Below are 55,447 nucleotides of genomic sequence, written 5' to 3' on the forward strand. Positions count from 1 at the left end.
CGTCCGCGCAAGATTAACCGGCGGATCGCCGCTAAGTAAATAGCGATTCGCGCGGGATCGGCGCGAGGTGCGCTGCTGGGGACCTGCTGCCGGGCCTCTATATATGCAGGTGTCCGCGTAGATCCGGAGCGATCCCGGGTGTTTGCCCGCGCGCTGATGTTCTAGCGAGTTCGCTTCTTCGTCCACTGACTTCTAACTGAAACATGTTACAGTTTCGCCGCGATCTCGCCAAACGTCCGGCATAGGAAAAGCCGGATGCCACGTTCGTTCCGAGGGGGACGAACGTGGCATCCGGCTGGTTCGGTGGGCTCAGGCGTACAACTCGACGAAGCGCGCGAGCGACCGGTCGATGTCGCCCTTCAGGGCGCGGGCCACCCCCGCGCCGATCGGGCCGAACAGTGGCCGCCCGCCGAGTTCGATGTCGACGGTCACCTCCGAGCCGTCGCCCTTCGGCGCCACCCGCAGCTCCAGGCCGAATTTGGAGCCGCCCTTCCCGGAACCGCTGAGCACCAGCCGCTTCGGCGGCTCGGCCGTGCGCACGGTCCATCGCACCCGATTGCGCAGCCCCTTCACCGACGCGATGCCGACCAGTTCGGTGCCGGGGGTGAGCTCCTCGGGAACGCTGCCCCGCCACGCCTCGTGCATGAGCAGCCACCGATCCAGCTCGCGCAGATCGGCCGCATGCGCCCATGCCCGATCGGGAGAGATCGGGACGTCGACCGATACCTTCAGATTCGCCACCCGTGCATGCTAACGACTTCGGCCGACCGCGGCGCCCGCCCAAGCATGCAGCTGCGTGAGTCTTGCCGCCCGCGATGGCGACCGGACTCGGCGCGAGGCGCGCGACAGACGCGGGTTCGGGGACGGTGACTCCGCACAAGATTCGGCGGTGGGGTGGTGGTCGGGCTGCGGTATCGGCGGCGGTGGGGCATGGTGGGGCCGTGCAGAGCATTGTCCTCGAAGGAGTTGGCGTGGCCTTTGGTGGGCGCACGTTGTTCGGAGGTATCGGTCTTACTGTCTCGGCAGGTCGGTGCACGGCGGTGGCGGGACCGAGCGGGGCCGGGAAGACCACGTTGTTGCGGCTGCTCAACCGGCTGGGTGAACCGTCCGAGGGGCGGATCCTGCTCGACGGCGTGCCGATCGACGAACTGGATGTGCTCGAATTGCGGCGGCGGGTCGGGCTGGTGCCGCAGCATCCGGTGCTGCTGTCCGACGTGGTGGTGGACGAGGTGCGGGTGGGGCGGCCGTCGCTGTGGGACGAGCAGGTCGGCGCATTGCTGAACCGCGTCGGGTTACCGGAGACATTCCTGCACCGGCGCTGCGCCGAACTGTCCGGCGGCGAGGCGCAGCGGGTGTGCCTGGCGCGCGCCCTGGCCGTCCGGCCCGAGGTGCTGCTGCTGGACGAGCCGACCTCCGCGCTGGACGAGGCGGCCGCCGAGGTGGTCGGCGAACTGATTCGGGCGCATTGCCGATCGGGCGGCAGCGTCGTGCTGGTCAGCCACGACAGCGTATTCACCGCCGCCGTCGCCGACGACATCCTGCTCCTGGAAGGCGGTCGCCTGTCCCCGCTCGGCGCACTCAGCGAGGCGGTCGAGAACGCGGTACCGGATGTGCCCGCAGCACCCGGACGCAAGCCCGCGCCGACGAGTTCGTCCGCACCGGGCAGCCCGCGCGGCGCTGCGACGGCGCCTTCCATCCCCGGCGCCGGTGAATCAGCTCCAGGTTCTGCTGCGGAGCCGAACGGCAACTCGGGTGAAACAGCGGCCCGACACTCCGCGGAGCCGGCCGGTAGCGCAGGTGAGGTGGCGACTGCGAAGCGGCAGCGTGAATCCCCGGGGACCCCGAGGTCCTCGACGGAGGCGCGAGTGCCGTGGGATCGGAGCGGCGGGCCGGACACGGACGGTGTCGATCGGTGGGAGCCGTGAGGGCGACAGGCGTGTCGTGCCCGCTGGATGAATGGACGATGCTGTGACAGAAGGACTTTCGGTGCCCGACTGGCCGGGCGTGGCGGTGTCGCTGGTACTGGTGGGAGTGGCGGCGCTGGTCGCCTACCGGCAGCGATTGGGGCTCACGCGAGAACTGTTGATTGCCGCCGCGCGAGCGGGCGTGCAGCTGGCGGTCGTCGGTGCGGTCCTGTTGGTCTTGTTCCGGCACACCGGATTACCGGGCGCGCTCGGCTGGGTCGCGGTGATGGTGGTGGTCGCGGGCCAGGTGGCGGGGCGGCGGGGATCCGGTGTGCCGCAGGCTGTTCGGGCGGCGACCTGTGGTGTCGCGTTCGGCACGGTGGTCACGCTGGGCGCGCTCATCCTGCTCGGGGTGATCTCGACGCAGGCACGGGTGGTCGTTCCGGTGGGCGGCATGATCGTCTCCGGAGCCATGCAGGCCACCGGTCTCGCGCTGCGCCGCGTGCACGAGGACGCGCAAGCGGCGCGCCCGGCCGTCGAGGCCCGTTTGTGTCTGGGACTGCCTGCGCGAGAAGCGTTTCTGCCGTATCGGCGGTCGGCATTGCGCACCGCGCTGGTCCCGGCGATCGACTCCACCAAGGTGGTCGGCCTGATCAGCCTCCCCGGCGCGATGACCGGTCTCATCCTCGCGGGCGTCGAGCCCCTGACCGCCATCCGATACCAGATCGTCGTCATGTACATGCTCCTCGCCGCCGCCGCGCTGGCCGCGCTGGCCGCCGCCCGAGTCGCCGAATTCCGCCTGTTCGACGACGCGCAACGTTTGGTCCCGCTACCCACGTGACCGGCGATGGCCTGGTCGCCGCCATCGAGTTCGTCGGTTCGCAAAAGGAGGGCATCTGAGGGGCATCGGCAGCTGCGCTCCATCGAGTCCCTTCGGTGCCTGGCCGAGGGGAATCGCGCGTACCGGGATCGTCAGGCCCGCGCCACCGCCGTCGGATGGTCGGCATCTACCCGTGGCCCCCAGAAGTTCAGGTGGTTGGCCGAATGCCGTAGGGCCGTCGTGCCGGGCAGGATCTCCCGCACGGCGTATTTGTCGTGCGGGTAGTGCTGCAGGAAGGTGGCGAGGGTGGCCGCGGTGATGCCGGCCTTGCCCACCACCACCGCCGGATCCTCGCCGAGCCCGGCGACGACATCGCGCAACCGGCCGCGCAGCAGGCTGTCGCTGCACCCGGCGATCATCGCGAACGGGTCCACCAGCGGCCGGTCGATGGCCAGCCCGTAGGCCCGGGCCAGATAGGTGTCGGCCAGGCCGGCGTCGCCGTAGAGGTCGCCGGGCAGGCAGTAGTCGAACCAGTCGATGGGCCCGGTGTCGGTGCACGGGTCACCGGAAATGCCTTGCCCCGCCAGCTGATTGCCGAGCGGGAAGGTATGCCCGGCGCCGCGGTGCGGCGAGGCGAAGGTGTGCAGCCAATGACACTGCGGCAGCCGGTCGCGCAATCCGCCGGACACCAGTTCCCGGCCGACCAGCGACGCCACCGCCCCGCCCTGTCCGTAGCCGAGAATGCCGAAGCCGCCGCGATGTTCGCGGATCAGCCGCACCAGCTCGGTGACGCCCATATCCCGCGCCGCCCGATACGACGGCTGCCCGAGCACGTCGAGCAGCGCGTCGCCGCCACCGGCCAGCGGCCCGAGGGCGATCGAATAATTGAGGTACACGACCTCGAAGACACGCCGATCGAGCAGATCGGTGACACCGGTGAGCATGCCGATCTCGGTGCGCGGTTCGATCCGCCCGAATTCCTCGGCCGCGGTGACGGCCTCCCAGGTACCCGGAACGCAGAAGAGTTTGTGCTGTGCCACATTTCGAGGGTGCGCTGTGGATGGCACCGCGGCGCGAGTAGCGCGGTACTCGAATTTCGCTCGGACCCGGACCGGTCGGTTCAGTCCACCGTCGACCGGACCGCCTCGTCCATGGGCCGCACGGTCTCCGGCGACTGCTGCCGAGACGCCTGGGCCTGCAACAGATCCCGAATCTCGACCAGCAGCTCGGTCTGCGTGGGGTCGGCCTTCTTCTTGCCGCTGAAGCGCTTCTTCAGATGGTTCATCGGCATGATCAGCACGAAATACAGCACCGCCGCGACCATCACGAAATCGAGCGAGGCGCTGATGATCGGCCCGGCGGCGATGAAGGTCGCGGGCTTGCCGGGGACCAGCTGTACACCCAGCCCCAGCTGACTGTTGCTGCCCAGCACCGCCAGGAGCGGCTCCACGACTCCCTTGGTGACCGACTTGACGATCGCGGTGAACGCCGTTCCCATCACGACCGCGACCGCCAGGTCGATGACGTTTCCGCGCATCAGGAAGTCCTTGAAACCTTTGAGCATGGCGCCGTGCAACCCCAATCCGAAACTGTCGACGTGTATCGCGGCGGAGTCTAACGACCGTCCGGCGGCGTCAGTCCAGGTGCATGGTGATGGTCGCGGCGATGGCGTCGGTGTGCCGGTCCAGTGCCTCGGCGATGATCGGGGCGCGCTGGTTGTGCAGGATCCGGTACCGTCGCCGGCGCGGTTCGATGCGCGGCAGCAGCACCACCACCTGCAGGTCCGGCGCGGTGAGGCGACGGGCGTAGTCGACGATCGGCTCGACCATGCCGTGCCGCGGGCTCGGCAGCACCTCCAGTTCCAGCCCGGGATCCCAGGCATGCCACTGGTCGACCAACCGCGCGGTGGTCACCGGATCGATGTCCACCGCGATCGGGTGCACCTGCTCGCCCAGGCTCAGCGCGGCGTCCAGCGCCCGGCGGGTGAGCCCGCTGACGGCGACCACCGGCACGACCACTACCGTGCGCCGCGCCGGGTCGCGCCGCGGCGCCGGTATCGCGGTGCCCATCTCCAGCTCGGCGGCCACCTCGCGGTAGTAGTGCTCGGTGCGGTCGAACAGCAGCATGAGCGCGGGCACCAGGAACAGCAGCAACCACGCGCCTTCGGTGAACCGCTCCAGGAAGAACACCACCGCGGCCAGTGCGGTCAGCGCCGCTCCGATCCCGTTGAGCAGCACGTTCCAGCCCCAGTATCGCCCGTGGTCGCGCACCCGGCGCCGTACCAGACCGGTCTGACTGATCGTGAAGCCGATGAACACGCCGACGGCGTAGAGCGGCAGCAGATGATCGACGCGGGCGTCGACGAGGATCAGCACCAGCGCCGCCAGCACGCCCAGCGCCGCCACCCCGAACCGGTACACCGGGCGCTCGGCGCGCAGGGCGAACAGGTGCGGCATCCGGTGATCGTCGGCGAGGCGGCTCAGCAGCACCGGCAACCCGCCGTAACTGGTGTTCGCCGCCAGCCCCAGCACCCCGGCGACGGTCAGGTTGGCGACGTGGAACAGCACCCCGGTCCCGAACGCGGCCGCCGCGAGCTGCGCCAGCAGCGTCACTCCGTCGCGCGGCAGGACATGGTGGGTCGCAATCACTTTCGCGATGCCGAGCAGCAGCACGCCGAGCAGCAGACCGAGCGCGACCTCGGCGCGCTGCGCGCGGCGCACCGCGGGCGCCCGGAACGCGGGCACACTGTTGGCGACCACCTCCACCCCGGTCACCGACGACCCGCCCGCCGAGAAGGCCTTCAGCAGCAGCAGCGGTCCGAGCACGCCGGGCACCTCGTGGAACACCGACGGCGTGCCGATCGTGGCGACCGGCTCCGCCCGCAGCAGACCGACCACGATGATCGCGCCGATCACCACGACGTACAACACGGCTGGTGCCAGCAGCACCTTCGCGGATTCGGCGATGCCGACCAGGTTCACGGCCGTGAGCGCGGCCAGGGCGATCAGCTCGGTCGCCAGTAGATGGTCGGCGATGAGCGGGAACAGGCTGCCCAGCGCGGCCGCCCCGGCCGCCAGGGCCACCGCCACGGTCAGCACGTAGTCGATCACCAGCGCGGCCGCCGCGAGCAGGCTCACCGGGCGACGGAACTCGCGCTGCGCCACCGCGTAGGAACCGCCGCCGTCCGGGAACTCCGCCACCACCTGCCGGTGGGAGACGACCAGCACCAGCAGCAGCACGGTGATCGCCACCGCGACCGGCACCGTGTAGCGCACGGCGTCGGCGCCCGCGGAGACCAGCACCGACACGATGGCCTCCGGGCCGTAGGCGATGCTGGACAAGGCATCCGGTGACAGCGCGGCCAGGCCGCCGAGGGCCGTGAGCCGGTAGGCGTCACCGCGGTGGTGGCGGCGCAGCCGGCGATCGCGGACCCGGTAGCCGCGGGCGGGCGTGTCCGGGTCGCGGGGGTGCGGGGCCCTGCGGATCACGAGCGGTGCGCGGGTCGATCCACGGGCGTCTCCTTCAACTGCGGAACGGGCAGGGTGGAGCGGTGGCCGCGTCTCAGGTTACGGCCGGACGCCCGCGGTACCGGCGTTCGTGTCGGCGTGGCGCGCTAGTCTCGGGCGAGTGCAGACCCGTCCGCCGCCGACCTATCGCGAGCGCCCGTCGACCGCCGTCGGCGGCGCGGTGGTGTGGTCGCGGACCATGGGGCCCGCCGAGGAGGCGCCGGTGCTGCCCGACGGTTGCATGGACGTGCTGTGGACGGGAGAGCGGCTGGTCGTCGCCGGACCGGACACCCGCGGTTACGTCCCGGCGGCCGCGTTCGGCGCGAGAATCGCCGGCATCAGATTCTTTCCCGGCACGGCACCCGCACTGCTCGGCGTGCCCGCCCACGAACTCGTCGACAGCCGGGTCCCTTTGACCGAGCTGTGGCCTGCCGCCGAGGTACGCGCGCTGACCGCGCTGATGGCCGCCGCGCCCGATCCACTGACGGGACTCGAGCACCTGGCCCGCCACCGGGTCACCGCCGTCGACGCGGCCGACCCGGTCCTCGCGCATATCGTGCGACGGCTGGCGGCCGGGTCCACGGTCGCGGCGACGGCAGACGAGCTCGGCCTCGGCGCGCGCCGATTGCATCGAATGTCGCTGTCGGCGTTCGGTTACGGGCCCAAGATGCTCGCGCGAGTGCTGCGCCTGCAACGCGCGCTGCGGCTGGCCCGCGCGGGAGTTCCCTTCGCGGAGACGGCTTTCCGCGCCGGGTACGCCGATCAGGCGCACCTGGCGCGCGAGGTCCGGGAGTTGGCCGGAAAACCGCTGGGGCAGTTGGTTTCTCGCGCCGGTCAGGACAGCGGCGCGTAGAGGTCGACGCTGTTGCCGTCCGGGTCGTGCACGGTGGCGTAGCGCTGGCCCCAGAAGGCGTCGAACGGCTTCAGCTCGCCGTGGTATCCCGCGTCGGTCAGTTCCGCGTAGAGCGCGTCCACCGCACTCGGCAAATCGCATTCGAACGCCAGGCCGAGCCGCCCGGCCTCGCCCCGCAGCTCCGCCACGGCGTTCGGGGCGAACGAGCGGACGTTCTCGTCGGTGTCCAGCGTCAGCCGGAATCCGCCCGGCAGCGTCGCCTCGATGTGGCCACCGAAGTCCTCGCCGAATTCCAGGCCGAGGCGACGGTAGAAGGCGAGTGAGGCCGCCAGGTCGGACACGATCACGCCGATCACATTCAGTCGAACAGTCATATCCGCACGGTAGAGCGTCCGGGGCGGTGCGGTCTTGAACGAATCGGACAGTGGCTACGACCACATATGGTTGGATTTCCCGCAGCGAAACGACCTGTGCGATATAGCGTTTGTGTATAAGAACGTGCTTGTGGAGCCACCGGGCAGGAGGGGCGTTGGGGACGGATCAGACATTGCTGCATCGCTTCGTGCTGTCGCAGCTCACCGCGGCCGGAGCGGACCGCGATCGGATGCTGCGCGAATGCGGCGTCCCGGAGTGGACGCTGACCGGGTCGGGCGTACAGGTACCCAGCGACACCTTCTCCCGATTATGGGAGGTGGGCGAGCGCGCGCTGGACGACCCGACAGTGGCCCTGCGCGTCGCGAGCAGATACCGGCTGCCGGCCCTGCGGCTGTACGACTATCTGTTCTCCAGCTCGCCCACCCTCGGCGCCGGCCTGGCCACCTGCGGGCCATACGTCACGGCCGTCACCACCAACCACCGCTTCGACCTGATCGCCGAGAACGACGACGAGACCAGCCTGTACGTGGACATGATCGAGGGCGAGGGCCGCGGCCGCGACCACACCCAGCTGTGGGGGCTGGTCGCCGTGTTGACCCGGGCCCGGCAGGTCGTCGAGGCGCCGTTGCATCCGATCCGGGTCACGCTGCGGCAGGACGCCCCGCGTGACGTGCGGCCCTTCATCGAGGTATTCGGCACGGCCGCTGTCGAATTCGGCGGCCCGGTGGACGCCCTGACATTCCGGGCGACCGATATGGAATTGCCCCTCACCACGGCCGATCCCGTGCTGGCGGAGGTGCTGGAACCGCTGGCCGCCGCGCTGCCCCCGCCCCCGCCGCTGGAGACGGCCTGGCCCGAGCGGGTCGCCGCGGTGCTGGCCCGGGCGTTCGAGGAGGGCGAGGTATCCCTGGACTGGGTCGCGCGCCACATGGCGACCAGCCCGCGCACGCTGCAACGCCGCCTGGCCGAGGCGGGGACGACCTGGCGACTGGAATTGGACCGGGCCCGGCTGGCCCGGGCCGCCGCGGCGGGCCCGGTGAGCCGGGAACGGCAGGCGGAGCTACTCGGTTACGCCGATGCGGCCTCGATGCGCCGGGCGGCGCGCCGGTGGTCGATGGTCGCGCGCTCGGGCCACTTCGACGACTTCGACCGTCGGTTCTAGACCCGGCTAGACCCGCAGGTTGCTGGCGGCGATGTTCCAGAACGTACTGCGGTCCAGCGACCGCAGGTCCCAGCTCTCGGCGATCGCGTGCGAGGCGGTGACGATGGCCTGGACGTCGAAGTCGTCACGCGTTGCCGTGCCCTTCGCTTCCAACTCCGCGATCACGTATTCCGTCGCGGTCTCGAGGGTATTCGACACGGTGTTCTCCAATCGGTCGTAGGTGTACGTACGGTCGATCACGGATCGTGTTGCTGCCGCGGTGAGATCACCGCGGCGTGCACCGAACCGACACCACGTGGGACCGCCGGTGCCACGCGGCGGGCACGGTGCCAGTTTTGCGCCATCCCCTTGGTATGACCAGCACCGAACACGCCACACCCGGGCAAACGCGCCAATTTCCGTCGGCCGTGACGCAATCGATGCTGTTCCGTCCGGCGAGTTGCGGTGCACCGGCGTACCCGCGGCCGGAACGTCGGCCGGTCGACGAGCGAATCCGGTGCAACACGCGGGCGTTACGCGGATGCCGGCGGCAGCAGATCCTCGTAGCGGTACTCGGTATCGATCGGCGTGCCCGCGGCGTGCGCCGCCTCTTCGCGCCGGCGCAGTTCGACTCGGCGGATCTTGCCGGAGATGGTCTTGGGCAACTCGGCGAACTCCACGCGGCGCACCCGCAGATACGGGGCCAGCTGGTCGCGGGCGTAGGCGAGGATGGCCTGGGCGGTGTCGGCGTCGGGTTCCCATCCGGCCGCAAGCGCCACGTACGCCTTCGGAACGGCCAGCCGGGTGTCGTCCGGCTGCGGCACCACCGCGGCCTCCACGACCGCCGGATGCTCGATGAGCACACTCTCCAGTTCGAACGGCGACACCTTGTAGTCGGAGGATTTGAACACGTCGTCGGTGCGCCCGATGTAGGTGATGTAGCCGTCGTCGTCGCGGGTGGCGACATCGCCGGTGTGGTAGTAGCCGCCCGCCATGGCGGCCGCGTTGCGTTGCGGGTCGTCCAGATAGCCGGTCATCAGATTCACCGGCTGCGCGGCCAGATCCAGGCAGATCTCGCCCTCGTCTGCGACGGCGCCGGAGACCGGATCGATTAGTACCACCGGGACGCCGGGAGCGGGCCGTCCCATCGAGCCGGGTTTGACGGGCTGGCCTGGAGTGTTGCCGACCTGCAGGGTGGTCTCGGTCTGGCCGAAACCGTCGCGGACGGTGAGCCCCCACGCCTTCTCGACCTGCGCGATCACGTCGGGATTCAGCGGTTCCCCGGCGCCGAGGACCCCGCGCAGGCCCGCGGGCCGCTCGCCGAGATCGGCCTGGATCAGCATGCGCCACACCGTCGGTGGCGCGCAGAAGGTGTTCACCTCGGCCCGGTTCAGCTGTGCGAGCAGCGCGGCGGCGTCGAAACGGCCGTAGTTGTAGACGAAGATGGTGGCCTCGGCGATCCACGGCGCGAAGAAACAACTCCACGCGTGTTTGGCCCAGCCGGGCGCGCTGATCGCCAGGTGCACGTCGCCGGGGCGCACCCCGATCCAGTACATGGTGCTCAAATGGCCGACCGGATAGCTGATCTGGCTGTGCCGCACCATCTTCGGCTTGCTGGTGGTGCCCGAGGTGAAGTACACCAGCAGTTCGTCGGTGACGTCGGTGACCGCCTCGAACGGACCCGCCGGACGCACGTCGGCGGCGTCGGCGTAACTGTGCCAGCCGGGCGCGGGCGCACCGACGACGATGCCGGTGTACTCGCCGTCCACCTGCTCGAACTTCGCGGTGTCGGCGGTATTGGCGATCACGAAACGTACTGCGCCCCTGCTGATCCGGTCGCTCAGATCGGCCGGGCCCAGCGCCGCGGTGGTCGGCATGACGACCGCGCCCAGCTTGGTGGTCGCCAGCATGGCCTCCCACAGCTCGACCTGGTTGCCCAGCATCACGATCACCCGATCGCCCTGGCGCACACCGATGTCGGCGAGCCAGGTCGCGACCTGGTCGGAGCGGCGGGCCATCGCGTCGAAACTCACCCGCTGTTCGCGCCCGTCCTCCTCGACGATCCACAGCGCGGTGCGATCGTTGCCGCGGGCGATCACGTCGAACCAGTCCGTGGCCCAGTTGAATCTGCCTGTCAGCAAGGGCCATTCGAACAGCTTGCGGGCCGAGTCGTAGTCGGCCGCGGTGCCCAGCAGGCGGTCGCGGGCCGCGCGGTACAACTCGGTGTTCGTGGTCATGCCGATTCTCCTGTTCTGTCGATATCCGTCCGGTCGGGGCCGAACAGCCGCGCGGAGATCTCGCGCATCTCGACCTTGCGGATCTTGCCGGTCACCGTCATCGGGAACTCCTCGACGAGGTGTACGTAGCGGGGGATCTTGAAATGCGCGAGCTGCCCGGAACAGAATTCGCGCAGGGCCGCGGCGTCCAGGGCCGGTGCGCCCGCGCGCAACCGGATCCAGGCTACGAGTTCCTCGCCGAATTTCGGGTCGGGCACGCCGACCACCTGGGCGTCGAGGATGTCGGGGTGGGTGTAGAGGAACTCCTCGATCTCGCGGGGGTAGATGTTCTCCCCGCCGCGGATGACCATGTCCTTGCTGCGGCCGGTGATCGCGACATAGCCGTCGTCGTCCATGGTGGCCAGGTCGCCGGTGTGCATCCAGCGGCCGGAATCGATGGCGGCGGCGGTCTTCTCGGGCTCGTCCCAGTACCCGAGCATCACCGAGTAGCCGCGCGTGCACAGCTCGCCCGGCTCGCCGCGCGGCACGGTGAGGCCGGTCGCGGGATCGATGATCTTGATCTCCAGGTGCGGGCCCACCCGGCCGACGGTCGCGGTGCGCTGGGTGAGGGTGTCGTCGCGGCGGGTCTGGGTCGAGACGGGGGATGTTTCGGTCATGCCGTAGCAGATGCTGACCTCGCTCATCCCCATCCGCTCGATCACCTGCTTCATCACCTCGACAGGGCACGGCGATCCGGCCATGATCCCGGTGCGCAGCGTGGAGAGGTCGTAGGCGGCGAAATCGGGCTCGGCGAGTTCGGCGATGAACATCGTCGGCACCCCGTACAGCGACGTACAGCCCTCGGCCGCAACGGTTTCCAAGGTCGCGCGCGGGTCGAACGCCGGGGCCGGGATCACCATCGCCGCGCCGTGGCTGGTGGCGGCGAGATTGCCCATCACCATGCCGAAGCAGTGGTAGAACGGGACCGGCAGGCAGATCCGGTCGGCCTCGGTGTAGCCGCACAGCTCGCCGACGAAGTACCCGTTGTTGAGGATGTTGTGGTGCGAGAGGGTAGCGCCCTTGGGGAAACCGGTGGTGCCGGAGGTGTATTGGATATTGATCGGGTCGTCGGGGGAGAGCGCGGACTGTGCCGCCGCCAGTTCGGCCGGATCGCCCGCCCGGCCGCTGTCCAGCAGCGCGAGCCAGTCGGGGCCGTCCAGGAGCACGACATGGTGCAGGTCGGGGCAGTCGGGGCGGACCTCGTCGATCATTGCGGCGTAGGCCGAGTTCTTGAACTCCCGGGCCGCGACGAGCAGCCGGACACCCGCCTGCCGCAGCACGTAGCGCAGTTCGTGCGCGCGGTAGGCGGGGTTGATGTTCACCAGGATCGCGCCGATTCGCGCGGTCGCGTACTGCACCAGCGTCCACTCGGCGCGGTTCGGCGCCCAGATGCCGACGCGATCGCCCTTGCCGATACCGGTCGTGAGCAGGCCGAGGGCGACCGCGTCCACTTCCGCGGCGAACTCCCGATAGGTCCACCGCACGCCCGGCGCCCGGTCGACGAGCGCGAGCCGATCGCCGTGGGCGGCGACGGTGCGATCGAGGTTGGCTCCGATCGTGTCGCCCAATAGCGGCACATCCCATGCTCCATGCGTATAACTGGCCCGCTGGATCCGGCCCGTCGTCGAACTCACGCGAATTAGGATCCAGGTCACATTCCCCCGCCCACTACCCCCGGAAAGGGGTACCGAGATGGAACTGCTGCGTCCCCGTGATGCCGACGCGCTGCGTGCCGAACTGCGCCGGGTGGCGGCCGACTCGCGGATGCCGGTGGTGTTCGGCGGCCAGGTGCACGGGGAGACGCTGATTCTCTCGGAGTTCTTCGGCACCCGCACCGCCGCCATGCGCGGGCTGGCGGTGTCGCCGTCGTCGGGGGTCGGGGGCGCGGCGGTGTCCAGCAAGCGGCCCACCTCCGTCGCGGACTACCGCATCGCCTCCACCATCACCCACCACTACGACGCCCCGGTCCTGACCGAGGGGTTGCGGGCCGTGGTCGGGGTGCCGGTCGTGGTCGGCGGGCAGTCGCGGGCCGTGCTGTACATCGCCAGCCGCGATGCCGGGCCCATCGGTGGTCGCGCGGCCGACCTGGCGGTGCAGGCCGGGCGGCGGCTGGCCGTGGAGCTGGCGATTCGCGACGAGGTGGACCGGCGGCTGCGATTGCGCGAGGCGGCGATCGCTCCGACGACGGATGCCGTTGTCGCCGAACAGCTCCGTGACATCCATGCCGAGGTGCGCGGCATCGCGCAGACCGTCACCGACCCCACCGCCCGCACCCGATTACGTGACCTGTCCGAGCGGCTGGCCCGGCTCGTGTCCGGCACCGAAATATCCGACGACGTACCGGCATTGGCGCCCCGCGAGCTGGACGTACTCACCCATATCGCACTCGGCTGCAGCAATGCCGAAGTCGCCCAACGCCTTTCGCTCCGCCCGGAAACGGTCAAGAGCTACCTGCGCAGCGCCATGATCAAACTGGGCGCCCACACCCGCCACGAAGCCGTGGTCCGCGCCCGCCGGGCGGGTCTGCTCCCTTGAGGGGCTGCCCCCGCGCCCCCATACGACCGTGGCCCGCGCTCCGGGGAGCACGGGCCAGGGATGTCGAGCCGCCACAGGCGTCGCGCCCGCCCCGCCATAGCCACACTGCCACACTGCCACACTGCGATACCGCCACATCCCCGTCGCGTTACCGCAGGTGTCGTGTTGCCGCGGCGTTGGGCGGGGTTGTTTCGGTCAGGTGCGGCGTAGGGCCAGGACCGGGATGGTGCGGATGCCTGCGGTCTTTTCGGCGTAGGCGGCGAAGCCGGGGTAGCGGCGGGCTTGTTCGGCGTAGATGCGGTCGCGGTCGGGACCGGTGATTTCGTGGACGGTGACGCCGTACCGTTCCGTGCCGCGTTCCACGGTTGCCGTGCCGGCCGTGGTCAGGTTGTAGTACCAGTCCGGGTTCGTGGGAGCGCCCGCCTTGGAGGCGAAGACGTAGATGAGGTCGGGGTCCCGCTCGTCGGCCAGGTACATCATCGGGCTGACCAGTTCGCGCCCGGACTTGCGGCCGCGGTGGTGCAGCAGCAGCATCGGGGCGCCCTCGAACTGGCCGCCCACCCGGCCCTCGTTGGCGCGGAATTCGGCGATGATGTTGCTGTTCCAATCGTCGGCAGTGCTCATCGGACTCCCTTCGCGGAACGGACCGGACTAGTCCTGCGGCTCGATGAGCTGGATGTCCAGCTCGATGGCGATCTTGTCGCTGAGCATAGCCGTCGGTACCGCGGTGGCGACGTCGAACTCACTGCGCTTGAAGGTGCCGGTCGCGGCGAATCCGGCGCGGCGCTTGTTGTCGGGCGCCTCCTGCACGCCGCCCCACTCGACCTCGAGGGCGATGGGCTTGGTCACGCCGCCGAGCGTCACCTCGCCGGTGACCTCGAAGTCCTCGGCCACCCGCACCGGCTCGACGACCTTGAAGTGCAGGGTCGGCCGCTTCTCGACGTCGAGCAGGTCGGCGCTGCGGACGTGCTCGTCGCGCTGGGCGTTGCCGGTGTCGAACGAGTCGAGGTACACGGTGGCCTCGATGGCGGCCGTGCCCGCCTCGTCGACGACGAATCCGGTCTCGAAGGAGTTGAAGCGGCCGCGCACCTTGGAGATGCCCAGGTGACGGACGGTGAAGTTGACCGAAGAGTGAGCGGCGTCCAGCTCCCAGGAGCCGGCCTTCAGGGTGGTGTTCGTAGAAGTCGTCATGTCCACCATCATTTCCGGACCGCGGTCCGTTTGTCCACGCCGCCGCTATCCTGGTACTGCCAGGGCGCGGATAACGCGGCCCGGATCGGACAGGATGGTGGCGTGGCACAGTCGGAATTCGGCGAATTTCTCATCGCTCGGCGCGCGCGGTTGCAGCCGGAGGACGTCGGCCTGCCCGCGGGGCGCCGCCGCCGCACACCGGGACTGCGCCGCGAGGAGGTCGCCGCGCTGGCCGGGGTGAGTGTCGACTACCTGGCTCGCCTCGAACAGGGCCGGGATACCAATCCCTCCATGGCGGTGCTCGGCGCGCTGTCCGAGGCGTTGCAGCTCAACGAGGTCGAACGCCATCATTTCGGCAAGCTCGCACTCGGCCTGGAACACGCGGCGGGCGGCTGCCCGTCACCCGGCCGCGCGGAGAACGAGGTCTCCGAGACGCTGCAGGCTGTCCTCGACGCGCTGCACCCGACTCCGGCCGTGGTGCTCGGGCGGTGGCAGAACATCCTCGCCGCCAACGCGGCCTGGCGCGATTTCGCGGAGCCGCTCGGTGTCTACGACGAGGGGATCGACGCCAATCTCGCGCGATACGTCTTCGCCCATCCGGACGCGACCCCGCGCTGGCGCGACTGGCCGGTGGCCGCCGACATGATGATCTCGGCGTTGCGGGCGGCGCGCTCGATCTGGCCCGACGAACCGGGACTGGACGCGCTGATCACCGAACTCCAGCGCCACCCGGAGTTCGCCTGCCGCTGGCGCGAGCACCTGGTGGGTGAATTCCGCACCGGCACTGTGCATCTCGAACATCCCCAGCGTGGCGAGATCGAGGTCGAGATCGAGACTCTCAACCCCGCCGCGGACCAGACCATCCAGGTCTGGCTGGTCGACCGCCGCCGCGCGCACGCGCCCGGCCTCCGGTTGGTGAACGAATAGACCGCAGTTCGGCGAACTGCGGGCGAACTCAACTTCCTACTTACCGAACCGGTCGCGCAGCTTGTCCACGACCTCGCCGAGGGCGGCTTTCACATCGTCGGCGGCCTGCTTCACCCCGGCCTCGGCCTGATCGGTCCTTCCCTCGTCGCGCCGCTGGTCATCACCGGTGACCTGCTTCGCCGTGCCGCTCAGGTCGTCGACGGTGTGGGCGAACTTGTCGTTGGCGGACATTCCGAAACCTCCGTGTGTCGAATCGATGCGGCGCCGATCGGCGCACATGTTCAAGACCGTGCGGAAGCGGTATTCCTCACTTGGCAACCTGTGAGACAACCATCACGAATAATTCCTCGTGACGATTCCCGCCGACGCGTGTCGACCGAGGGAGCAGCGGAGGAGGTGTTGTGTGAGCACGACGGCTACCGCACCCGAGGCGGCGCTGGACGACGCGACCCTCGCGGGCCGGGCGCGCGACGGCGATGTCCGGGCCTACGAGCAACTGGTGCTGCGCTACCAGGGGCCCATGTTCCGGCTCGCCGCGAAGATGCTGGCCGACCGCGGCGAGGCCGAGGACGTCACCCAGGAGGTGTTCCTCCACGCATGGCGCAGGCTCGGCCAGCTCCATGACGAATCGGCGTTCGCGGGCTGGCTGTACCGGATGACCACCAACCGCTGCCTGAACGTGATCAGATCCCGGCAGCCCTCCGCCGACATCGACCCGGACACCACGGCCTCGCCCCGCACCGACACCCGCCCGGAGCACGCGGCGCAGGTGAACAGCCAGCTCGCCGCCCTCACCGCGGCACTGCAGCGGCTCACGCCCGAGCAGCGGGCCTGCTGGCTGCTGCGCGAGGTACACGGCCGCTCCTACGACGAGATCGCCGAGATCGTCGGCACCAACGGCACCGCGGTCCGCGGCCGGATAGCCCGGGCCCGAGCACAATTGGCGGAGGTGATGAAGCCATGGCGGTAGGCCAGACCACCGACAGCGACTACCTGCTCCCCTGCGGGCGCGGCCTGGAACAGGTGTGGGAGCGGCTGGACGCGGTCGACGCCGGACGCGCCGACGAGCACGAACAGACCTGCCCGCACTGTGCCGCCGCCCGCGAGAGCCTGCTCATGCTCCGCGGCGCGACCCGCGAACTGGTCGAGGAACCGGACCCGCCACCCCCGGACCTGTTCGGCCGCATCATGTCCGCGGTGCGCACCGAGGTGCGACGCGGGCGGACCGTGGATCTGCCCACCCCGCATCCCGGGGCGATCGAGGTCAGCGAGCAGGCCGTGGCGGTCGTGCTGCGCTACGCGGCCGACACCGTGGACGGTGTGCGGGCCCGCGGCTGCCACGTGCGCTCGGCCGGCCCGGGATCCGACGGAGCCACCGTCGTGGAGGTGGAGATGACCATCTCGGTGCGTGCCGACGGACGCAGCCTCGGCGAGGTCGTCCCGCAGGTGCGGGAGCGGGTGCGGGCCGCGGCCTCGGCGCGCATCGGCCTGATACTGCAACGCCTCGACGTTTCGGTCGTCGACATCTACGAGGAGGACCGGTGAGTACCACGGCCACCGAAACGGTCGTCGCCGACGCGGTGATCGCCGGCGTCGCCGCCCGCGCCGCGGCCACCGTGCCCGGTGTGCTGCGGCTGGAACCCGGCGTGCTCGGCCTGGTCGGGCAGCTGGCCCGCTCGGGCCTGCAATTGCTGACCAGGCAGGAATCGGCGCCCTCGGGCGGCGTGCGGATCCGGCGCGCGGGCGAGTGGCTGAAGATCCACGTGGATCTGACGATCGCGGCCGGCGGCCACGTCGGCGAGGTCGCCCGGACGGTGCAGCGCGAGATCGCCCGCGTGGTGACCGAGCAGACCGGGGTTGCCGTGGACGAGGTCACGGTCTGCGTGCTCGACATCGAACCGGGGCGCTCGTGACAGCGGAGGGAGAGCTGATCGATGACATCGTCGGCGCGATCGAAACGGTGGACGGACTTCGACCGGCGACACCCCCGGTGCCGCAGAACGCGACCTGGCTCCCGCTCGCCGGCAACCGCTACGCGGTCGATCTCGGCGCGGCGGTGGTCGAGGTCCGCGTGGTGGCCACCGCGCTGCCGCTGCCGCCGCTGGTCGACAAGGTCACCGCCGCGGTCCGGCCGCTGCTGGAGCAGACCGAGTGGGCGCGGGCGAGGCTGCGGGTGGTAGTCGCGGACCTGGCCGCGGAGGCGGTCGGTGACATCGTGGTTACCTAGCTCACACGCACCGGCCGTGACGAACCGCCCGGCCTCGTGTCTTACCGATGAAAGGTCGTTATCCGCTGTAACGCAAGGGAATCGGAGGAATCATGACGAGCACGGCAACCGAGAAGTCGGGCGGGAACGCCGCAAACGCCAAGTCCGACAACGTCAATGCGCCCGCCAAGGCCGACCGCAACGCCGGCGGCCGCCCGGACGCGCTGGTCACCGACCAGGGCACCACCACCATCGCCGACACCGTCGTGCAGAAGATCGCGGGTCTGGCGGCGCGGGAGGTGCGTGGCGTGCACGAACTGGGCGGCGGTGCGGCCCGGGCGTTCGGCGCGCTGCGCGATCGCATCCCGGGTGCGTCCGCCAGTGTGGGACAGGGTGTTTCGGTCGAGGTCGGCGAGCGCCAGGCCGCCGTCGATCTGGATCTGGTCGTCGAATACGGGGTCGCCATCGCCGAATTGGCGCGAGTGGTGCGGCGCAATGTCATCACGGCCATCGAGCAGATGACCGGCCTCGAGGTGGTCGAGGTCAACCTCAACGTCAACGACGTCTACATCGAGGGCGACGACGACGCCGACCAGCAGCAGGCGCAGAGCCGGGATCGGGTGCAGTGATATGAGCGCCACGACGATCTGCCTGATCTGCGGCCTGGCTCTCGGATTCGCCGCGGCCTTCGGTGGTTTCGGCGCCTTCTTCGTCGTGCTGGTGTTCGGCGGGCTGGGCCTGCTGATCGGGCGCTGGCTCGACGGTGACGTCGATCTGGCCGGGCTGGTGCGGTCCGCACAGGATCGGAGCCGCCGATGACAGCCGCCACCGCGGCAGCACCCGGCGCGCCGCCGCGCGAGCGGGAAACGCGCGGCGTCACCGTGGTGAGTGAGCGAGCGGTGCGGCGGATCGCGGCCCGCGCCGCCCGCGAGGTGGCCGGGGTGGAGTCGGACGTGCAGGTGACCGCCCGCGTCGTCGGGGACGCGACGGTCCTGCACGTGCGGCTGCCGATCCGCTATCCGCTGCCCGTCGCGCGGATCACCGACGCCTGCCGGGCCCACCTGATCGAGCGCACCCGCGAGCTGTCCGGGCTGGCGGTGCCGCGGGTCGACATCGACGTGACGGCGCTGCCGACCGACGCCGAACCGGGGCGGGTCCGATGAGGCGCCGGCCACGCCGGGTGATCCCGGCCGTCGTGGTAGCGCTGGCGCTGATCGCGGTGTGCGTGCTGGTCACCGTGTCGGTGATCCAGAAGCTCAGCGGCGCAAAGGAACTCGTCTCCTACGACAGTGTAGCGACGCGTCTGCACGACACCACGTGGGGCAGCGCCTGGGTGCTCGGTGTCGGTATCGCCGTCGTGGTGCTGGGGTTGTCGCTGCTCGCGGTGGCGCTGTGGCCGGGGCGGCCGGTCGTGCTGCCGCTGGAATCGGAGCAGGGCGTGGACGCCGGTATCACCCGGCGCAGTCTGCGGGCCGCCGTCCGGGACGCGACCGAGTCGGTCGATGGTCTGGAATCGTCGCGGGTTCGCCTGGGCGGCAAGAAGATACGTGTGAAGGCGCGCACCCGTCGGCCCGAATCCGAGGTCGGTTCCGCGGTGCGCGCGGCGATCGACGAACGCCTCGCCCTGGTGGGTCCGCGCACGCCGCACACGGTGCGCACCCGGGTGCGCACGGTACGGACAGGAGAAGCCTGATGAGTACGGTCAATCGCCCTGCCCGGCTGAACCGGTCGCTGCTGGCACTGATCGGCCTGGTCCTGGTCGCCGCGGGCGCCTACGCCATCGTGGCCTGGCTCGGCCACCTGAGCTGGGCGGACCCGGACGCCACCCTGGTGCCCGGTACCGCGGCGCCGCCGCGCTGGGTGCTGATCCTGGTCGCGGTGGGTGCGGTGCTGATCGGCCTGGCCGCGCTGCGCTGGCTGGCCGCGCAGGCCACCCGGCTGCCGCGACGCACGCTGTGGCGGATCGGGGCCACTCGGGACGCGGGTACCACGGTGCTCGATTCCGGCGTCGCGGCCGCGCCGGTGGTCACCGATGTCGAGTCCTATCCGCAGGTCCGCTCGGCCGCCGCGCGGCTGTCCGGGCCGGCCGACGCGCCGGAGCTGCATCTGGTGGTGACCGCCGAACCGGACACCGACCTGGCGGCGCTGCGCAAACACATTCTCGGTCATGCCGTGGCCCGGCTGCGCGAGGCGCTCGAGGTTGAATTCGTCCCGGTAACACTGGAATTGCGGCTGGCGGACCGGGGGCGGCTCGCGCGCGCCCGATAAACCGGATCGGCTCGCGACGAAACCGTCGCGAGCCGATGTCACCGGACCCTACTTGCCCAGCCTCTCCTTCGTCCTGCGGGCCGCGTCCTGCATGTCGTCCCGTTCGACGCGGGCGTCGCGTCGCGCCGCGGAATTCATGCGGTCGCCCTCGCGCTTCATGCCCGAACCCATCCGGTCCGCGTCGCGCCGCATGTCGTCGGGCATGCGCTCCGCGTCGCGCTGGGAGCGATCCTTCATGGACTTCTTGCCCTTGTTGGCAACCTGGCCGGGTTTTCGGCCGGTGGAGCGATCAGACATCCGAACCTCCGTTGTCGGTAGGTCTCACGTCCGAACTATGAGAATGGACGAGAATGCTCGTCCGTCGTGCCGTACAGCGTTGCCCGGCCCCGCTTCCGGCGGGTGTGCCGCGACAACCCATTCAGCTCAGCAATCATCTGGACAACAATTGCGCTCACCATCGTGCCCACTGGTCGGGGGCGATGTCAATGGCGGCCCGGCGCGTATTCCGGCTTCCGTCCGGACTTGCGGTTAGGGTTTCGCTATCACCGGGGAAATCGAGCTGACCACACCGAAACGGGAGGAAGCATGACGAGCACGGTGACCGCGATCGAGCCCGCCACGGCGCCGCCCGTGCCGGCCGCGGAGATCGACGCCGCGGCCCTGCGGCGGGTGGTGATCGACGCGGCCCGCGAGATCACCGGCGTCGCGCGCGACGTGCAGGCGCAGGCCAGGCTCTCCCGCGGCGCGGCGGTGCTGTCGTTGCGATTGCCGATCCATTATCCGATGCCGATCTGGCAGGTCGCCACCGTCTGCCGCGCGCACGTGCTGCGCCGCATGCGGGAGCGCACCGGTGTGCCGGTGCGGCGGCTGGACATCGATGTGGCGGACCTGCCGGGGCGGATGCGGTGAGGCGGCGGCCGTGTCGCGCCGTGCCGGCCGCGGTGCTGGCGCTCGCACTGCTGGCCGTATGCGTGATCGTGGTGTTGTCACTGGTCCAACGGCTCACCGGCGCAGGGGATTTCGCCGTATGGGCGGGTATCGAGCACCGGCTGCGCGAGACGGTCTGGACCGACGGGTGGGTGGCCGGTTTCGGGGCCGCGGCGGTGCTGGGGGGTATCGTGCTGCTGGGCTTGGCGGTGCTGCCGGGGCGTCCGGTGGTGTTGCCGCTCACCGCCGATGACGGCATCGCGGCGGGAGTGACCCGGCGCGGCCTGCGCACCGCGTTGCGCGCGGCGGCACAGTCGGTCGAGGGCGTGCATTCCGCGCGAGTCACCCTGCGGCGCAAGACGGTTCGGGTAGTGGTCCGCACGCCCCGGGCGCACCCCGCCGACCTCGCGGAAGCCGTCCGCGCGGCGGTCGGCGAGCGGATCGACCGGATCGGGCCGCGGTCGTCGCCGCGTATCTCGTTGCGTCTGCGCCACACCGGGAGCATGCGGTGACCGCCGGTGCGCTCACCGACCGCGGTCGGCGCGTCGAAGGCAGCGAATCCCGCCGGGCGGTGGCGCGTGGTGAGAGCATCCGTCGCCGACCGCCCGCGGTGGTGAATCGCACGGTGCTCGGGGTGACCGGATTGCTGGTCACGGCGGTCGGCGCCTTGGCGCTGGCGGCCCACTACGGGCGACTGAGCTGGGTGGACGCGGGCTCGCCGGTGCTCGCGGACCGGACCCGGCTGCCGACCTGGCTGCTGTGGGTCGTCGTCGCGGTGGCGGGCGTGCTGGGGCTGGCCTGCCTGCGCTGGGCCACCGCGCAGGTGACGCGGATGCCGCAACCCGTGCGCTGGCGGGCCCGTCCTCCGGAATCCGGCGACCGGACCGCACTGGCCGCCACGACCGTCGCCCGGCCCGTGGCGATCGACCTGGAAGGCTACGACGGAGTGCGCTCCGCCGCGGCCTGGGTGTCCGGGCCCGCCCGCGCCCCGGAGCTGTACCTGGTGGTGACCGCCGAACCCGACACCGATATCGGTGCGCTGCGCGCCCACATCCTCGACCATGCCGTGCCGCGCCTGTGCCAGGCGCTCGAGGTCGAAACGGTCTCGGTCGCAATGGAATTGCGGTTCGCGCGGGCTCAGTCGACGGGGCCGAGCACTCGCTCGACGTAGGCGTTGGTGAAGCGGCCCTTCGGATCGAACCGGCGGCGGACCTCCTGGAATCGGTCCCACTCCGGATAGCGCGGCCGCAGCGTTCGAGCCGTCTGGAAGTGCCGCTTACCCCAGTGCGGCCGCCCGCCGTACTTGTCGAAAACCGCCTCGCAGGCACGGAAATACGGCTCGTAGGCCATGCCGCGGTACTGGTGCACGGCGATGTAGCAGGTGTCGCGGCCACCGGCCGGGGACAGGAAGGCGTCGTCGGGCGCCACCCAGCGCACCTCGATGGGCATCGGGGTGTCGAATCGCTGGGACAGCTCCTTGATCTCGCGGATGGCGGGTGCCGAATGCTCGCGCGGTATCGCGTATTCCATCTCGGTGAAGCGAATCAGCCTGGGGGAGGCGAACACTCGATAGGACCGATCCACCTGACGGCGATAGCTGCCCGCGTAGGCGGCGCCGCGCTGTACCCACGGAATGAGTTGCGGCCGACGGCGGCACAGCCGGGCCAGCGCGTCGAAGGTGTGGTTGGAGACCAGGATGTCGGCGAACCAGTCGACGGCCCTGCCGCGCGGCTGCTCGGGCAGCTCGACGCGATTGTTGCGCTTGGTCATCGCCAGCGGGCTGTGCGCGAACATGTAGAACTCGAAATGCTCGTTGCCGTCGATATATTCGTCGAGATCGGCGAGCACGTCGGTCACCGGCACCGGGCGTTCGACACCCTCCAGGACGAACGAGGGCACCAGCTCCAAGGTGACGGCCGTGACCACGCCGAGGGCGCCGACGTGCACGCGCGCGGCGCGCCAGCCGTCGGGGTCGCTCTGTTCGTCGAGCTCCACCCGGCTGCCGTCGGCCAGCATCAGTTCCACCGAACGCAGTGCGGCGGAAAGGTTCTGCAGGGTCGCGCCGGTGCCGTGCGTCGCGGTCGCGGTGGCTCCGGAGATGGTCTGCACGTCGATGTCGCCCAGGTTCGGGAATGCCAGGCCCAGTGGATGCAGCGCCGCGCTCAGCGCGTTGAGCGTGGCCCCGGCCTCCACCCGGGCCAGCCCGGCGGCGCGATCCACGTGCAGGATCCGGTCCAGCTTCGACAGATTCAGCAGCATGCCGTCGGTCAGCACGGCGTCGGTGAACGAATGGCCCGCGCCCGCCACGCGCACGGTCTGTCCCGCGGCCTCGGCGCGCCGCAGTAGCTCGGCCACGTCCTCGGGGGAGCCGGGCGCCGCTGTCGCGGCGGGCGCGCACTGCTGGTCGCCGGCCCAATTCACCCAAGAGTTGGTCATGCGTCCAACTTTAGGTCATGTGCTGTGACGGGCGCTACCCGTGGTGGATTTCGGACTTATCGGCGACGGCAGGCGAAGGTCTGCGCCTTGGCCTCGTCCACCTCGTCGTCACGCAGGGGCGGGACGGGCAGGGGCTGACGCGGGACCGAATCGGCGCGCACCCCGTCCAGCGCGATCGCCAGATAGCGCCGCCAGACCTGATCGTTCACCGGCTTGGAGAAGGCGGCGATCGACTCGACCATGTTGATGATGGCGAAGAAGTCCGGCGCCTCGATGCCCGGACGCAGCACGCCCGCCCGGTGGGCGCGGTCGACCAGGCGCGCGATCTGCGGCTTGATCCGGTCGCGGACCGACGCGAAACGCTCCATCGCATCGGGCAATTCGAGCATGACCTCGCTGAAGCCGCGGTTACCGGCGAAATGCTCGCAGGCCCACTCGAACAACTCCACCACGGCGGCCCAGGGGTCCGGGTTGCGATTGGCGCGCTCGGTGGCCTCGGCCATGGCCGCGACGGTCTGATCGAAGACCTCGATGATCAGTTCCTGCTTGTTCGCGAAACGCCGGTACACCGTGCCCACGCCCACACCCGCCGCCTCGGCGACATCGTCCAGCGTGACCTCCAGTCCGCGCTCGGCGAAGAGTCTGCGCGCAGCCTCGACGATCCGCTGTTGGTTGCGGGCGGCGTCGGCGCGCAGACGCCGAGGTGCGGACATGGTGGTGGTGCGATTCACACAGTCATGCTAGCAAGCATCGGGATTAAGTGGAGGCATTCTCTCCGTTATGGTGGTAGCTTTCATACCAAGCGGAGGAACCGCCTCCGCATACGGTCACCGGACTAAGGGGCTCCATGACAACCGCGATCGACCTGGAAAAGGATGCGGCGACCGAGTCGTCGAATGCGGGCCGCCGCGGCTCGCATGCACTGCGCTGGTGGGTGCTCGCCGTGCTCGGCGTCGCCCAGTTGATGGTCGTGCTCGACGCGACCGTCGTGAATATCGCGCTGCCTGAGGCGCAGCGCGACCTCGGCTTCTCCAACGGTGATCGCCAGTGGGTGGTCACCGGATACGCGCTGGCCTTCGGCAGCCTGCTGCTGCTCGGCGGGCGCCTGAGCGATCTGTTCGGGCGGCGCAACACCTTCATCACCGGTCTGGTCGGCTTCGCGGTCGCCTCGGCCGTCGGCGGCGCGGCCACCGGATTCGAGATGCTGGTGGCGGCGCGCGTGGCCCAGGGCGTGTTCGGCGCACTGCTGGCCCCGGCTGCCCTGTCGCTACTGACGGTGACCTTCACGCAACCGGCCGAGCGGGCCAAGGCCTTCGGCATCTTCGGCGCCGTCGCCGGTACCGGTGGCGCGCTCGGGCTGCTGCTGGGCGGCGCGCTCACCGAATGGGCGTCGTGGCGCTGGGTGATGTACGTGAACCTGATCTTCGCCGCGATCGCGCTCGTCGGCGCGGTGCTGCTGTTGGCCAAGCATGTGACCACCGAGCGCCCCAAGCTCGACATCCCCGGCACCGCCGTGGTGACCGTCGCGCTGTTCGGCATCGTGTACGGCTTCTCGCACGCCGAGTCGCACGGCTGGTCCAACGGTGTCACGCTGGCGTTCCTGATCGGCGGCGCCGCGCTGCTGGGCGTGTTCGCCTGGCTGGAGACTCGGGTCGCGCACCCACTGCTGCCGCTGCGCATCGTGCTCGACCGCACTCGCGGCGGTGCCTACCTGACGGTGTTCGTCATGGGCATCGGGATGTTCGCGATCTTCCTGTTCCTGACCTACTACATGCAGTTGACGCTGGGCTACTCGCCGATCGTGACCGGTGTGGCGTTCCTGCCGATGGTGGCGGGCATGGTGGCCTCGTCCACGACCGTGCCGTCGTTCGTGCTGCCGAAGCTCGGGCCGAAGGTCACGGTGGCGGGCGGCTTCCTGGTCGCCGCCGCCGGCATGGGATGGCTGACGCAGATCGGCCTGGACACCGGCTACGCCACGCACATCCTGCCGGCGCTGATCCTGATGGGCCTGGGCCTCGGTGGCTCGATGTCGACCGCGTTCCAGGGTTCGACCGCGGGCGTGCACCACGACGACGCGGGTGTCGCGTCGGCCATGGTCAACACCAGCCAGCAGGTGGGTGGCTCGATCGGCACCGCGCTGTTGAGCACCATCGCGTCCTCGGCCGCGGCGAACTACATGTCCACCCGGCAGGGCGGCAACCCGCTCGACGTCGCGCAGTCGATGATCGAGAGCTACACCACCAGCTTCTGGTGGGCGACGGCGATCTTCCTGGTCGGCGCGGTGCTGGCCGCGGTGATCATGCCGAACACCGTCCCCGCGCCCGCCGAGGGCGAGCCGGTGATCGTGCACTGAGATACGGTGAACAGGACTGTGCCCCAGCCGGTTTCGGCTGGGGCACAGTTGTGCCGGCCGGGCGCGAACGCACCCACTCAGCAGTTGCTCGGTGCGGGCACCCCCGCGAAGCGGTCCGCGAGGTAACCGAAGGCGCTGGCGGAGCCGGGGGCGATGGCCGCGGTGTGGTCCGCGCCCGCGATGATGTCGAACCGCACGGGGGTGCCCGCGGCGCAGTAGCGGCCCGCCACATCGCGTGCCAGCCAAGGGTTCACGACATCGGACCCGCCGTGCCACTGGTACACCGGGGTGCGCGGGACGCCCGGGAAGGTCTCCAGACTGTTCTCGTGCAGCACGCCGATCTGGGCTCCGCTGACATCGTCCACGCCGCCGGTGAAGTAGTCCGAGAAGCTCCGATTCGCGCCCGCGCCGATGATTTCGTCGGTGCACGCGTTGGCGATGCGGTCGCGCAGGTCGCGACCCGCGGGAGTCATTCGCTCGTCCAGTGACATCACGTCGGGGTACTCGCGCTCGAGTCCATTCGCGGCGGCGAAACCCAAGCCGAACATGGGACTGGGGGCCGCGCCCACGTCGAGGGCGAGCTTGCCGATATTCACCGGCACCCCGCCCATGGCCGTGCCGACGAGGGGCAGTTCGGGTGCGTATTCGGGGGCCAGCGCAGCCGCGAAGCCGGTCGCCATGCCGCCGCCCGAATAGCCCGCGAGTGCGACGGGGCTGTCGGCCTGCCCGGCGGGTGCGAAGCGTTTCACCGCGCGGATTCCGTCGAGGGTCAGCCGTCCGCCGAGCCGCGCCGCCCCGTAGGCGCTGGTCGGACCGAGATGGTCGGGTACCGCCACGGCCCAGCCGCGCGCCAGGAGCAGGTTCAGCGCCGGGGCTTCGCGCAGGCTGCCGTCGAACAGGGTGTGCGAGGGCGCGCAGTGCAGGCCCAGCGAATTCACGAACGGCTGATACGACACCAGGGGACGTGCCCCACCGCTGCCGGGAACCAGCAGCGTCGTCACCGCCGCGATGGGCGCGTCCGCGGAATTCGTCGAGCGGTAGACCAGTTGCCAGGCCGTCGCGCCCGGGAATCCGGCCGCGGGCACGGTGCGGCTGCGTACGACATCACCGGGTTGATAGGACCCGATGTCGGGTGGGGCCCAATAGAAGGGGTCGGGTTCGGCGATCGGATAGACCGCGGCCGGGGCGGGCCCCGCGCCCGCTGTTCCCGCCACCGTCGCCAGCGCCGCGAGAACGGCTGCGAGACGGAAACAATCGCGTCGCCGCGTCCCGCCGCGTACCCGATGCCGCACCGCTGCGGTGGTTCCCGGACGGTGTGCGGCAGATTCACCGTGGTCTCGTCGAGGTACACACCGGGCGAGCGAAGCAGCCCCCAGCCGGGTGCGGACTGACGTGCGATTCCGCCTGAGAAGGTCTTGCCGTCGCGCGATCGCCATCGTTGCTCCCTGCTGTTTCCGATGCGGACAACCGGCAGCGGCGGGACGCGCGCCGACCGGACGAGCCTGATCTCAGTGCTGGAAGTGCGCCCGGTCGTGGCTGCGGGCGGCCCACTCGCCGAGGAGCGCGCCGCTCCCGGCAGGACGGCCAAGAGCAAATACTGGGCAAGCGAATTGAGTAGTGCTATTACACCAGACCGGCGCGCCGCAACGGAGCCGCCGCGCCGGAATCCCTGGCCCCGACAAGGTCTCGGGCATCCGGTGCGGCAGCGCGAACGACGAGTTCGTCCCGCCCGCCGCCGGAGCCCATCCGCCGTGCCGCGACGCACGCGACCCGGCGGTACGGATTATCGGCCGGTGACCGGGCGGGTCGCCGCGTAGCGGTCGCTGCGGGGTCGCTGGCGGTTAGCATGGTTCGGCAGGTATCGGACGCGGGCAGGAGGTTGGCCAGGTGGATTCGTGGACCGGCGCCCGGGTGGGCGGAGTCGCCGGTGGAGCCGGTCGGCACGCCCCCAGCGGGCCTGGTCGGCGGCACGAGTCTTTGCCCGCCACAAGCCGATCCGATAGGCTGGACAACTCTTGTGCCGGGTGGTTTCCCCCCTCGTCGGCCGACGTCGGCGAGGTTCGTAAACTGCTCGAATCGGATGCGCCGGCGAGGCGGGATGAACGACGAGACGGCACGACGATTGGGGGCAGTGATGAGCGAGGCACCGACGCTTCCGGTGGTGCGCACCGTCACGGAAGCCGCTGCGTGGCAACCCGTTCCGCGCGCCACCGCGACCGTGGCGCCGTCTCCGGGGCAGGTGTGCGATTACGGAGTGAGCCGATGACGCCGCGTCCGGTCCGGTGCGCGCAACGCGCCGGGCGTCCGGCCCGTCCGTCGGTGTCGGTGCCGTTCGCTACGGTATTCCTCCTGGGCAAGCAGTGGGTGCGGCCATGATCGTGATGACCAGCCCCAGCCGGACAGCACCGATACGGAAAGGAGGTTCGAGCATGGCCCATGAGCGAGCCGGGCGACCGGCGCGGGCCTCCGATCTCGAAGACCTTCCGCATCTCGTCACGGCGTACTACAGCTGCATTCCCGACCCGTCGGATCCCGCGCAGCTGGTGCAGTTCGGCACCTCCGGCCATCGCGGCTCGAGCCTGGACTGCGCGTTCAACGAGGCCCACATCCTGGCCATCACGCAGGCCATCGTCGAGTATCGCGCCACCCGCGGCATCACGGGTCCGGTCTATCTCGCCCGCGACACGCACGCGCTGTCCGAGCCGGCCTGGAGCACGGCGCTGGAGGTGCTGGCCGCCAACGAGGTGACCGCGATCGTCGATGCGCGCGGCCGCTACACGCCCACCCCGGCGCTCAGTCACGCGGTGCTGCGGCACAATCGGGGCGGCACCCGGCACCAGGCCGACGGCATCGTCGTCACCCCGTCGCACAATCCGCCGCGCGACGGCGGCTTCAAATACAACCCGCCGCACGGCGGCCCGGCCGACACCGTCGCCACCGACGCCATCGCCGAGCGCGCCAACGAACTGCTGCGCGGCGGCCTCGCGGGCGTCAAACGCACCACGCTGCAACACGCGCTGGACACCAGCGTCGAGCGTTACGACTATCTCGATCACTACATCGCCGACCTGCCCAACGTGCTGAACCTGGACGCGGTGCGGGGCGCGGGTGTTCGCCTGGGCGCCGACCCGATGGGCGGCGCCAGCGTCGACTACTGGGAGGAGATCGGGCAGCGCTACGACCTCGAGCTCGAGGTCGTCAACCCGTTCGTCGACCCCACGTGGCGTTTCATGACGCTGGACAGCGACGGCAAGATCCGCATGGACCCCTCCTCGCGATACGCCATGGCCTCGCTCGTCGCCATCCGCGACGACTACGACATCTCCACCGGCAACGACGCCGACGCCGACCGGCACGGCGTGGTGACTCCCGATGCGGGCCTGATGAATCCGAACCATTTCCTCGCGGTGGCCATCGAGTACCTGATCGCCAACCGGATGGGCTGGGACGCGCTGACCAAGATCGGCAAGACGGCGGTGACATCCTCGATGATCGACCGGGTGGTGAGCGTGCTGGGCCGCCAGGTGCACGAGGTGCCCGTCGGTTTCAAGTGGTTCGTGCCCGGATTGTTCAGCGGCTCCTTGGCTTTCGGCGGCGAGGAGAGCGCCGGCGCGTCCTTCCTGCGGATGGACGGCACGGTGTGGTCCACCGACAAGGACGGCATCCTGCTGGCGCTGCTGGCCGCCGAGATCACCGCGGTGACGGGGCAGAGCCCGTCCGCCCGCTACGCCGAACTGGAGAAGCGTTACGGCAGCCCGGCATACGCCCGCATCGACGCCACCGCCACCGCACAGCAGAAGTCGCGACTGGCCGCGCTGACGCCCGACGACATCAACGCCACCGAGGTGGCCGGCGAGCCCATCACCGGCATCCAGACCCGCGCCCGGGGCAACGGCGCGGCGCTCGGCGGTGTCAAGGTGACCACGGAGAACGCCTGGTTCGCGGCGCGCCCGTCCGGCACCGAGGACAAGTACAAGATCTACGCCGAGTCCTTCGAGGGGCCCGAGCATCTCGCGCAGGTGCAGTCCGCTGCCGAGGACGTGGTGGGCCGGGCGCTCGGCTGAGCCGAGCGCGGCGGCGGATCAGTACTCGTCGCGCTTGCGGGGCCAGTCGTCGAAATCGTCGCCGCGGCCGCGCGGCGCCCGGTCGAGCAACTGCCAGGTGGCGTTGAGCGCGTCGGTGCCGCGATCGTAGGTGGAGTAGGTGTGGTAGACCACGCCGTCCTCGCGGGCGAAGCAGCTCAGCGCCATCAATTCCATGACGTCGAGCATGTTGCCGGGCCGCCGCGGTGTCGGGACCCGCATATGTTCGTAGAAGTCGTCGTTGAAACCGTTGTCGCCCAGGGAAACCCACTCGACATCCCAGCCGAAGCGGCGCTTGTAGTCGTTGAGGACGGGCAGCGGGGAGCGCGAGGCCAGGATGAACGTCACGTCGCGGTGGGCCAGATGCGGGACCGCGCCGACGAGATTGTCGGTCTCGAACGTGCAGCCCGGGCAGCCCGCCGGGGTCTTCGGCCCGTGCATGAAATGCCGGATGATCAGCTGGGACCGGCCGTCGAACAGTTCGGCCAGCGTCTTGGTGCCGGAGTTGGTGTCGAACAGGTACTCCTCGGTCACCGGGACCCAGGGCAGCTGCTGTCGCTTGCGGGCGAGTTCGTCGCTGCGCCGGGTCAGTTCCTTCTCCTCGGCGCGCAGCTCCTCGTAGGCGGTCCGCCACTGTTCCCGGGTACCGGCCGTGCGTGTAGACATGACATGGTCCTTCCGCGAAGAGACTCCTTCTCGAAAGGACGGGACCGGCGCGGCGAATTCATCGGTGCGCTGCGGGAAGCGGTGCCCACCGGCGCGGGTTGTAGTGGTGCGTGAGCGAAGGGCAGGTCGGGTGAGCGGCAGGAGACCGGGGCGATTACCGGTCGAGATCTCGGTGCTGATCGGCGCGGCGTTCATCATCGCGCTCGGGTTCGGGCTGGTGGCGCCGGTGCTGCCGCAGTACGCGCGCAGCTTCGGGGTCGGGGTGGCGGCGGCGTCGGCGATCGTCAGCGCGTTCGCGCTCATGCGGTTGCTGTTCGCGCCGGTCAGCGGGCGGCTCGTGCAACGACTGGGGGAGCGGTCGGTATATCTCGGCGGCTTGCTGATCGTCGCGCTGTCGACCGGGGCGTGCGCGCTGGCGCAAGGGTACTGGCAGCTGATCGTGCTGCGGGCGCTGGGCGGCATCGGCTCGACGATGTTCACGGTGTCGTCGCTGGGCCTGGTGATCCGGTTGTCGCCGCCCGGCGAACGGGGGCGCGTCTCGGGACTGTGGTCGACCAGTTTCCTGCTCGGATCGCTGGGCGGTCCGCTGGTCGGCGGGGCGCTGGCCGGGCTCGGGCTGCGAATGCCGTTCGTGATCTACGCGGTGGCGCTGCTGGCGGCCAGCGGTGTCGTGTACTGGAGCCTGCGCGGTTCGCAGCTCGCGGCGCCCGAGGCGCCCGGCCGGGTGCGGGTGATGACCTTCCGCCAAGCCGTGCGGCGGCCCGCCTACTGGGCGGTGCTGTGGTCCAATTTCGCGAACGGGGCCGCGGTGTTCGGGGTCCGGATGGCGCTGGTGCCGCTGCTGGTGGTGGAGGTGCTCGGGGAATCCGGCGCCGCCGCCGGCGTGGTGTTGACGGCGTTCGCGGCCGGGAACGCGGCGGTGCTGTTCGTCTCCGGCCGGATGTCGGATCGCTTGGGGCGCAAGCCTTTTCTGATCACCGGCACGCTGGTGTGCGCCGCCGGGACCATCGGGCTGGGGTTGTCGCCGAATCTGGGCTGGCTGCTGGTGGCGTCGTGCGTCGCCGGGCTCGGCTCGGGAATGTTCACGCCGTCACAGCAGGCCGCCGTCGCCGACATCATCGGACCGGATCGTCGCGGTGGGCCCGTGCTGGCCGGTTTCCAGATGGCCGCCGATCTGGGCACCGTGCTGGGGCCGGTGTTGGTCGGCGCGCTGGCGCAACGGATTTCGTTCGGCTGGGGGCTGGCGGTGACGGGTGCGCTGCTGGTGGTGGCCGCCGTCGGCTGGGCGGCGGTGCCGGAGCCGCTGCGCCGCCCGGCCGTCGTGGATCCGGTTCCGGGTGCGGGGCACGCGCTGACGCGGCGTGTCGCACATGGGTCATTTGCGTCGTATCGGCGCGCGTCCGATTCGGGCGGTCGCGGGTGTTTTGGCAGAGTGGACCCGTGAATTCCTCTTCCGGATCGAAGTACACGCCGCGGCCGATGTCGAGCCGCACCAGCTATGCCCTCGGTGCCGTGGCTCTGGTGGTGATCGCGGTGATCGTGGTGCTGGTGGTGCGTTGGAACAGCGACAGCGGCCCGAGCGTCCGCGACGACGGATACGGGCCTGTACACGATCCGGGCGTGCACGCGCTGCTGGACTCCGACGGCGCCATCGTGCTCGGCAAGCTCGACGCCGCCAAGACCATCGACCTCTACGAGGACCCGCTGTGCCCCGCGTGCGGGTCGCTGGAACACCTCTACGGCCAGGAGATCGCGCACAAGATCGACGAAGGCAAGCTGGCCGTGCGGTACCGGCTGGTCAACTTCCTCGACTCGAATTCGGGCAGCAAGGACTACTCGTCGCGCGCGGTGGCGGCCAGCGAGTGCGTGGCCGACTACGGTGACGGCCCGGTGTACTCCAAGTTCCACGAGTTGCTGTTCACCACCGAGCAGCCCGGTGAGAACGGCGGCGACCTGAGCAACGACAAGCTGTCGGCCCTCGCCGAGCAGGCCGGCGCACCCGACGACGTCGCGCAGTGCATCAGCAAGGGACAGCGGGTCGACTCCGCGCGCAACCATGCCGAGGCGGCGCTGACGGCGCTGAAGGCCGCGCTGGGCGGGAAGCGGGTGCAGACGCCGACCGTAGTCGACGGCACGAAGGAGATCGACGTCAACAACGAGGAGTGGGTGGCTCAGGTCGCCGGGTGAATCCGGCCCGGGTCGTTCGTCCGAACTCGTATCGGTGAAATCACCAGTCTTTCGCCCGGCCCGCTGCTCGACAGGATCCCGGGCCACCGGTCTGCTACGAATGGGAGGGGCGGGGCCGAACCGCCACGCCCGCATCGCCTCTCGCATGTGACGGACTGGATGGACTTGGGAATGTGACGTCGGAAGTCGGCCTTCGTTACACCTCGTGGCCCGTGCGGGTGTTGTCGGCGGTCATCGATCTGCTGTTGGTCGGGGTGCTGCTGGCGGTGGGCATCGTCGTCGCGCGAATCCTGCACCCCTGGCTGACACCGGAGGTGATGGGCCGTCCCGGAAGCACGCTCGGGTATGCCGCCTCGATCGAGCGGTCCCGAACCGTGACGCGGTGGCTGGTGGCGTCGATGCTGCTCGTCGTCGGACTACTGAGCCTGGTCAATACCGTTGTGGTGCAAGGGTTGACGGGGCGCACGCTCGGGAAATTCGTCACGGGTCAGCGCCTGATCGATCCAGGAACGGGGCGCGCGGTCGGCGTCGGCCGGGCGTTCCTCCGCCAACTCGCTCACACGGTGGACGCCCTTCCGTGCTATCTCGGATTCTTCTGGCCGCTGATCGATGAGCAGCGGCGCACGTTCGCGGACATGGTGGCCAAGACCGTGGTGGTCCGGGGGCACGGGGCGGAGGTTGTGGGGGCGGGGACAGCGCCCGTGGGATCGACGCAGGCACTGACTCGGACGGAAGCCGCAGGGTCGACCGTGCAGGCGGAGGCCGTGGGGTCGACCATTCGCGCGGAGTCTGTCGAGTCGGCGTCGGGGGTGGTGGCTGTGGGACCGACCCTGCGGGAAGTCGTCGCCGCACACGGGCCACTGGACGAGCCTGTGGTGCGTGACCTCGCGCTGCGGTCGGCGCAGGCCCTGGCCGTCCGGCACGACCGAGGTGGCGTGCATGGGCGCGTCGGACCCGACGCAGTGCGCCTGACGGCACGAGGCGCGGTGCTGACCGACGAGTCGGCGGGTCCGGCGCTGTTGCGTCCTCCCGAGGCCGTTCTCGGACAGTACGTCGGCCCCGCCGCGGACATCTTCGCGCTCGGCTCGACGCTGGTCTATGCCGCGACAGGCAACCCGCCCTTCGGATCCGGATCCGACGACGTCATCGCCCAGCGGGTAGTGGAGGCGGAGCCGGATCTCGCGTGGGTTCCGGCCGGACTGCGCGATGTCCTCGCGAGCTGCCTTGCCAAGCAACCGGGAGATCGTCCGACGGCAGCGGCTCTGGTCGGGCTGTTCGGCGGTGCGGCGGTCGCGGGTGCCCAACCCGCTTCTCCTCCAGCCGAAATCGCCGTGCGGTTCGCGACGGGAGCGACGGCAGGGACCGAAACACCGTGGAACGCGACACCGGTCGGCGCCTCGTCCGGGCGGCGGACGTGGCGAGTGGTGTTGCCCTGGATCGTCACTGCGGTGTGTGTGGTGGCTTCGGCTGTGGTGACCGTGGTTGTCACCGTGCCGTCCTGGGGGACCGGGGGTGGTTACACCGCGGGCAGGATCGGCAATGCTTGCGAGCTGATCGACCTCGGGATGCCCGATGGTCCCGCACTGCCGCCCGCGCACACCGAATCGCGAGCGTCGCAACCCTACTCGAGCCACCATTGCCGGGTGCGTTCGTCGGCCACGGTGTTGTCGGTGCTGGCCAGGGTGGTGAACGACGGCCACAGTCCCCAGGCGATGTACGACAAGGCGCGTGCGGATGCGGCGCGCGAGGCGGGGGGATTCCTCGACGCGACCAGCGTCGGGTGGCTCGGACTGGGCGAGCATTCCTACTTCCATGTCCTCGACTCACGACAGTGCGTCGTCGGCATTCTCGACGACAACCTGTTTGTGGAGGTGTGGGTTCTTCGGCTGCCCGACGCCACCGTGCAGGTCGGGCCGGTCTGTCAGCACCAGGCCACGACGGTCTGGGAGCGCCTCCGATGACGAAAAGGTCTGCGCGTCACCTTGTTTCGATGCCGTGGTCGTTCGCGGGTCTTTCGGTGATCATCCTGGTCGTCGCTGTCGTCGTCGCGGCGTACGTAGCGGTGGTCCGGGACACCGGGTCTTTCCTGCCCGGAAAACCTTCGTTCGCCGGGCAGCGGCAGACGTACCGGGAGAGCCTCGGATATCCCTGCGATCTCATCGATCTGCCCGCGCTGGAACGTGTGGCCGGCGCGGCCGCGGTGCTGAGGCCGAGAAATTACCCCAGACCGTTCGACTGCGTCGCCGAGGTTCCCGATCGCGGCCTGCAATTCACACTTCTGGTCTTTGTCTTCGAACCGAACGACAGTCCTCGCTCGGTGTACGACTCCCGCCCGATCGCCCTGCCGGAGGACTTCCAGGATTGGGACTATTCGGCCTTCCGCTTTCGAGATGATCTGGGGGAGAGCGCCTTCCAATCCTCGTCCGGGCGGGCATACTCCGGCCCCCTCCGGGTGAGTTCGACGACCTACACGGCTTCGGTGCACCTTGTCGTCTACGACGCGAACCTCTATATCGACGCCACGCTCACGATGCCGATCGAATGGCGGTCGGACAAGTTCGCCGCTCTCGAGCAGGCATGTGAGAGCGAGGTTCGTACGGCGATGCAGCGCTCACGCGCATGACCTCGCCGGATCCGATGCCCGGGCGGAATCCCCATACCGCCCGGGTGGGATCCCGGTGTGCCCGCGCAGGCTGCGGACGATTCGCGGGCTATCCGGGGTCGGGCGGCTCGGGCTCGTCGCCGAGCAGCGTCTCGTAGATTCGATTACGGGCGTCGGCGATGGCGTTGATGGTGTCGCGCAGTTGGGCCGCCATGGCGGCGTAGCCGCACCCGGCGTCGGCCTTGTCGAGCTCGGACTCCAGGCGTCGGCGGATCTGTTCCAGGGCCGCGATGCGTTCGCGTTCCACGCCGACGTCGATGACGGTCGGTGCCGGAGGACGGTCCGGGTGTTCCATGACTTGCCGTGTCCTCGGGGGTCGGTGATGGACCGGGTGCGCCCGGTGAATGGTGTTCAGTGGTAGTCCTCGGGGGAAACCGTCGACAGCGGACGGTGGGCGACGGGGTGCTCGATCGGGTACGTCAGGTCGATGACGGCAGGGTGCGGTCGATCCGGAGTCGTGGTGGGCGAGGACAGGTCGAGATCGGGGGCCTCCGCGTCGCTGTGCGGGAACAGGTAGCGGGCGCCCTCGCGGAGCGTGGTCTGCTCGTCGCCGGTCGGGCTGGTCCACCGAAGTCGGTCGTCGTCCGGGTGGTGTAATCGCCACCGCAGTGTTCCTTTGTCCACCAACGACTTCAGCCGTCGATGGCGTGGGCAGAGTACGGCCAGGTTCGCCATCACCGTGCCGCCGCCGCGACCGGGATGGGCGATGTCGAACGGCTCGATGTGCTCGAGCTCCGACTCCGCGGCGGGCATCGTGCACCCTGGGAAACGGCAGCCGCCGTCGAGCGCGCGGACCTCCCGCGCCAGCCACGGCGACGGCACCTCCCGCATCGACTCCGCGGTGGTGGTCGGGTCGTCGGGACGTTCCGGGATCACCTCGAACTGCGCGTACTCGGCGATTCTGCGGGCGAGTTCGGCGTCGAGCGGGCCGTATCCGGCCAGCAGCGCCGGATGGGTGCCGCCGCCGAGCAGCGTGTCGGCCGGGACCCCGATCTGGATCAGCGGTCTGCGCGGTGCGGCGCCTGGTGCACCAGCGGCCGGGCACTCGCTACCCCGGCCGCACTCGCAGTCGAGGCGCCCGGAGCCGTCCGCCAGCGCGACCAGGGCGTCGGCCCGGCGCTGCGGTAGAGTCCGCGAATCCGCTTCGCAGACTTGCAGGCTGATCTCCCGGAGGCGCATCGCCACGGTCTGCGCTCCCGCCGCGGGTAGCAGCCCGTCGAACACCGCCATGCCGTCCTGCACCGCTGTGACGCGCACGTCGCGGTCGTTCTCGCGGCGCTCGCGCCTCCGCCGCTCGCCCTCGGGATCCAGCTTGGCCACCCACCGCCGCGCCGTCTGCCGCAACCGCGCCGGCGTCGACCGCGTTGCCGCCTCGATCAGCTTGGGCTCCAGCTCTTCCAACACCTCCGGCGGCAGGTCGCGAGCGTTGTCCGCGATCACCTGCGCGCGGGCCAGGTCGATCAGCCCCGACCCGAACGCCGTCCGCGTCCGCGGCAGACCGTCCAACGCCAGGCCGATATCGATCAGCGCCGCCGCCACCTGCTCCGAAATCTGCACCGCCACCGCGGCCTCGGTCGCCGCGAACTCCCCGCCCTCCTCGGTCTCCTCCTGCCGCCGATACAGCTCCCGCACCGCCAGCACCTCTGCCGCCTGCGCGAACGCCGCCGCCCCGTGTGCCCGCCGCAGCGCATCGATCAGCCCCTCGTCACTCATCGCCTGAAGCTCTCCGCTGTCGAACATGTGTTCGACATTACTCTTCGAACACCAGTTCTACCACCCCTTCCATCCAGCCGATTTGGACCCGTGAGCAGCCGTGGTGTAACTTCGTTGAGGCCGGAGGGAAACCCCCGGCAAGCGAGAACTGAACAAGGGGCTATGGCGCAGCTGGTAGCGCACCACACTGGCAGTGTGGGGGTCAGGGGTTCGAGTCCCCTTAGCTCCACCATAGGGTCACTACTAGAACCCGGGGCTGAATGAACGCCCTGGAGTAGGACCCCTACTCCTCCCTTCATTCGGGAGTTGCCTGATTCAGGAGCATCCCGGCTTGTCTTGTGCCGGGTTGCGCCGCATGTTCCTGCTTGTGCCCGTTGGGCGGCGTGTAGCTGTCCGAAGGGTTCGTGCAGGCGGTGGCCGTTGATCTGCTCGTCGTCGATGTAGAGCTGTTGGAAGATTGCCTGATTGAACAGGCGGCGCTGGTGTTCGTTGCAGCGGCGATACAGTTCTTGGGGGTTCTCCAGCAGTGTGAGCGCGGCGTCGATGAGTCGGGCGCTGGATGACAGGTCTTCGGTCGTTGTTGCCAGGCGTTCGGTCAGTCGTCGCCGTTGGTGGGCGATGTCGCGGAGTTTGGCTTTGATCTTGGGCTGCGGAAGGGTGGCGTCGGCTGCCAGGTCGATGAGGTTCTCTTCCTGGGCGTCGAGTGCCTGCAGTTCGGTGGTCAGTTGTTTCTGGAGGAGTCGGTCGGCGGTCTCTTGAGCGTTGATGGCTTCGGCGATCTGGTTGCGGATGCTGGTGATGAAGTCGCTGCGGAATCGGATCGTCGCGTAGTGCGCCTCGACGGCGTCTTCGACAAGGGCGACGTTGATGTGTGGCGCGTTGCAGGTGCCCTTCTGTTTGTTGCGGCAGAAGAAGTAGAGGTATTCGTTGCCGTGTCGGTTGGTTGTTCGCTGGATGATCATCCGCCCGACGGTCCCGGTCCGCTGGCAGCGTCCGCAGAACAGTGACCCTTTGAGGTAGTGGTGGTGGACGCGTCGGCGTTCGTGGGCGTTGGTCCGGGATTCGAGGATCTCTTGGACGTTGTCGAAGAGGTTCTCGTCGATCAGCGGCTCGTGTCGGCCCTGCATCTCCTCGCCCTTGTAGATGACGTAGCCGAGGTAGTAGCGGTCGCGCAGCATCGTCGAGAGCTTGTTTTTGGATACTCGTTGGGCGGGGTGGCGGTGGGTCGGTCGGGTGCGCAGTCCGCGGTCGTAGAGTTCCTCGGATAGTTCGTCGAGGGTGTAGTCGCCGGTGGCGTACAGCTGGAACGCGAGCTGGACGAGCGGTGCGCGTTCGGGGTCGACGCCGATGGTGCGGATCTCGCGGCCGTCGAATCGGTCGAAGATGTTGAGGTACCCGAGCCGGGCGCGGCCGAGTGTGCCGCCGTTGCGGGCTTTCTGGCCCATCTTGTAGGAGATGTCGGCGCCGGACTCGCGGGACTGGTACTCGTTGAAGGTGGCGAGGATGCCGTGCATGAGCTGGCCGACCGGCGAGTCGTCGATGGATTCAGTGGCGGAGACCAGGGTGACGTTTCGCTTGCGGAGGTCGGCCATGACGATGGCGTCGTCGAACCGGTTTCGGGCCATACGAGACAGTTTGTAGACGATGACGTAGTCGACGTCTTGATGGTTTCGAATTCGAGCGAGCAGTTTTTGGAACTCGACTCGTTTCGACATTTCGGTCGCACTCCGGCCAGGCTCGATGTATTCGTCGACGATGGTCAGGCCGAGTTGATTTGCCTTGTTCTGGCAGGCGACACGTTGAGCGGGAATCGATATGCCTTCCGGGTCGTAGTCTGTCTTGAACTGCCCCGGCGATGAGACACGTAGGTAGATGACAGCACGGTCGCCCGCCTTCAAAGGTGCTGGCAGTGATGGGAGTTCGGATGCCAAGTCGTCATCCGCATCGTTCCCCGGGCCTACGTACGCGCTCACCATGGAGATTCCTTATTCTCGACGTCACGGTATTTTCGCGATCGATATTATTATGATTCGACAGAGGGTGTTACATTCCCTGACGGTCGTCGATTCGAGATCCGTTGTATTTGCGAATCGGGGAGGTTAGGGCAAACTTTTGCCGGAGTTTAATTATGTAGTTTCGTCCAGGATTGATAATTTGGCCAGTCCCCGATAACGCGACCACCCGGTTTCAGAGTCGGTGTCGTTCGGTCGGTGTTCAGTTGATGTCGCAGCCCACGGGGTGGTGGGTGTGGGTGCAGGCCGCAGCGTACTCGGCCGGGGTGCGGTAGCCCAGCGCCGAATGCCGGTGCCGGTGGTTGTGCTCGTGCTTGAAATCCGCGATCACCACCCTCGCTTCGAGCAGGCTGGTCCAGTGGTTGCGGTTGAGGCATTCCACGCGCAGGCGCCGGTTGAACGATTCCACGTACCCGTTGTTCCAGGGGGTACCCGGCGGAATATACGAGATCCCGACCCGGTCTCGGCAAAATGTTTGCAGTGCTGCCGAAATCATTTCCGGCCCGTTGTCCAGGCGCAGCACCTTCGGCGCCCCGTGGACGGCGAAGACCCGCTCGAGTTCGGCGACCAGATGCTCGCCGGTGATCGACCGCTCGACCAGGTGCAGTAGGGATTCGCGGGTGTGCTCGTCGATCATCGACGCGATCTTCACCACCCGCCCGTCGACGGTAGAGTCGAACTGGAAATCCAGCGCCCACACCACGTTCGGCGCATCCGCATCCACCGCCGGCACCGACGAGGTGCCGGCCCGTTTACGCGGGTGATGCGCCCGCACCTGCAAACCTTCTTCCCGCCAGAGCCGGTGGACTTTCTTGATGTTCATCCGGTGGCCTTCGTCGAACCGCAGCACTGCCCAGGCCCGGCGGAACCCATGACACGGGTTCTTGGCCGCATAATTCCGCAGCCACGCCCGCGTCCCGGCGTCGGGGTCTGCCGGTGTTTGCGTGGCAGGGCACCGGCGGTATGTCGACCGAGCGAGCCCAACGACCTTGCACGCGAACCGTTGCGACATGCCCATGACCTCGCTGAGCATGTCCACGGCGCGGCGCTTGGCCGCTGGGCCTAGAATTTTCCCTTCGAAATCTCGCGCAGCGCGTCTTTCTCCAGTTCCGCGTCGGCGAGTAGCCGCTTCAATCGGGCGTTCTGTTCCCGCAGTTCCTTGAGTTCTTTGGCGGCGTCGGTGTCCATGCCGCCGTACTGGCGACGCCAGTTATAGAGTGTCGCCGCCGAGACTCCCAGGTCAGCGGCGATTTGCTCGCCGGTCAAGCCTTCCGCGGCCAGTTCATCGGCGCGCCGCAGCTTGCGCACGATGTCCTCCGCGGAATGCCGTTTCCGTCCAGCCATGGTTCCCATAGTCCCTTCTAACCCCTGATCAGGGCCAACGAGACTCTAATTCCGGCTGGTCGCATCCATGGGGGACGGGTCATGATCACCATGTTGCAGGGTAACGAGAACACCAAAAATCTGATCGACCGCCCGATGGAGTTCTTGGGCAACCTCTTGTTGCTGATCGTCGGTGGCAACGACACGACCCGGAACTCGATGAGCGGCGGTGTGCTTGCACTCAACCGCTTCCCTGACCAGTTCGATAAGGTGAAGGCGAACCCGGGCTTGATCCCCAATATGGTCTCGGAGATCATCCGGTGGCAAACTCCGCTGGCCTACATGCGCCGGATCGCCAAGGCAGACACAATTCTGAACGGCCAGTTCATCCGCAAGGGCGACAAAGTGGTGATGTGGTATGCCTCGGGCAATCGCGACGAGCGCGTGTTCGAACGACCGGACGAGTTCATAATCGACCGGTCCAACGCCCGCAACCATATCGCTTTCGGCTTCGGCGTCCACCGCTGCATGGGCAACCGGCTGGCCGAGCTGCAGCTTCGGATCCTCTGGGAGGAGCTGCTTCCTCGCTTCGAGAATATCGAGGTCGTGGGGGAGCCCGAGTACGTGCAGTCCAACTTCGTGCGGGGCATCAGCAAGATGATGGTCCGCCTCACTCCGAAGGCAGACGTATGAGTGTACAGCGAGCTCTCATCGTCGGGGCCGGCCATGGTGGAGTCCAACTCGCGGCCAGTCTGCGCCAGGATGGGTGGACGGGCGAGGTCGTCCTCATCGGTGAGGAGCCGACTCTACCCTATCAACGCCCTCCGCTGTCGAAAGCCTATCTGGCCGGGAAGAGCACAATTGACGAGCTCGCGATCCGCAGCGCGGAATTCTATCGCAAGCAGGGAATCAAACTCGTGGATGCGACAGTAGAGGCGATCGATCGATCGGCTGGTCGCCTCGCACTGAGCACTGGCGACGCATTGCCCTATGACAAGCTCGCGCTGTGCACTGGTGCCCGCCCTCGTCGGCTCGCCACCTCGGGCGCCGATCTGGCAGGGGTCTACTACCTACGCACCGCCGCCGATGTCGAGATGATCCGAGCCGCTGCCCGCCCCGGGCGGCGGGCCGTGATCGTCGGCGGCGGCTACATCGGACTGGAGACGGCCGCCTCCCTGCGAGCGTTGGGACCCCGATATCGTCGCGGCTGGGGACTGCGCCAGTCACCGGATGGCCCGTTATGGCCGCCGTATACGCCTGGAGTCGGTGCCGAGCGCCAGCGAGCAGGCCAAGGTCGCAGCCGCGACCATCAACGGGAAGTCCAGGAAGATAGCGGCGCTTCCGTGGTTCTGGTCGGATCAATACGATCTCAAGCTCCAGATCGCCGGCCTCAACACCGGATACGACGAAGTCGTCCTCAGCGGGGACCCATCCGGGGACCGCGACTTCACCTGCTTTTACCTCCGCGCCGGCGAGCTCGTTGCCGCCGACTGTATCAACCGCCCCCGCGACTTCGTATTCAGTAAGCGGGCAATCACGCAGCAACTCCACATCAACCGGGACGAACTGTTGCTCGCCGGCTCGGCCTGAGGCCACGGTCTGTTGGGTGATGGCTACGCGGCAGTGCGTGGGGCGTAGGCCGGCTCAGCGGTGGCTGACCCGCTCTTGCTTCGATGCACCGGTTTTGCCCAACCCTCAGCCGATTGCGCGACGTTCAGTGCATAGCAGCCCGTCTCGTGTTCGGCCGATGGTTGCAGCCCCAGCAGTGCACGATTCGGGACTTAACCAGCCGACTCAGTCCTCGCTGAGGAGCTCGACGTCGTCGAGCCGGGTGAGCGGATCGGCGCCGAAACAGGAATCGCTGGGGATCGCGTCGGTTGTGTGGAGCCGCATCGTGGTTGCTGCCTACGCGTTGGCGTAGGCGTCACCGACCGACCCGACCGACCCGATCGACCGTCGGAGATCCGAGACCGCCAGTGCTTCCACGAGTTTTACTGCGGTGTATCGAGACCTCACATCGGAATGATGTATCGCTCCACCGACCGGAAGACCTTCGCGAGCCCGCAGAGCGACCGCGGGCCGGATCGCCTTCTCCGCAAACGTGGCGTCTTCGCTGGTCGAGCATTCCGAGCCGAGGACGCAGCCGGCGTAGGCATCGACGACGAACGCGGTAGACGAACATCGGTGATCAGGCGGATGTAGGTGAATCGGCCATGAGCCGCGTGTTCTGCGCCAGAACCCGAAACTGCCGGTCCGCCAGGTCGGTCGCTCTCGACGCGGCCTGGTTCGGTTTGGTCATGCCGACCTTCTTGCCGCGCACGATCAGCCACTGCTATCGCGGCCGCTAGTCGCACGAAGAAAGATGTTGCCGCTTCGCGGATTCCGATCGTTCCTCGGATTCCCTATTCGTGCGGTGCAGCTGGCAAATCTCCCTCGCTGCCTCCGTCGACACGCCTTCGGCGCCGCCGGTGTCGACCGCGGCGCGGCGCACCCAATTGCGCAGGGCTTACGGGTCGCTCCGAGCCTCGCAGAGACCGCTTTCATTCCGCCGAAATGCGTGGGCACCACACCCGGGCGGTTCATCTGCCGGAGCTGCCTGGTCGCGATCATTCCCGTCGATCAGGGCTTATGGGTGGACTGGCAATGCCGAAGCAGGCAGTGCGAAACGGCGCCACCCAGCGACGGAAGCGGAGCAAAGTGCAGCCGGAGTAGTGACCGAGGGAGTATCTTCGGTGGCCGATGCCTGCCAACCGCCCCTGCACCACAACCGCACTTTCCTCGGCCGTAGATGGGCGAGACTGCTCATGTGGATGGTGTCGTCGCACGTCGCGGTTGCTATCGGCCGACTTTCGCCGGGGCGATATCGCTCGGTTGCCAGAGGGTCGCTCGCGCGTCCCGGGATCGATCGAAATCCTCTATTGACACTGCGTGAGCAGTACCACATACTCATACCCAGAGTATCTGGTACTTGCAGTAGTGCACAAGGAGGTGCCGTGAGCAGGGTGCGCTCGATAATGACCCGACGAGGTACGTCATACCGGCGAAGCCATTCCGATCATTCGGAGAACGAGCTATGCCGGATCGTCGACACTTTCCTAGCGGGCGCGCCAGTTGCGTTGCGGAGCGATACTCTTGGTTAGGACGGGAATCTGTGGTAATGCCTGAACGTAGCGCGCTATCGACGTCGACGAGGTTGCTCAGGGAAAACTTTTCCGAAACCGTAGTGTCGGCGCTCAGAACTTTTGGCCGGTCGACGCAGATGGCTTCTGAGTCGGCTGCGGGAGCAGTAAGCGATATCGTTCGTTTGAGATTCCAGTGGCGAGAGGCACTGAATCAAGCTTGGTATCTGATCACCGTTACTGCGATTCCGGCCATCCTGATGGCCGTGCCTTTCGGTGTCATCGTTTCCGTCCAGGTCGGAAACTTGATTCATCAAATCGGGGCGGACTCCCTGCTCGGTGCCGCTGGTGGATTGGGTGTGATCAAACAGGGCGCCCCCATGGCAACAGGGCTGCTGCTGGGTGCGGCCGGAGCGGCCGCAATCGCGGCGGATCTGGGTGCACGTAACATTCGCGAAGAAATCGATGCCATGCGAACGATGGGCATCAGCCCCTTGCACCGACTCGTTATTCCTCGGATGGTGGCGATGGTTTTCGTCGCGCCGATGCTCAATATCTTGATCATCTTCACGGGCGTGATAGCTGGATATGCGGTCGCAATCGGCCCCCAGGGAGTGACCCCCGGCAGCTACTGGGGAACGTTCGGCTCTTTCACCGTTGTCGCGGACATCGGTGTCTCGATAGCCAAGTCCGTGCTGTTCGGATTCATCGTGGTCGTGATCGCGTGCCAGCGGGGGCTCGAGGCAAAAGGCGGTCCGCGCGGAGTGGCGGATGGCGTGAACGCGGCTGTAGTTCTCTCCGTAGTTTCCATCGCCATCACGAACCTCATAATTACTCAGCTGGTGTCGATGTTCCTTCCGACGAGGCTGGCCTAGATGTCGGAGGTAAAGGTTACTCCACCTCGGCTGGCGAGGCTCAGGAGAAGAATAGCGCCGTTCGGAGCGCGCATCGCGCCCCTGGAGTCGATCGGTTTCGTACTCGCGTTCGTTTGGGAGGCGCTGTCCGCGATCCCGTTCACGATCAGGCGATATCGAGCCGAGACTATGCGCGTGATCACGGATATGACATGGGGCCAAGGGTCCATTATCGTCGGCGGTGGAACTGTGCCGATGCTGGTGGTACTCGGTCTGGTGATCGGAGGCTCGGTCGGTGTAGAGTCCTTCACCACTCTCAACCTGATCAGCATGGGGCCGGTGACCGGCATCGTTTCGGCCTTTGCCAATACACGGGAACTTGCACCGATTGCTGCGGGCGTCGGGTTCGCCGCACAAGCCGGATGCCGTATTACGGCCCAAATCGGCGCTATGCGGATCTCCGAGGAGATCGATGCACTCGAGTCGCTTGGACTGCGATCGATACCGTTCGTTGTGACCACCCGGGTCATCGCCGGGGCCGTGGCAATCATTCCGACATTCTTGATCGCCTTGATCCTGAGTTATGCCGCTTGTCGCGCGGTGATCGTGCAACTTCATGGCCAAGCCGCCGGTGTCTACGATCACTATTTTTATCAATTCATCAGCGGCTGGGATGTGACGGCCTCGGTGATAAAGGTTCTCGTATTCGGGACGGCTGTGATTCTTATCCATAGCTATCATGGGTTCTTCGCCGTTGGTGGGCCAGAAGGCGTCGGAATCGCATCTGGACGTGCTGTCCGAGCAAGCTTCGTGGCAATCATCGGTTTGGATATGGTGTTGACCCTCCTCCTGTGGGGCGTCAACTCCTCCATCGAATTTACGGGGTGAGAAACGATGTCTCGCTATGAAATGCCGGGTGTGTCGACATCGAAGCGGTCATCGGTCATGCTGGGTGTTCTCGCCGTGATCACAGTGATCGTAGTAGCCTTGACCTGGACTGTTGTGATGGCCCTACAGGATGATAATCGAATAGTGGTACTGCTGCGTACCGAGTCCATCGGCGACGGAATCACCGTCGGAACACCCGTTCGATTCGACGGTATCGAGATAGGTGATGTTTCGGCGATCGAATCGGACGATGGGGCGAAACAATTGATTCTCAGACTGGAAAGCGCCGAATCGGCAGGTCTCACGGACGGGCTGTTCGTCGACTACTCGCCATCGAACTTGTTCGGCATCAGTGAAATTGCGCTGAAACCAGGTGATGGTGGGGCTCCATTACGGGATGGCAGTATCGTCGATTTGACGGGGCCGCGAGCCGACCGGCAACGAGACGCAACGATGGGTGTTCTCATCCGCAGCGTAGCTCAAGCAACTGGAGACATTCTCGTCCCGGAATTGACCGAGATCCTGACACGGGGCGCGACAATAGCCCGGCAATTCACACCTCTCATGGAGGCAATCGTTGTATCCAGCCGGAACATTGCTGAAACCCAGACGATGCCGATATCGCAGCTGCTGGACCAATACGGTTCCATGCTAGTCGGGACTGCATCGATGATCGACGGTACGGTCGGCCTCATAAATCGGCTCACCACGATCGAGATCTTGAATACAGATCGTGAGCTGTTCGATTCGACAGTCAATACTGTAGGTCGGGAGTTCTTTCCTGGGCTGGCGGAAACTCTATTCGCGGCTCAGGGTCATCTGTCGGACTATGCGGCTATGCTCGCTCCGGTTCTGTCAACGGCAACTAAAATGGTACCTACCCCCGGCGCCTCGAGCATGCAGCTCACTGAACTCCTATCACGTCTAGACCGATCATTCACGTCGACTCCAGACGGTCCGATTCTGAACATCGAGTTGGTTCTCGATATGGTTCCAGCGTTCACCGCGTTCTTGCCGGGTCTTCCGCCGACATCCAACATCGGAGGTGGCCGATGACAAGACAGCGAAGTTTTCTGGCGACCAGCGCAAAACTTATCGTGTCTGCCGTCGTGATCACTGTGCTGCTCGCGATCATCGTTCAGACGGTGCAACGCCCCGTATCTGGAGACGTGGTAGAATTCTCGGCTGAATTCGTCGACGCGAACGGCCTCAAGGCCGGCGACGATGTCCGTATGGATGGTCTTCGAGTTGGCGAGGTACGATCGATTACCTTGGATGCCAGTGGTCGAGCGGTGGTTGGATTTGCGGTCCAGCGCAATCACCCGATCTACGAGAACACTGTGCTGGCGATTCGCTATCAGAACCTCGTAGGACAGCGATATCTCGATGTTCAACAATCATCGCCGACCACAGCGGAGTTGACGGCCGGACATAAGATCGATATTGCCAACACGATCCCGTCGTTCGACATTACGGATTTATTCAACGGCTTACAACCGGTACTCGCAGAGCTGTCGCCCGAAGCGGTGAACAAGTTCGCAGAGAACATGATCGCTGTCATCGAGGGAGACGGAGCGGGCGTCGGTTCCGTCCTCGACTCTATCGAAGCCTTGTCCAACTATGCGCTGGACAGGCAAGCGGTAGTCACCGTTCTGGTCGGAAATCTCAAAGAGATATCCGACCATATCGGTGGCCGATCCTCGCATCTCGTCCGACTTGTCTCGGAGCTGGCCTCGGTTGTGTCCACGTTGCGTAGCAAGGTGGATGGAATTGTCGAATTCGCCCTCATGGCACCAGACGTGATCGCGCCATTGAACGGCCTTCTCGAGGCCTTCGGCTTGACGGCCGGACCTAACGCCGATGCCGATGCCCTGTTGGGGGCAGTATTTCCGGACCCGGAACAGGCGGTCGAGGTGCTGCGGAAGCTGCCGGCCGTTCTCGAGACACTGAATGCGTGGGTTCCCGCCGATGGACCGGTCATCAATCGTAACTGCTCGAACGGCAACGCCGAAGTTCCGGCGCCGTTACATGTGTTGATCAGTGGGCAAAGGATCTCGATATGCGAGCGGTGATCAGTAAGCTATTCCGTGTTCGCGGGGGTACCGCGTTGCAGACGGTGAGTGCTCCCCTTCGAAGCATGGACCGAGAATTGCGCTGGGCTGCCGTCGGGGCCGCAGTGATGGGAGCGGTCTTGACGGCGAGCGTAGTAGTCTACGTAGTACCTTTCGACGAGTCCACATACTGGGCGGAAATGCCGGAAGTGGGCTCGGTCAAGGTTGGCGATGACGTCCGAATCGCGGGTGTGCCGGTTGGTGCGGTGAAGTCCATCGAGCTGAGCCGAAGGAACGTTCGAATGAGCTTCACCGTCGACAGCGACATCTTCATCGGTGACCAGACGAGTCTCGATATCCGTATGCTGACACTGATCGGCGGCCGCTACCTCGCGGTGACGCCGGCGGGGAATTCTGCGTTACACTCGTCCATTCCCGCCGAGAGGGTCCATCTTCCGTACAGCTTGGGTCGGACTTTTGAGGACGCGATTCGGCCGATCGATGATATCGATGGCGATACGTTGCGGCAGAATTTGACGAACATGAACGCTGCGATTGCCAGTGGACCGTCCGGCATTCGCCGAGCAACAGAGGCATTCGGATCTCTGGTCGACATCCTCGACCGCCAGAACCGTGACATTTCGGACACGCTCGCGATGGCGGACGAGTATCTCGGCGCGATCAACGAGTCGAAGGCGACACTCGGCGGAATGATCGACAGCGTCAATCTGATGGAGACAGTGGGCCTCGACAAAAAGGCCGAGATCTACGAAGCCGTCCGGCTGATGGACGAGCTTCTCGCGCGTATCGCGGGCCTCGAGCCGGCGTATCGATCCAGGTTGCAATCCGTTGCGCGAGCCCTGGCCGACGTCATCCCTGAGCTGGAACGTCTGGGTGAAGAAATGGGACAGGTTGTCACGAATACGCGCGACCTACTGGCGCGGCTCCAGCCGATCGCGTCGTCGAAGGATGGGCTCGTGGTCGACCAATCCGCGACAGTTGTCCAGGTACCGTCGGTGTGTATTCCGGTCCCCGGAAAGGAGTGCTGACGATGAATAAGCTCTTGGCGTCCCGGGGTCTCATGTCCGTTCTCGGTGTCGCGGTCGTATGTGCAATTCTGATCGTCGGATACTTCGTGATCATCGAGCCTCCCAAGAGGATGCGTAGCTATTGCGCGAATATGCCGGATGCAATCGGCTTGTACGCCGGGAACCATGTCACCATGCGAGGGGTCAGAGTCGGCTCGGTGACGCGTATCGAACCTCATGGTGACATGGTCCGTGTCGAATTCGAGGTAGAGGTAAGCCATTCGCCCCGCGGTCAGGTGTCAGCTACCACCGTATCCGACACAATCGTCGCGGACCGATCGCTTGCATTACTCGATGACAGCGAAGCCGAGCATGAATGGGATTCTGGACAGTGCATTACCCGTACACTGACGCCAAAGAGCATGTCGCAGACTATGAATGCGCTGGGCAACCTCGCTGCAGAGATCACCGATGGAAATGATTCGACACAGCGTGAAAGGCTTGCGGATGAGCTCGCGGCCTTAGATGCCGCATTATCCGGAACAGGACCTGAAATGAATGATACGATCCTCAAGTTGGGTCGTGCTCTCAATTCCCCCAATGCTGCTATCGGGCATATCGGTGCGCTTATCGACTCACTGCGATCATTATCGGACAGCATGGCCGGCGGATGGGGCGATATCAAGGCCATGATCACTCGTCTGGCTCCAGGTCTCGAAGTGATCGATCATGGCATCTTTGAGCGCACCGTGTCGATTATCGATTCGTTGCGGATCATTGTGCCATGGTTGAACGAGATTACTTCAATGTTTGGTGACCAAATTCTCGAAGCGTTGAACGCGACAGTCCCATTAGCGCGTCTCGCCCGTGCGAATATCGGCTCGGTACAAGAAATAATCGACCTGACGCCACCGCTGGTGCAGGCTTTTCAGAGGGCGACGGCGCAGGAGGGTGGTTCACCGATCCTGACTTACGCGGCGCCGGTGGCTCAGCTGCCGCCGGCGGACGCAGAGCGGGTATGCGCGGCCATCGAGCGTGTCGTGCCAGGTAGCTGCAAGTCCGCTGAGAACGAGTTGGAGAAGGTTTCGGTTCTTCCGTTGATATTCGGGACGGCAGGTGCGCGGTGATGGTTCTGCGACGAGTCGTATGGGCGCGATCTGCTCGTGAGCGTGGTGGTCGGTTCATCGCTGCGGCCGCGGTGGCAATGGTGTGCATAGTTCCCGGATGTGGATTCGATCCCGCGGAGGTTCCCGTTCCGGGGACCGGAATTTCTGGAGACCGGTACGGTATCCGGATTCTGTTCGCTGACGCCTTGAATCTGCCAGCGCGAGCGAAGGTTACAGTCGATGGTCTGCGAGCAGGGGTCGTGCGCGATGTGTCACTGGTCGACGCGGGCGAGGACCACGACGGGTATGTTGCCGTCGATGTCGACCTGATGGCGTCGGTTCGATTGCCGGTCGGCACCACCGCTGAACTCCGCCAGCCGACGATACTTGGCGATGTCTCCATCGCGCTGATGACTCCGCCGACCGGCACGCAGGATGCCCTTCCCCCGGGCGCCACCATCGGATTGGACAAGACGAAGCCGCTGCTGCAGGTTGAGGACACCATGAACGTACTCGCGACCTTCGTCCAAGGAGGAGGGATTCAACAGGCTCAGGAGATAATGAACCGCGTGAACGGGGTGCTGCCGATCGACACTCGGCAGACTGCTTCGATATCCGAGGTAGTCGGTGCGGATATCATTGACCTGGCCAACCACCTGGATGCCGTCGACGCAATGCTGAACGGTCTGCGCGCGAACACGGACGTGGTGCAGCGTAGAACCCCTGAACTGGAGTATTTGCTGACCGAGTCGGGGGTGAGTCAGGCCGCTGCTTCGATGACTTCCATGATCGGGTTGATCACGTTGTACGACGGATTCAAATTGCTCACAGAATCTCTCCGGTGGGTCGGCCCCCTGGCGCAATCGGGCAATGAGGCCGCACGTGCCTTCGTGCCGCTATTGTTCACTCGCCGCCCGCTTGATCTGAACGCCCCCTCGAATTTGAACAAAGCCGTGGCCATTTTGCGCGAAAAGGTTATTCCATTTGTTGAGCGCGGTCCGAAGGTTGATATTGTAGGCATTGAAGGCGTCGGCCCCATATCGGACGACGATCGGATAGACAGTATTCTTGCGTCGCTGCGGATGATCGGAGTGGTTCGATGAAGTCGAGTTCCGTGCTATCCCTGGTGTCGATCGGAATCGTGCTGGTCTTGGGCACCGCATACCTAGCATTCGGTGTGCTTCGAGTTGATTGGTTTTCTGGCAGGACTGTTGTGACCATGGCTCTGCCGAGGACCGGGAGTTTGCTACCCGGTTCCCCGGTCCTGTTGAGAGGAGTGAAGGTAGGAGAGATCGACTCTATCGACAAGGCCGAGCGTGGTGTCGAATTGGTGCTGGGTCTCGATCCCAAGTACAGGGTTCCTGCGACCGGCAGCGCTACTGTTGAGGACCTTTCGGGGTTGGGGGAGCCCTATATCGAGTTCGTACCGGATACTGATGCCGGGCCCTACCTGGCCGACGGTCAGCGTATCGACGCGGTTGAAGTGGTTCTACCCCGCTCGATACCTGATGTGGCGCATACTGTCACCCATCTGGTCGAGCAACTGAACCCACAGGCGATCAGCAATATCGTCAAGACCTTGGATCAGACGTTGTCGGGAACGGAAGCCGTGATGCCGCGTCTGGCGGCATCGACAACGCTGCTTTCGGAAACGATTCTGAGTAGGTCACCCGAAATCCGTAATATCTTGACGAATTTGCAAACAATGGGTGCTGATATGGAGTGGGCCGAGGAGTCGATGACCGCCGCCGGCCCTCTGTGGGAGGAAGCCGGAGCGTGGGGCGCACTCATCGCGGACTCTCTGGCGCGACTGTCTCGAATCGGCAATATGCCCGGGGACTATATCGAAGGAAACGGACTTATTCCCTTCCTTGATAAAGTGACGTCTTACATCAATGAGATCGGCCCCGATCTTCGTGATCTGGTCCCGGCGGTACAGCCACTGGCGGAAAGCGCGTCGAACTCCATGGCGCAAATCAACATAAGCGACCTGATAGATCGTGCACTCAGTGTCACGGGGGACGGTGCTTTGCGAATGCGGATCGCCGTCAAATAGATGTGAAAGAACGAGAGACACCGGAGCTGATTATGCCCACAGAAGATTCTCATGATACTGACCGCGAAGCTGCGGAAGAAAAGCCGGTTGACGCGGGTGTGCCTCGGACGTCGGTCAAGGGTGGCTCGAGCGCACGCGGGTCGGAGAGGTCGTTCTCGATAAGCCTGCGTTCTCTGGCCTTGGGAACCGCAGTAGCCCTCCTTGTTGTCGCGGTGGCCGTTTCGATTCCGTTGTGGCTCTCGGCTAGGAGCGAGTTGAAAGATCGGGACGCTGTCGTAGCCGCGGAGAAGCGCGCCGAAGAAGTAGCGTCTGAGTATGCAGTCGGAGCCTCGAATATCGACTATCAGAATTTCGACCAGTGGGTTCGTGGTTTGAAGTCCAACGTCTCGCCCGTTCTTGCAAACAAGTTCGATGCCACTGCTCCGCAGCTGAAAGAAATTGTGCTGCCACTGAAGTGGAGTTCTAGTGGAGTTCCCATCGCGGCGACAGTGCGCTCCGAACGATCGGGTGTCTATGTCGTCAATGTGTTCCTGAATGTGACATCGAAGAGTGCGCAGATACCGGAGGGTGCGCAAACGACTGTTACCTATACCGTAACAGTTGACAAGAATCTGGATTGGAAGGTAACAGATGTCGGTGGTGTCGACTCGGCACTCCCGGCCAAATAGTCACCGGGGTTTTTCGACGTTGAGGAGCTTGGAATAATGACTTCGATTTCCAGCGCGGGTGTTCCCTGCCGCCGACTCGCTCTCACACGGGACGACGGTCCGACATTGCAGATCACCGAATGGGGCTCGCAGACCCCGCGAGTGACTATGGTCTTGACCCATGGACTCGCGTTGTCGCACGAGAGTTGGGAGGACGTTGCTCAGCTTGTGATCGCTGCGGACCCGACTATTCGCGTCGTCACCTACGACCATCGGGGACACGGGGATTCGGAGTCGGCTCCGGCCAGCCTCGAGATTCTTGCGGACGATCTTGCGACTATTCTTTCGGAAACTGTGCCTACGGGTCCGGTCGTATTGGGTGGTCATTCGATGGGAGGGATGACTCTCATGGCCTTGGCTGAACGTCACAGTGAGGTGCTCGGACCGAGAATCCTCGGCGTCGCGTTGGTGTCGACAGGGGCGGGCGATATTCTGGGAAATATGCTGCGCAGCAAATTCTGGCGAAGGCTGATAATGCTGGGTCTGGAGGCGCTACCCTATATCAGGATTCCTTCCCGGCCGCTTTTCCTGATGCGGCAGTCGACACGAGGCATCCTATTCGGAGCGCGTCCTCGTCGGCACGATATGAACCGTGCTGTGCTGCAGCTCGCGAAGAGCAATTCTCGCAATGTCGCGGAGCTGACCCGTTCGATACTCTCTCACAAGCGTTACGGCGTGCTGGGCAGATTCAGCTGTCCCGTCGTCGTGCTGGTCGGGTCTCGTGACCGCCTGACCCCCGTTCATCACTCGCGTGCGCTTCGGCATCGTATTCCAGGGAGTCATTTGGTCATCTTCGAAAAGGCTGGGCACTACCTGCCCTACGAACGCAGCGGTGAGGTGGCCGTCCATCTCCTCGGATTGACTCGGGAAGCGCGCATACGCGAAGCAACCGTCGCATAGCGGCATTAACATTCGTCATACGCTGAGGGTAACGATAGGCGAATAGTTCGCTATCAGAGCTTGATATCGGTCCGGGAACCGCGGAACGCCCTTTCTCAACAGCCGGATGATGACTGTCAGGGTAGTGGGTGCAGCCGCAGCGCGCTGGGGCCGATGTCGTATAGTCCAGCGCCGGCTGCCGGTGCCGCTAGTTATGGTCGGCTTTGAAGCCACCGATTTCAATGCGGGTTCCAGCTGGCTGTTTCAGCGGTTGCGGCCCGGCGCGCGGGTTCGCAACCTTGTTGTCGAACGTCTCGGCGAAGCTGTTGTTCAAGGTTGTGCCCGGCGGCAGGTACCGAGCTACAGAACATGCTGGTCACCATCATCGGTCCGCCGCCCCGGTTCTAGGTTGGACAACGGTCGGGAGATGATTTCGGTTGCCCTGCAACCAGTTCTGCGCCGACCGGGTCGGAGTATCCTGAGCGGTGACGGGACCCGGTAGTCGGTCCGCCGCGTGTGAGAACCAGTTGTAGGGGATGCAGGGTTGTAGCGTATCCGGCTGGGGCGTTGCAGCCCAGGCCGGAATCTCTTCGGCGGTGATTGTATTCTTCCTTCCAATCGCTGATCACGACGCGGGCTTGGGCCAACGACCAGAAGCTGTTGATGTTGGGGCATTCGTCGCGTCGGCGGCGGCTGAACCATTCAATGTAGCCGTTGCGGCAGGGTCGGCTAGTGTGACGAACGCTGAGCAGACCCGTTCCGCCGCCCAGTCGCCTGGCACGCGAAATTGGTCTGTTGCCGCAGCGCAGGGCGGCGGGGTAGTTGCGATCGACAGCGATTCGTTGATGAGTCCGTCGGCGGTGATCGATCGTTCCACCAGCCGGCCCAAGCATTCGCGGGTGTGTTTCATCGACGATGGAGACGATCTGGACTGGGCGTGCGTCGTCGCTGGCATCGAATCGGAAGTCCACTGCCCATACACGGTTGGGTGCCCTTTGCCTCCGTCGTGGTGGTGGTTTCCAGGCGTTTCGGCGCCGCAGCGGCCCTCGTAATCCCTCGTCGCGCCAGAGGCGTTGGATTTTCTTGTGATTGACTGTCCAGCACTCGCTGCGGGCGCCGTGGTAGGCGCGGCGGAATCCTTGCCGTGGATGGGTTTCGTCCAGGCACGCAGCCATTCACGCAAAGCCGCATCGGGATGTGCGTTGGTGTCGGTGGTTCGAACGCGCCGTTGTGTACTTCGATGTTCGCCGGTAACCGGCAGGCGAACCTTTCGCGGACCCCGAGCACCCGCACCAGGTGCGCCACGGCCGCCCGCCGGCGTTCCGGGTCTAGAAGGTTCCCTTGGCGATCTCGTTCAATGCAGCTTTCTCTAGCTTCGCCTCGCCGAGAAGACTTTTCAGAGTGGAGTGTTCGCGTTCGGGGCCCTTCAACCGTTTGCCGTCGCCGGCCTTCAGCCCGCCGAACTGGTTGCGCCACCGTTAGTAGGTGGCCATGGTGATCTGCAGTGACGGCGACTTCCTTATTCTCGCCCAGCAGGTGGACGGCCTTGCTCAGCTTGCGCACGGCCTGTGGAGGTGTGTGCCCTTTTCGTGTCGCCATAGTCATCGAGCGTTCCTGCCCACTACGTGGGCGGCAATGCTCTCACAGCCGCCGGACCAAATGTCATCGGGTCAGGTCAGACGAATTCGCAAAGCGCGCACCACTTGAACCTACCTATCCTCGATGATCAGACACTGCCCATTCGACCTACGGGCCGCTATGCGATGCATGGGGGACAACGCAACTGACTATGGATCGAGTGTTCGCCGCACTGATGCCATCGATCGGTCATTGGCGTGGGCATCCGATCGACTGGTTCGAGCGGCGTGTGTAGGCCAGGGGAGGTGACGTCGGCGGCGCCGTCGGATACCGCTTTCGGCGGCTTTTCGTGGAGGGGAAAGTGGGACGAGGATCAGAACCCCGGCTATGGTGATCGCTGCCAGCGCGAGCGCCGAATGTTCCACCCCACTCCAAAAGGCATCCTTCGCATAGTCGGCGAGAGGCCTTCCTACATTACCGGCACGCTCAGCGACTTCGAGGGCACCGGCCAGGGAACTGCGGACCGGAGCGCGCGCGGGCTCGGGAAGGCGGTCCAGCACCTCGTTGATCCTCGAAGTATAGCTCGCGGACAAAATGCTACCGGAGACGGCAATGCCGATGGCCGCGCCGACTTCGCGAGTCGCGTCGTTGACCGCAGCGGATACCCCGTGCTTCTCCAACGGTGTGTCGAGCATGATCGCGTTGGTCGCGGGGGCGGCCGACAAGCCCAGCCCGGCGCTCATGATCAACAGGGGCCAGAGAACGTCGAAGTACGACGAACCGGTGTCGAGGCGAAGGATGGCGAGTAAGCCGACGGC

At 66.7% G+C, this 55,447-nt stretch carries 57 protein-coding genes, 1 tRNA gene and 4 pseudogenes (1 of these 62 only partly in view); 39 read left to right on the forward strand and 23 right to left on the reverse strand.

Annotated elements, in window-relative coordinates; translation table 11 throughout:
- Positions 1–309 precede the first annotated feature (309 nt).
- Complete coding sequence (locus NWFMUON74_RS07845; RefSeq protein ID WP_187687286.1) at positions 310–741, reverse strand: type II toxin-antitoxin system Rv0910 family toxin; 432 nt, start codon at positions 739–741, stop codon at positions 310–312.
- Positions 742–815: 74 nt separating this feature from the next.
- Between NWFMUON74_RS07845 and NWFMUON74_RS07850 the strand changes: the two genes are divergently transcribed.
- On the forward strand, positions 816–1,925 hold the full coding sequence (locus tag NWFMUON74_RS07850) for an ABC transporter ATP-binding protein (protein WP_187687287.1): 1,110 nt from the start codon (positions 816–818) through the stop codon (positions 1,923–1,925).
- A gap of 43 nt (positions 1,926–1,968) precedes the next feature.
- Positions 1,969–2,745 carry an ABC transporter permease gene (locus NWFMUON74_RS07855; protein WP_232110904.1) on the forward strand — a complete coding sequence of 259 codons (777 nt, stop codon included), beginning with the start codon at positions 1,969–1,971 and terminating at the stop codon, positions 2,743–2,745.
- 131 nt (positions 2,746–2,876) lie between these two features.
- Here the strand turns inward: NWFMUON74_RS07855 and NWFMUON74_RS07860 are convergent, their stop codons facing one another.
- From NWFMUON74_RS07860 to NWFMUON74_RS07870, 3 genes are all read right to left on the reverse strand, one after another.
- A complete protein-coding gene (locus NWFMUON74_RS07860; protein WP_187687289.1) occupies positions 2,877–3,764 on the reverse strand; it encodes a hypothetical protein in 888 nt (295 codons plus the stop codon).
- Positions 3,765–3,844: 80 nt separating this feature from the next.
- Positions 3,845–4,288, reverse strand: a complete 444-nt coding sequence (gene mscL / locus NWFMUON74_RS07865; RefSeq protein WP_187689009.1) for a large conductance mechanosensitive channel protein MscL — start codon at positions 4,286–4,288, stop codon at positions 3,845–3,847.
- Positions 4,289–4,358: 70 nt separating this feature from the next.
- Positions 4,359–6,212, reverse strand: a complete 1,854-nt coding sequence (locus tag NWFMUON74_RS07870; RefSeq protein WP_197986983.1) for an APC family permease — start codon at positions 6,210–6,212, stop codon at positions 4,359–4,361.
- A gap of 139 nt (positions 6,213–6,351) precedes the next feature.
- On the opposite strand from NWFMUON74_RS07870, the gene NWFMUON74_RS07875 reads away from it, so the two are divergent.
- A complete protein-coding gene (locus NWFMUON74_RS07875; RefSeq protein ID WP_232110905.1) occupies positions 6,352–7,083 on the forward strand; it encodes a helix-turn-helix domain-containing protein in 732 nt (243 codons plus the stop codon).
- Here the strand turns inward: NWFMUON74_RS07875 and NWFMUON74_RS07880 are convergent.
- The gene (locus tag NWFMUON74_RS07880; protein WP_187687290.1) at positions 7,065–7,457 is read right to left on the reverse strand and encodes a VOC family protein; all 393 of its coding nucleotides are present in this window, start codon (positions 7,455–7,457) and stop codon (positions 7,065–7,067) included. The genes NWFMUON74_RS07875 and NWFMUON74_RS07880 overlap by 19 nt on opposite strands.
- Before the next feature lie 155 nt (positions 7,458–7,612).
- On the opposite strand from NWFMUON74_RS07880, the gene NWFMUON74_RS07885 reads away from it, so the two are divergent.
- A complete protein-coding gene (locus NWFMUON74_RS07885; protein WP_187687291.1) occupies positions 7,613–8,620 on the forward strand; it encodes an AraC family transcriptional regulator in 1,008 nt (335 codons plus the stop codon).
- A 6-nt stretch (positions 8,621–8,626) separates the two neighbouring features.
- Here the strand turns inward: NWFMUON74_RS07885 and NWFMUON74_RS07890 are convergent, their stop codons facing one another.
- The 3 genes from NWFMUON74_RS07890 to NWFMUON74_RS07900 all read right to left on the reverse strand — a co-directional run bounded on the left by NWFMUON74_RS07890 (position 8,627) and on the right by NWFMUON74_RS07900 (position 12,509).
- A complete protein-coding gene (locus tag NWFMUON74_RS07890; RefSeq protein ID WP_232110906.1) occupies positions 8,627–8,860 on the reverse strand; it encodes a hypothetical protein in 234 nt (77 codons plus the stop codon).
- 272 nt (positions 8,861–9,132) lie between these two features.
- Entirely contained in the window at positions 9,133–10,836 is a 1,704-nt protein-coding gene (locus tag NWFMUON74_RS07895; protein ID WP_187687292.1) for an AMP-binding protein, read from the reverse strand.
- Positions 10,833–12,509, reverse strand: coding sequence for an AMP-binding protein (locus tag NWFMUON74_RS07900; RefSeq protein WP_269475325.1), 1,677 nt, complete (start codon positions 12,507–12,509; stop codon positions 10,833–10,835). Before NWFMUON74_RS07900 ends, NWFMUON74_RS07895 begins: the two co-directional genes overlap by 4 nt.
- A 58-nt stretch (positions 12,510–12,567) precedes the next feature.
- On the opposite strand from NWFMUON74_RS07900, the gene NWFMUON74_RS07905 reads away from it, so the two are divergent.
- Positions 12,568–13,410 carry a helix-turn-helix transcriptional regulator gene (locus NWFMUON74_RS07905; protein WP_187687293.1) on the forward strand — a complete coding sequence of 281 codons (843 nt, stop codon included), beginning with the start codon at positions 12,568–12,570 and terminating at the stop codon, positions 13,408–13,410.
- A 195-nt stretch (positions 13,411–13,605) separates the two neighbouring features.
- On the opposite strand, the gene NWFMUON74_RS07910 is transcribed toward NWFMUON74_RS07905, so the two are convergent.
- Positions 13,606–14,034 carry a nitroreductase/quinone reductase family protein gene (locus NWFMUON74_RS07910; RefSeq protein WP_187687294.1) on the reverse strand — a complete coding sequence of 143 codons (429 nt, stop codon included), beginning with the start codon at positions 14,032–14,034 and terminating at the stop codon, positions 13,606–13,608.
- Between the two features lie 27 nt (positions 14,035–14,061).
- Positions 14,062–14,601: a YceI family protein gene (locus NWFMUON74_RS07915; RefSeq protein ID WP_187687295.1), complete on the reverse strand. Its 540-nt coding sequence runs from the start codon at positions 14,599–14,601 to the stop codon at positions 14,062–14,064.
- 102 nt (positions 14,602–14,703) lie between these two features.
- On the opposite strand from NWFMUON74_RS07915, the gene NWFMUON74_RS07920 reads away from it, so the two are divergent.
- Positions 14,704–15,528: a helix-turn-helix domain-containing protein gene (locus NWFMUON74_RS07920; protein WP_187687296.1), complete on the forward strand. Its 825-nt coding sequence runs from the start codon at positions 14,704–14,706 to the stop codon at positions 15,526–15,528.
- A 36-nt stretch (positions 15,529–15,564) separates the two neighbouring features.
- Here NWFMUON74_RS07920 and NWFMUON74_RS07925 read toward each other — a convergent pair whose 3' ends face one another.
- Positions 15,565–15,759, reverse strand: a complete 195-nt coding sequence (locus NWFMUON74_RS07925; RefSeq protein ID WP_187687297.1) for a CsbD family protein — start codon at positions 15,757–15,759, stop codon at positions 15,565–15,567.
- 172 nt (positions 15,760–15,931) lie between these two features.
- Between NWFMUON74_RS07925 and NWFMUON74_RS07930 the strand changes: the two genes are divergently transcribed.
- The 9 genes from NWFMUON74_RS07930 to NWFMUON74_RS07970 all read left to right on the forward strand — a co-directional run bounded on the left by NWFMUON74_RS07930 (position 15,932) and on the right by NWFMUON74_RS07970 (position 20,002).
- Entirely contained in the window at positions 15,932–16,498 is a 567-nt protein-coding gene (locus tag NWFMUON74_RS07930) for an RNA polymerase sigma factor (RefSeq protein ID WP_187687298.1), read from the forward strand.
- On the forward strand, positions 16,489–17,073 hold the full coding sequence (locus NWFMUON74_RS07935; RefSeq protein WP_187687299.1) for an Asp23/Gls24 family envelope stress response protein: 585 nt from the start codon (positions 16,489–16,491) through the stop codon (positions 17,071–17,073). Before NWFMUON74_RS07930 ends, NWFMUON74_RS07935 begins: the two co-directional genes overlap by 10 nt.
- Positions 17,070–17,441 carry an Asp23/Gls24 family envelope stress response protein gene (locus NWFMUON74_RS07940; protein ID WP_187687300.1) on the forward strand — a complete coding sequence of 124 codons (372 nt, stop codon included), beginning with the start codon at positions 17,070–17,072 and terminating at the stop codon, positions 17,439–17,441. Before NWFMUON74_RS07935 ends, NWFMUON74_RS07940 begins: the two co-directional genes overlap by 4 nt.
- A complete protein-coding gene (locus tag NWFMUON74_RS07945; protein ID WP_187687301.1) occupies positions 17,438–17,755 on the forward strand; it encodes a hypothetical protein in 318 nt (105 codons plus the stop codon). The genes NWFMUON74_RS07940 and NWFMUON74_RS07945 overlap by 4 nt, the downstream gene beginning before the upstream one ends.
- Positions 17,756–17,847: 92 nt before the next feature.
- Entirely contained in the window at positions 17,848–18,363 is a 516-nt protein-coding gene (locus tag NWFMUON74_RS07950; RefSeq protein ID WP_187687302.1) for an Asp23/Gls24 family envelope stress response protein, read from the forward strand.
- A gap of 1 nt (position 18,364) precedes the next feature.
- Positions 18,365–18,553, forward strand: a complete 189-nt coding sequence (locus NWFMUON74_RS07955; protein WP_187687303.1) for a hypothetical protein — start codon at positions 18,365–18,367, stop codon at positions 18,551–18,553.
- Positions 18,550–18,897 (forward strand): Asp23/Gls24 family envelope stress response protein, encoded by a 348-nt coding sequence (locus NWFMUON74_RS07960; protein ID WP_187687304.1) that lies wholly within the window; start codon positions 18,550–18,552, stop codon positions 18,895–18,897. The genes NWFMUON74_RS07955 and NWFMUON74_RS07960 overlap by 4 nt, the downstream gene beginning before the upstream one ends.
- The gene (locus tag NWFMUON74_RS07965) at positions 18,894–19,427 is read left to right on the forward strand and encodes a DUF6286 domain-containing protein (RefSeq protein WP_232110907.1); all 534 of its coding nucleotides are present in this window, start codon (positions 18,894–18,896) and stop codon (positions 19,425–19,427) included. Before NWFMUON74_RS07960 ends, NWFMUON74_RS07965 begins: the two co-directional genes overlap by 4 nt.
- Positions 19,427–20,002 carry an Asp23/Gls24 family envelope stress response protein gene (locus NWFMUON74_RS07970; protein WP_187687305.1) on the forward strand — a complete coding sequence of 192 codons (576 nt, stop codon included), beginning with the start codon at positions 19,427–19,429 and terminating at the stop codon, positions 20,000–20,002. Before NWFMUON74_RS07965 ends, NWFMUON74_RS07970 begins: the two co-directional genes overlap by 1 nt.
- 48 nt (positions 20,003–20,050) lie before the next feature.
- On the opposite strand, the gene NWFMUON74_RS07975 is transcribed toward NWFMUON74_RS07970, so the two are convergent.
- Positions 20,051–20,299, reverse strand: coding sequence for a hypothetical protein (locus tag NWFMUON74_RS07975; protein WP_187687306.1), 249 nt, complete (start codon positions 20,297–20,299; stop codon positions 20,051–20,053).
- Positions 20,300–20,587: 288 nt separating this feature from the next.
- Between NWFMUON74_RS07975 and NWFMUON74_RS07980 the strand changes: the two genes are divergently transcribed.
- The 3 genes from NWFMUON74_RS07980 to NWFMUON74_RS07990 are packed head-to-tail and all read left to right on the forward strand — an operon-like array spanning position 20,588 to position 22,100.
- Complete coding sequence (locus NWFMUON74_RS07980; protein WP_187687307.1) at positions 20,588–20,911, forward strand: Asp23/Gls24 family envelope stress response protein; 324 nt, start codon at positions 20,588–20,590, stop codon at positions 20,909–20,911.
- 20 nt (positions 20,912–20,931) lie between these two features.
- Positions 20,932–21,441, forward strand: a complete 510-nt coding sequence (locus NWFMUON74_RS07985; RefSeq protein WP_187687308.1) for a DUF6286 domain-containing protein — start codon at positions 20,932–20,934, stop codon at positions 21,439–21,441.
- Positions 21,438–22,100, forward strand: a complete 663-nt coding sequence (locus tag NWFMUON74_RS07990; RefSeq protein ID WP_232110908.1) for an alkaline shock response membrane anchor protein AmaP — start codon at positions 21,438–21,440, stop codon at positions 22,098–22,100. The genes NWFMUON74_RS07985 and NWFMUON74_RS07990 overlap by 4 nt, the downstream gene beginning before the upstream one ends.
- On the opposite strand, the gene NWFMUON74_RS07995 is transcribed toward NWFMUON74_RS07990, so the two are convergent.
- Together NWFMUON74_RS07995 and NWFMUON74_RS08000 are read right to left on the reverse strand one after the other, a co-directional pair.
- Entirely contained in the window at positions 22,067–23,365 is a 1,299-nt protein-coding gene (locus NWFMUON74_RS07995) for a D-arabinono-1,4-lactone oxidase (RefSeq protein WP_187687309.1), read from the reverse strand. The genes NWFMUON74_RS07990 and NWFMUON74_RS07995 overlap by 34 nt on opposite strands.
- A gap of 56 nt (positions 23,366–23,421) precedes the next feature.
- Positions 23,422–24,096, reverse strand: a complete 675-nt coding sequence (locus NWFMUON74_RS08000) for a TetR/AcrR family transcriptional regulator (RefSeq protein WP_232110909.1) — start codon at positions 24,094–24,096, stop codon at positions 23,422–23,424.
- A 116-nt stretch (positions 24,097–24,212) separates the two neighbouring features.
- Here NWFMUON74_RS08000 and NWFMUON74_RS08005 point away from each other — a divergent pair, with 116 nt between their 5' ends.
- Positions 24,213–25,718, forward strand: a complete 1,506-nt coding sequence (locus NWFMUON74_RS08005; protein WP_187687310.1) for an MFS transporter — start codon at positions 24,213–24,215, stop codon at positions 25,716–25,718.
- Between the two features lie 77 nt (positions 25,719–25,795).
- Here NWFMUON74_RS08005 and NWFMUON74_RS08010 read toward each other — a convergent pair whose 3' ends face one another.
- Complete coding sequence (locus NWFMUON74_RS08010) at positions 25,796–26,932, reverse strand: lipase family protein (RefSeq protein ID WP_232110910.1); 1,137 nt, start codon at positions 26,930–26,932, stop codon at positions 25,796–25,798.
- 1,215 nt (positions 26,933–28,147) lie between these two features.
- Between NWFMUON74_RS08010 and pgm the strand changes: the two genes are divergently transcribed.
- A complete protein-coding gene (gene pgm, locus NWFMUON74_RS08015) occupies positions 28,148–29,782 on the forward strand; it encodes a phosphoglucomutase (alpha-D-glucose-1,6-bisphosphate-dependent) (RefSeq protein ID WP_187687312.1) in 1,635 nt (544 codons plus the stop codon).
- Between the two features lie 18 nt (positions 29,783–29,800).
- On the opposite strand, the gene NWFMUON74_RS08020 is transcribed toward pgm, so the two are convergent.
- Positions 29,801–30,466, reverse strand: a complete 666-nt coding sequence (locus NWFMUON74_RS08020) for a DUF899 domain-containing protein (protein ID WP_187687313.1) — start codon at positions 30,464–30,466, stop codon at positions 29,801–29,803.
- Between the two features lie 130 nt (positions 30,467–30,596).
- Here NWFMUON74_RS08020 and NWFMUON74_RS08025 point away from each other — a divergent pair, with 130 nt between their 5' ends.
- The 4 genes from NWFMUON74_RS08025 (at position 30,597) to NWFMUON74_RS08040 (ending at position 35,276) form a co-directional block, all read left to right on the forward strand.
- Complete coding sequence (locus NWFMUON74_RS08025) at positions 30,597–31,910, forward strand: MFS transporter (RefSeq protein WP_232110911.1); 1,314 nt, start codon at positions 30,597–30,599, stop codon at positions 31,908–31,910.
- A gap of 35 nt (positions 31,911–31,945) precedes the next feature.
- Positions 31,946–32,653: a DsbA family protein gene (locus NWFMUON74_RS08030; protein WP_187689017.1), complete on the forward strand. Its 708-nt coding sequence runs from the start codon at positions 31,946–31,948 to the stop codon at positions 32,651–32,653.
- A 173-nt stretch (positions 32,654–32,826) separates the two neighbouring features.
- Entirely contained in the window at positions 32,827–34,614 is a 1,788-nt protein-coding gene (locus NWFMUON74_RS08035; RefSeq protein ID WP_187687315.1) for an RDD family protein, read from the forward strand.
- A gap of 29 nt (positions 34,615–34,643) precedes the next feature.
- Positions 34,644–35,276, forward strand: a complete 633-nt coding sequence (locus NWFMUON74_RS08040; RefSeq protein ID WP_187687316.1) for a hypothetical protein — start codon at positions 34,644–34,646, stop codon at positions 35,274–35,276.
- Positions 35,277–35,364: 88 nt separating this feature from the next.
- On the opposite strand, the gene NWFMUON74_RS08045 is transcribed toward NWFMUON74_RS08040, so the two are convergent.
- Both NWFMUON74_RS08045 and NWFMUON74_RS08050 read right to left on the reverse strand, forming a co-directional pair.
- Positions 35,365–35,610 (reverse strand): hypothetical protein, encoded by a 246-nt coding sequence (locus NWFMUON74_RS08045; protein ID WP_187687317.1) that lies wholly within the window; start codon positions 35,608–35,610, stop codon positions 35,365–35,367.
- Between the two features lie 56 nt (positions 35,611–35,666).
- Positions 35,667–37,055 (reverse strand): HNH endonuclease signature motif containing protein, encoded by a 1,389-nt coding sequence (locus NWFMUON74_RS08050; RefSeq protein ID WP_187687318.1) that lies wholly within the window; start codon positions 37,053–37,055, stop codon positions 35,667–35,669.
- A 129-nt stretch (positions 37,056–37,184) separates the two neighbouring features.
- Between NWFMUON74_RS08050 and NWFMUON74_RS08055 the strand changes: the two genes are divergently transcribed.
- From NWFMUON74_RS08055 to NWFMUON74_RS35900, 3 genes are all read left to right on the forward strand, one after another.
- Positions 37,185–37,260 (forward strand) — tRNA-Ala (locus NWFMUON74_RS08055).
- A gap of 181 nt (positions 37,261–37,441) precedes the next feature.
- Positions 37,442–37,591 carry a hypothetical protein gene (locus NWFMUON74_RS35620; protein ID WP_195061857.1) on the forward strand — a complete coding sequence of 50 codons (150 nt, stop codon included), beginning with the start codon at positions 37,442–37,444 and terminating at the stop codon, positions 37,589–37,591.
- A gap of 48 nt (positions 37,592–37,639) precedes the next feature.
- On the forward strand, positions 37,640–38,035 hold the full coding sequence (locus NWFMUON74_RS35900) for a hypothetical protein (protein ID WP_054814856.1): 396 nt from the start codon (positions 37,640–37,642) through the stop codon (positions 38,033–38,035).
- Here NWFMUON74_RS35900 and NWFMUON74_RS36835 read toward each other — a convergent pair.
- Together NWFMUON74_RS36835 and NWFMUON74_RS08065 are read right to left on the reverse strand one after the other, a co-directional pair.
- Positions 37,916–39,004: pseudogene (locus tag NWFMUON74_RS36835) on the reverse strand (recombinase family protein); the annotation flags it as partial. The gene NWFMUON74_RS35900 and the pseudogene NWFMUON74_RS36835 sit on opposite strands and share 120 nt — an antisense overlap.
- Before the next feature lie 238 nt (positions 39,005–39,242).
- Positions 39,243–40,384 (reverse strand): IS3 family transposase gene (locus tag NWFMUON74_RS08065; protein ID WP_086007605.1). Its coding sequence is split into 2 segments (ribosomal slippage): positions 39,243–40,117 and positions 40,117–40,384, totalling 1,143 coding nucleotides; the frame shifts between segments, so codons are not numbered across the junction.
- Between the two features lie 81 nt (positions 40,385–40,465).
- Between NWFMUON74_RS08065 and NWFMUON74_RS08070 the strand changes: the two are divergent.
- Positions 40,466–41,056, forward strand: a pseudogene (locus NWFMUON74_RS08070) (cytochrome P450); the annotation flags it as partial.
- Positions 41,053–41,953: pseudogene (locus NWFMUON74_RS08075) on the forward strand (NAD(P)/FAD-dependent oxidoreductase). The pseudogenes NWFMUON74_RS08070 and NWFMUON74_RS08075, both read left to right, overlap by 4 nt.
- Before the next feature lie 598 nt (positions 41,954–42,551).
- On the opposite strand, the gene NWFMUON74_RS36520 reads toward NWFMUON74_RS08075, so the two are convergent.
- Positions 42,552–42,683: a hypothetical protein gene (locus NWFMUON74_RS36520; RefSeq protein ID WP_255220970.1), complete on the reverse strand. Its 132-nt coding sequence runs from the start codon at positions 42,681–42,683 to the stop codon at positions 42,552–42,554.
- An 837-nt stretch (positions 42,684–43,520) separates the two neighbouring features.
- On the opposite strand from NWFMUON74_RS36520, the gene NWFMUON74_RS08080 reads away from it, so the two are divergent.
- From NWFMUON74_RS08080 to NWFMUON74_RS08125, 10 genes are all read left to right on the forward strand, one after another.
- Positions 43,521–44,357: an MlaE family ABC transporter permease gene (locus NWFMUON74_RS08080; RefSeq protein WP_036542646.1), complete on the forward strand. Its 837-nt coding sequence runs from the start codon at positions 43,521–43,523 to the stop codon at positions 44,355–44,357.
- Positions 44,358–45,224, forward strand: a complete 867-nt coding sequence (locus NWFMUON74_RS08085) for an MlaE family ABC transporter permease (RefSeq protein WP_036542649.1) — start codon at positions 44,358–44,360, stop codon at positions 45,222–45,224.
- Between the two features lie 6 nt (positions 45,225–45,230).
- Positions 45,231–46,280 carry an MlaD family protein gene (locus tag NWFMUON74_RS08090; RefSeq protein ID WP_081505339.1) on the forward strand — a complete coding sequence of 350 codons (1,050 nt, stop codon included), beginning with the start codon at positions 45,231–45,233 and terminating at the stop codon, positions 46,278–46,280.
- Positions 46,277–47,296 carry an MlaD family protein gene (locus NWFMUON74_RS08095; protein WP_014349805.1) on the forward strand — a complete coding sequence of 340 codons (1,020 nt, stop codon included), beginning with the start codon at positions 46,277–46,279 and terminating at the stop codon, positions 47,294–47,296. Before NWFMUON74_RS08090 ends, NWFMUON74_RS08095 begins: the two co-directional genes overlap by 4 nt.
- A gap of 65 nt (positions 47,297–47,361) precedes the next feature.
- Positions 47,362–48,324: an MlaD family protein gene (locus tag NWFMUON74_RS08100; protein ID WP_048833144.1), complete on the forward strand. Its 963-nt coding sequence runs from the start codon at positions 47,362–47,364 to the stop codon at positions 48,322–48,324.
- Positions 48,325–48,326: 2 nt separating this feature from the next.
- A complete protein-coding gene (locus NWFMUON74_RS08105) occupies positions 48,327–49,430 on the forward strand; it encodes an MlaD family protein (RefSeq protein ID WP_127516261.1) in 1,104 nt (367 codons plus the stop codon).
- Between the two features lie 77 nt (positions 49,431–49,507).
- A complete protein-coding gene (locus tag NWFMUON74_RS08110) occupies positions 49,508–50,512 on the forward strand; it encodes an MlaD family protein (protein ID WP_228792445.1) in 1,005 nt (334 codons plus the stop codon).
- A gap of 116 nt (positions 50,513–50,628) precedes the next feature.
- Positions 50,629–51,465: an MlaD family protein gene (locus NWFMUON74_RS08115; RefSeq protein ID WP_228792446.1), complete on the forward strand. Its 837-nt coding sequence runs from the start codon at positions 50,629–50,631 to the stop codon at positions 51,463–51,465.
- A 32-nt stretch (positions 51,466–51,497) separates the two neighbouring features.
- Positions 51,498–52,133, forward strand: a complete 636-nt coding sequence (locus NWFMUON74_RS08120; protein ID WP_178128354.1) for a hypothetical protein — start codon at positions 51,498–51,500, stop codon at positions 52,131–52,133.
- 105 nt (positions 52,134–52,238) lie between these two features.
- Positions 52,239–53,072, forward strand: a complete 834-nt coding sequence (locus NWFMUON74_RS08125) for an alpha/beta fold hydrolase (protein ID WP_158682527.1) — start codon at positions 52,239–52,241, stop codon at positions 53,070–53,072.
- Between the two features lie 527 nt (positions 53,073–53,599).
- Here the strand turns inward: NWFMUON74_RS08125 and NWFMUON74_RS08130 are convergent.
- Positions 53,600–54,656 (reverse strand): annotated as a pseudogene (locus NWFMUON74_RS08130) (integrase core domain-containing protein); the annotation flags it as partial.
- 182 nt (positions 54,657–54,838) lie between these two features.
- Positions 54,839–55,447: the final stretch of an MFS transporter gene (locus NWFMUON74_RS08135; RefSeq protein ID WP_054811359.1), read on the reverse strand. Its footprint extends 1,029 nt past the window's final position; only the last 609 of its 1,638 coding nucleotides appear in the window; its start codon lies off the right edge, out of view — the gene reads right to left on this strand; the stop codon is at positions 54,839–54,841.

Origin of the sequence: Nocardia wallacei (genome assembly GCF_014466955.1) — a bacterium.
GTDB lineage: Bacteria > Actinomycetota > Actinomycetes > Mycobacteriales > Mycobacteriaceae > Nocardia > Nocardia wallacei.

Bases quoted from the DNA above. Each gene is read 5' to 3' on its own strand.
- NWFMUON74_RS07850 (WP_187687287.1), top strand. From the start codon at position 816: ATGGCGACCGGACTCGGCGCGAGGCGCGCGACAGACGCGGGTTCGGGG.
- mscL (WP_187689009.1), bottom strand. From the start codon at position 4,288: ATGCTCAAAGGTTTCAAGGACTTCCTGATGCGCGGAAACGTCATCGAC.
- NWFMUON74_RS07880 (WP_187687290.1), bottom strand. From the start codon at position 7,457: ATGACTGTTCGACTGAATGTGATCGGCGTGATCGTGTCCGACCTGGCG.
- NWFMUON74_RS07895 (WP_187687292.1), bottom strand. From the start codon at position 10,836: ATGACCACGAACACCGAGTTGTACCGCGCGGCCCGCGACCGCCTGCTG.
- NWFMUON74_RS07905 (WP_187687293.1), top strand. From the start codon at position 12,568: ATGGAACTGCTGCGTCCCCGTGATGCCGACGCGCTGCGTGCCGAACTG.
- NWFMUON74_RS07910 (WP_187687294.1), bottom strand. From the start codon at position 14,034: ATGAGCACTGCCGACGATTGGAACAGCAACATCATCGCCGAATTCCGC.
- NWFMUON74_RS07915 (WP_187687295.1), bottom strand. From the start codon at position 14,601: ATGACGACTTCTACGAACACCACCCTGAAGGCCGGCTCCTGGGAGCTG.
- NWFMUON74_RS07925 (WP_187687297.1), bottom strand. From the start codon at position 15,759: ATGTCCGCCAACGACAAGTTCGCCCACACCGTCGACGACCTGAGCGGC.
- NWFMUON74_RS07935 (WP_187687299.1), top strand. From the start codon at position 16,489: ATGGCGGTAGGCCAGACCACCGACAGCGACTACCTGCTCCCCTGCGGG.
- NWFMUON74_RS07950 (WP_187687302.1), top strand. From the start codon at position 17,848: ATGACGAGCACGGCAACCGAGAAGTCGGGCGGGAACGCCGCAAACGCC.
- NWFMUON74_RS07955 (WP_187687303.1), top strand. From the start codon at position 18,365: ATGAGCGCCACGACGATCTGCCTGATCTGCGGCCTGGCTCTCGGATTC.
- NWFMUON74_RS07960 (WP_187687304.1), top strand. From the start codon at position 18,550: ATGACAGCCGCCACCGCGGCAGCACCCGGCGCGCCGCCGCGCGAGCGG.
- NWFMUON74_RS07965 (WP_232110907.1), top strand. From the start codon at position 18,894: ATGAGGCGCCGGCCACGCCGGGTGATCCCGGCCGTCGTGGTAGCGCTG.
- NWFMUON74_RS07970 (WP_187687305.1), top strand. From the start codon at position 19,427: ATGAGTACGGTCAATCGCCCTGCCCGGCTGAACCGGTCGCTGCTGGCA.
- NWFMUON74_RS07975 (WP_187687306.1), bottom strand. From the start codon at position 20,299: ATGTCTGATCGCTCCACCGGCCGAAAACCCGGCCAGGTTGCCAACAAG.
- NWFMUON74_RS07980 (WP_187687307.1), top strand. From the start codon at position 20,588: ATGACGAGCACGGTGACCGCGATCGAGCCCGCCACGGCGCCGCCCGTG.
- NWFMUON74_RS07995 (WP_187687309.1), bottom strand. From the start codon at position 23,365: ATGACCAACTCTTGGGTGAATTGGGCCGGCGACCAGCAGTGCGCGCCC.
- NWFMUON74_RS08005 (WP_187687310.1), top strand. From the start codon at position 24,213: ATGACAACCGCGATCGACCTGGAAAAGGATGCGGCGACCGAGTCGTCG.
- pgm (WP_187687312.1), top strand. From the start codon at position 28,148: ATGGCCCATGAGCGAGCCGGGCGACCGGCGCGGGCCTCCGATCTCGAA.
- NWFMUON74_RS08020 (WP_187687313.1), bottom strand. From the start codon at position 30,466: ATGTCTACACGCACGGCCGGTACCCGGGAACAGTGGCGGACCGCCTAC.
- NWFMUON74_RS08030 (WP_187689017.1), top strand. From the start codon at position 31,946: ATGTCGAGCCGCACCAGCTATGCCCTCGGTGCCGTGGCTCTGGTGGTG.
- NWFMUON74_RS08040 (WP_187687316.1), top strand. From the start codon at position 34,644: ATGCCGTGGTCGTTCGCGGGTCTTTCGGTGATCATCCTGGTCGTCGCT.
- NWFMUON74_RS08045 (WP_187687317.1), bottom strand. From the start codon at position 35,610: ATGGAACACCCGGACCGTCCTCCGGCACCGACCGTCATCGACGTCGGC.
- NWFMUON74_RS08050 (WP_187687318.1), bottom strand. From the start codon at position 37,055: ATGTTCGACAGCGGAGAGCTTCAGGCGATGAGTGACGAGGGGCTGATC.
- NWFMUON74_RS08080 (WP_036542646.1), top strand. From the start codon at position 43,521: ATGCCTGAACGTAGCGCGCTATCGACGTCGACGAGGTTGCTCAGGGAA.
- NWFMUON74_RS08085 (WP_036542649.1), top strand. From the start codon at position 44,358: ATGTCGGAGGTAAAGGTTACTCCACCTCGGCTGGCGAGGCTCAGGAGA.
- NWFMUON74_RS08090 (WP_081505339.1), top strand. From the start codon at position 45,231: ATGTCTCGCTATGAAATGCCGGGTGTGTCGACATCGAAGCGGTCATCG.
- NWFMUON74_RS08095 (WP_014349805.1), top strand. From the start codon at position 46,277: ATGACAAGACAGCGAAGTTTTCTGGCGACCAGCGCAAAACTTATCGTG.
- NWFMUON74_RS08100 (WP_048833144.1), top strand. From the start codon at position 47,362: ATGGACCGAGAATTGCGCTGGGCTGCCGTCGGGGCCGCAGTGATGGGA.
- NWFMUON74_RS08105 (WP_127516261.1), top strand. From the start codon at position 48,327: ATGAATAAGCTCTTGGCGTCCCGGGGTCTCATGTCCGTTCTCGGTGTC.
- NWFMUON74_RS08110 (WP_228792445.1), top strand. From the start codon at position 49,508: ATGGTGTGCATAGTTCCCGGATGTGGATTCGATCCCGCGGAGGTTCCC.
- NWFMUON74_RS08115 (WP_228792446.1), top strand. From the start codon at position 50,629: ATGGCTCTGCCGAGGACCGGGAGTTTGCTACCCGGTTCCCCGGTCCTG.
- NWFMUON74_RS08120 (WP_178128354.1), top strand. From the start codon at position 51,498: ATGCCCACAGAAGATTCTCATGATACTGACCGCGAAGCTGCGGAAGAA.